Here is a 55,486-nt window from a genome sequence, read left to right on the forward strand (position 1 = left end):
ACCATCCAGAACTGGTCCAACAACGTCTACAACCTCGTCACCAAGCGGGCGACCGCCGCCGAGGGCGCGACGATGGAGTGGATCGACGGCAACATCGGGTCGAAGGTGACCATGAAGTACCCGGCCGTCTTCCTGCTCGGCGAGCATGCCAAGGGCGAGACGCTGTCGATCGCCTTCGCGGGCGAGGGCCAGCACCAGGATGCCGGCGCCAAGATGGTCCACGCGGCCCCGAACACCTCCAGCACCATCGTCTCCAAGTCGGTGGCCCGCGGCGGCGGACGCACGTCCTACCGCGGACTGGTGCAGATCCTCGAGGGTGCGCACGGCTCCCGGTCCAGCGTCGTGTGCGACGCGCTGCTCGTCGACACCATCAGCCGCTCCGACACCTACCCCTACGTCGACATCCGCGAGGACGACGTGACGATGGGGCACGAGGCGACCGTCTCCAAGGTGTCCGAGGACCAGATGTTCTACCTCATGTCCCGCGGGATGACCGAGGAGGAGGCCATGGCCATGATCGTGCGCGGGTTCGTCGAGCCCATCGCGCGCGAGCTGCCCATGGAGTACGCCCTCGAGCTGAACCGCCTGATCGAGCTTCAGATGGAAGGAGCAGTGGGTTGAGCCTGCTGGCCCAGAAGACCCCCACCGACGACTCCCACACCGACTCCGTCGCTGCGTTCGTCCCAGACCAGTCGCGAGCCGAGCGCAAGACCTCGTATGCCGTGGACGACTTCGCCGTGCCCGGTGGCCGTGAGGAGGAGTGGCGGTTCACCCCGGTCGACCGGCTCTCGTCGCTGTTCCAGGTCGCCCCGACCGACACCGCCAAGGTCTCGGTCGACGTGCAGGCCCCGGCCGGCGTGACGCTGTCGGAGGTCGACCCCCGGTCGTCCGGCGTGCTCGTACCCGCCGACCGTGCCTCCGTGGTCGCGTGGGCCGGCGAGGCCCGGGCGACGCGGGTGAGCATCCCCGCCGAGGCCGAGCTCACCGAGCCGGTGCGCATCACCATCACGGCCACCGACCTCGCGCGCGTGAACGGCCACCTGGTCGTCGACGCCGGGCACCACAGCAAGGCCACCGTCGTCCTGACGCACCGCGGCTCGGCCGAGTGCGGGGCGAACGTCGAGATCAAGGTCGGCGACGGCGCCGACCTCACCTTCGTGACCGTGCAGGAGTGGGACGACGACGCCCTCCACGTCAGCCAGAACGACGCCCTCATCGGTCGTGACGCCCACCTGCGCCACATCGCGGTGACGCTCGGCGGCGAGATCGTCCGGGTGTCCACGAACGCGCGCTACGCGGGCCCCGGCGGCTCGTTCGAGGGTCTCGGCGTCTACTTCGCCGACGCCGGGCAGCACCAGGAGCACCGTCTCTTCGTCGACCACGAGGCGCCCCACTGCCACTCGAACGTCGAGTACAAGGGCGCCCTCCAGGGCGACACGGCCCACACCGTCTGGGTCGGCGACGTCCTCATCCGCGCCAGCGCCGAGGGCACCGACACCTACGAGCTCAACCGCAACCTCGTCCTCACCGAGGGCGGTCGCGCCGACTCGATCCCGAACCTCGAGATCGAGACGGGCGAGATCGTCGGCGCCGGGCACGCGTCGGCCACCGGTCGCTTCGACGACGAGCAGCTGTTCTACCTGCAGGCCCGCGGCATCCCCGAGGACGTCGCCCGCCGCCTGGTCGTCCGTGGCTTCTTCGCGAGCATCGTCGCGCGGATCGGCGTGCCGGAGATCTCCGAGCACCTGATGGAGGTCATCGACGCCGAGCTCGGCGCGGTGCCCGGCATCGCCACCGAGGACGTCGCGTGAGCGCCGTCCCGGAGACCGTCACCGACGACGTCGACTTCGTGCGGGTCTGCCGAGTCGACGAGCTACCTGCTGTCGGCGCTGCGGCTGCCGACATCTTCGGGCACGTCGTGGCCATCGTGCGCACCCGTGAGGGCGACCTCTACGCGGTCGACGACACCTGCAGCCACGCCAACGTCTCGCTCTCCGAGGGTGAGCTCGAGGGGACCACGCTCGAGTGCTGGCTGCACGGCTCGCGGTTCGACGTCCGCACCGGCGAGCCGTCCGGGCCGCCTGCCACGGCCCCCATCGACGTCTACCCGGTCAAGGTCGAGAACGGCGACGTCTTCGTCGGCACGACGCCGATGAACGCCTGACGAACCGAAACCCCCAGCATTCCGACCAGCTGAATTCCCAACAGACATTGAGGAACGAGTAACCATGGCAACACTTGAGATTCGTGGCCTGACCGTCACCGTGGACGTGGAGGAGGGCACCAAGGAGATCCTGCGCGGCGTCGACCTGACCGTGAAGTCGGGCGAGACCCACGCGATCATGGGTCCGAACGGTTCGGGCAAGTCCACGCTGGCCTACTCGATCGCCGGGCACCCGAAGTACACCGTCACCGGCGGTACCGTGACCCTCGATGGCGAGGACGTGCTGGCCATGAAGGTCGACGAGCGGGCCCGCGCCGGACTGTTCCTCGCGATGCAGTACCCCGTCGAGGTCCCCGGCGTGACGGTGAGCAACTTCCTGCGCACCGCCAAGACCGCGATCGACGGCCAGGCGCCGAAGCTGCGCACCTGGGTCAAGGACATGAAGGGCTCGATGGACGCCCTGCGCATGGACCCCGCCTTCGCCGAGCGCAACGTCAACGAGGGCTTCTCCGGCGGCGAGAAGAAGCGCCACGAGATCCTCCAGATGGAGCTGCTCAAGCCCAAGATCGCGATCCTCGACGAGACCGACTCCGGCCTCGACGTCGATGCGCTGCGGATCGTGTCCGAGGGTGTCAACCGGGCCAAGGAGGGCACCGACGTCGGCGTCCTGCTCATCACGCACTACACGCGCATCCTGCGCTACATCAAGCCCGACTTCGTGCACGTCTTCGTCGACGGCAAGATCGTCGAGGAGGGTGGTCCCGAGCTGGGCGACCGCCTCGAGGCCGAGGGCTACGACCGCTACCTCGCCACCCAGGCCTGAGCGCCACGCCCAGCCACGCGGCACACCTGATGAGCGAAACGACCTTCAGCGACGAGGAGCTGGCCCAGATCCGGGCCGGGTTCCCGATCCTGTCGCGCACCGTGCGTGACGGGAAGCCGCTGGTCTACCTCGACTCCGGGGCCACGTCGCAGCGGTATGCCGGCGCGCTCGACGCCGAGCGCGCCTTCAGCGAGCAGGTCAACAGCGCCGTGCACCGCGGTGCCCACCAGCTCAGCGAGGAGGCCACCGACGCCTACGAGGGTGCCCGGGCGAAGGTGGCCAGGTTCGTCGGGGGAGTCGACGAGGAGGTGGTGTTCACCAAGAACGCCACCGAGTCGCTGAACCTCGTGGCCTACGCCTTCTCCAACTCGGTGGCCGGCCAGGCCAAGGACCCCCGCCTCGACCTGCACGAGGGCGACGAGATCCTCATCACCGAGATGGAGCACCACGCCAACCTCGTGCCGTGGCAGGAGCTGGCCCGCCGTACCGGGGCGACCCTGCGCTGGGTCGGGGTCACCGACGACGGCCGGCTCGACCTCGAGGGCGTCAACGGACCCGCGCTCGACGAGCTGCTGACCGAGCGCACGAAGGTCTTCGCGTTCACCCACGTCTCCAACGTGCTCGGCACCATCAACCCCGTGCGCGAGCTCACCGCAGCCGCCCGGGCTGTCGGGGCGCTCACGGTCCTCGACGCCTGCCAGTCGGCGCCACACCTGCGGCTCGACGTGGCCGACCTCGGGGTCGACTTCGCCGCCTTCTCGGGTCACAAGATGTTCGGTCCCACCGGGGTCGGTGCACTCTGGGGTCGCAGTGAGCTGCTGCACGCCATGCCGCCGTTCATCACCGGTGGCTCGATGATCGAGACGGTCCGCATGGAGGCGACCACCTACGCCCCGCCGCCCCAGCGCTTCGAGGCCGGCTCGCCCAACTCGGCGCAGGCCGTGGGTCTGGGTGCCGCCATCGACTACCTCGACGAGCTCGGCCTCGAGCGCATCGCCGCCCACGAGCACGCCCTGACCGAGCGCCTGCTGGGCGGGCTGGCGGAGCGGTCGTGGGTGCGCGTCGTCGGACCGGCCGAGGCGGTCGACCGCGTGGGCGCCGTGGCCTTCGACGTGCAGGGCGTGCACGCCCACGACGTCGGGCAGGTGCTCGACGACGAGGGCGTCGCCGTCCGGGTGGGTCACCACTGCGCGTGGCCGCTGCACCGCCGGATGGGCGTCACTGCGACGACCAGGGCCACGCTGGCTGCCTACAACACGTCCGCCGAGGTCGACACCATGCTCGGCGCGCTCGACCGCGTGCCGCAGATCTTCGGGGTGGCGAGCTGATGGACCTCTACCAGGAGCTCATCCTCGAGCACTCGAAGCGACCGCACCACGCCGGTCTCCGCGAGCCCTTCGGCGCCCAGGTGCACCACGTCAACCCCACCTGCGGCGACGAGGTCACCCTGCGGGTGCAGGTCGAGGGCCGCGGCCCCGACGCCGTGGTCCGCGACATCTCCTACGACGCCCTGGGCTGCTCCATCTCGACGGCCTCCACCAGCGTGCTGGCCGAGGAGGTCATCGGGCACACCGTGGCCGAGGCGATGACGACCCACGAGGCGATGCGCGCCATGCTCACCTCCAAGGGTGCGGACCCCGGTGACGAGGAAGTCATCGGTGACGGGGTGGCCTTCGCCGGCGTGAGCAGGTACCCAGCGCGAGTCAAGTGTGCTCTGCTGGGATGGATGGCCTTCACCGACGCGTTGCACCAAGCAGGCCACGACACCACCAGAAGCACCACGACCAGCAAGGACGAGTCATGAGCGACACCACCACTGCCACCCCCAACGTCGCTGACGTCGAAGAGGCCATGCGCGACGTCGTCGACCCCGAACTCGGCATCAACGTGGTCGATCTCGGCCTCGTCTACGGCATCACCGTCGACGCCCAGAAGCACGCGGTCCTCGACATGACCCTCACCTCGGCAGCCTGCCCGCTGACCGACGTGATCGAGGACCAGACGGCGCAGGCCCTCGAGGGCCTGGTCGCCTCCTACCGCGTCAACTGGGTGTGGATGCCGCCGTGGGGACCCGACAAGATCACCGACGACGGCCGCGAGCAGCTGCGCGCCCTCGGCTTCAACCTCTGAGCCATCCACCTCACCGACCGGGCCGCCCGGTGACCACCCGCGTGGTGGAGGTCGCGCCCGAGCGCCTCGAGGGCTGGCTCGAGCGGTTCGCGGCCAACAACGCTGATCGCGAGTCGCCGCAACGCGTCACGGCGCGCGACGAGTTCGTGCACGACCCTCTGGGCGTGCTCCTGATCCGTCGCGGTGGGTATGCCGTCGGGCTGGCCCGGGGTCCCTCGTTCAGCGACTCGAAGGTGGGCAGACGGCACGTCCAGTCGCGCACGGCGGCGGGTGGCTGGTCGCAGCAACGCTTCGCGCGACGCCGCGGCAACCAGGCCGACGAGCTGGTCCGCGCGGTGGCCGAGCACACCCTGCGGATCCTGCCGCGCGGCATACCGCGGGGTCTGGTCGTGGGGGGCGACAAGGCGCTCGTGCGCGCGGTCCTCGACGACCCGCGGCTGGCGCACCTCGACGAGCTCCCACGGCGCGAGCTCTACGACCTGCCTGACCCGAGGCGTGCCGTCCTCGAGGAGGCCCTCAAGCGTGGGCGTTCGGTTCGGGTCAGCATCGAGGACTGACATCGAGGTGTCGGGCGGACGGGGCCGCCCGTACGTGGACTACTCGACGGTGTCAGGGCTCAGCGTGTCGCACTGGTTGAGGTCGCCCGTCTTGTAGCCGGTGGTGAACCACTTCTGGCGCGCGGCCGCCGAGCCGTGGGTCCACGACTCCGGGCTGACCCGGCCCTGGGTCTTCTCCTGGATGCGGTCGTCTCCGACCGAGGAGGCGGCCGACAAGGCGTCCTTGATGTCCTGGTCCGTCAACGGCTTCAGGAAGGCGACCTCGCCGCCGTTGGTGCTCTGGCCCTTGGTCTCGGTGGCGTGGTTGGCCCAGACGCCGCCGAGGCAGTCGGCCATCAGCTCGATGCGGACGCCGCCGCTCTGCTCGCCCTTGGGGTCCTTCTGTGCCTCGTCCAGCAGGCCGAGGATGTCCTGGACGTGGTGGCCGTACTCGTGGGCCACGACGTACTCCTGGGCCAGCGGGCCACCGCTCGAGCCGAACTGGTCGGTGAGGATCTTGAAGAAGCTGGCGTCGATGTAGACCTGCTTGTCGAGCGGGCAGTAGAACGGGCCGACCTGGTTGCTCGCGGTGCCGCACGCCGACTGCGTCGAGCCGTTGTAGAGGATCGTCTTCGCAGGGGTGTACTCGCGCTTGTACTTCGGCAGCTCCTGCGACCAGAACGTGTTCACCGCCAGGACGGTGGCCTTGACGCGGCAGGCGTCGCTCTTGTTGGCGTCCGCCCCGGTCTTGCAGTTGGCGAGCTCGGAGTCCTGCTCGGTGCCGCCGGGCTGGACCTGGCCCTGGTCGCTGCTGCCACCACCGGGGTTCGTGGGGAGGTCGCTCGGGTTGATGCCGAAGATGAGCGCGATGATCAGGAGGATGATCCCGCCGACGCCTCCGCCGACCACCATGCCGCCGGGGCCGCCACCGCTGCCGCCGGACCCGACCTGGGAGCCGCCGATGTTGACGTCGTCGTTGAAGCTCATCTGGCCTCCGCGTTCGTGGGTGCGTCGCTGCCTGGTGCAGCTGTCCCGGGTGGGCAACCGTGCAAGTTAGACTAGTGATCTCAGCCCCTGAGCGGCGCATCCGCAAATCGTCGGAGCGCCCCCACCCCCGCCTGTGATGTCTGGAGTTCCGTCGTGATTGCCGCCAGTGGGATCGAGCTGCGCGCTGGGTCCAGGCTCCTGCTCGACGGTGCGACGTTCCGCATCGCTGCCGGAGACCGGGTCGGGCTGGTGGGCCGCAACGGCGCCGGCAAGACCACGCTCACGAAGGTGCTCGCCGGTCAGGGTCAGCCTGCGGCGGGCTCGGTGACCTCGACCGGTGAGGTGGGTTACCTGCCCCAGGACCCGCGCACCGGTGACCTGCACGTGCTGGCCCGCGACCGCATCCTGTCCGCCCGCGGCCTCGACCGGATCATCGCGCAGATGCGCGAGGCCGAGGCGGCGATGGCCAGTGCCGACGACGACACCCGCGACAAGGCGATGCGCCGCTACTCCCGTCTGGAGGGCGAGTTCACCGCCCAGGGCGGGTATGCCGCGGAGTCCGAGGCCGCGACGATCGCCAGCGCGCTCTCCCTGGAGGAGCGGGTGCTCGGGCAGCCGCTGGCGACGCTCTCCGGTGGTCAGCGCCGCCGCGTCGAGCTGTCCCGGATCCTCTTCTCCGGCGCCGCGACGCTGTTGCTCGACGAGCCCACCAACCACCTCGACGCCGACTCGATCGGCTGGCTGCGCGACTACCTCAAGGGGTACCAGGGTGGGTTGGTGGTGATCAGCCACGACGTCGAACTGCTCGACGCCGTCGTCAACCGGGTGTTCCACCTCGATGCCAACCGCGCCGAGCTCGACCTCTACAACGTCGGCTGGAAGCCCTACCTCCAGCAGCGCGAGACCGACGAGCGGGCCCGCAAGCGGGAGTACGCCAACGCGACCAAGAAGGCCGCCGCCCTGATGGAGCAGGCCGAGAAGATGCGGGCCAAGGCCACCAAGGCCGTCGCCGCCCAGAACATGATCAAGCGCGCCGAGCGGATGCTCGCCGGCGTCGAGGGGGAGCGGACCAGCGACAAGGTGGCCAAGCTGCGGTTCCCCGACCCCGCTCCCTGTGGAAGGACGCCACTGCGCGCCTCGGGACTCTCGCGCTCCTACGGCAGCCAGGAGGTCTTCACCGACGTGGACCTGGCCATCGACCGTGGGTCGCGGGTCGTGGTGCTGGGCCTCAACGGCGCCGGCAAGACCACGCTGCTGCGCATGCTCGCCGGGGCCGACCAGCCCGACACGGGACAGGTGGAGCCCGGCCACGGCCTCAAGCTCGGCTACTACGCCCAGGAGCACGAGAACCTCGACGTCTCCCGCACCGTGCTGGCCAACATGAAGTCGGCCGCGCCCGACTCGTTCGGTGAGACCGAGGTCCGCAAGGTGCTGGGGTCGTTCCTGTTCAGCGGCGACGACGTCGACAAGCCGGCCAGCGTGCTCTCCGGTGGCGAGAAGACCCGTTTGTCGCTGGCCATGCTGGTGGTCTCCAGCGCCAACGTGCTCCTGCTGGACGAGCCCACCAACAACCTCGACCCGGCGTCGCGCGAGGAGATCCTCGGCGCGCTGCGCACCTACAAGGGAGCAGTCGTGCTCGTCACGCACGACGAGGGCGCGGTCGAGGCGCTGGAGCCCGAGCGGATCCTGCTGCTGCCCGACGGCGTCGAGGACCACTGGGGCCAGGACTACCTCGACCTCATCTCGCTGGCCTGAGGCTCCCGAACCGGCCGCGCGGCATACCCACTGACTTGGTGGGGATTCCGGTCGGATAATGGACGGTTATGCAATGCATAAGCGAACGGGCAGAATGGTGGGGTGACGCAGACCCCCACCCGTCCCCAGCGGCAGGCCGGCAAGGCCACCGGCGCCTGGGCCGACGGCGACCGCACGCCACTGAACGCCAACGAGGAGTTCAAGCAGGCCGATGACGGCCTCAACGTGCGAGCCCGCATCGAGGAGGTCTACTCCAAGGAGGGCTTCGCCAGCATCCCCGGCGAGGACCTGCGGGGTCGCATGCGGTGGTGGGGCCTCTACACCCAGCGCAAGCCCGGTATCGACGGCGGGAAGACCGCGACCCTCGACCCGAGCGAGCTCGACGCGGAGTACTTCATGCTGCGCGTCCGCAGCGACGGCGGGGCGCTCGACGCCGACCAGCTGCGCACGGTCGCCGAGATCAGCCGGGAGTTCGCCCGCGACACCGCCGACGTGACCGACCGCCAGAACATCCAGCTGCACTGGATCCGCGTGGAGGACGTGCCCGAGATCTGGCAGCGCCTGGAGGGGGTTGGCCTGACCACCGCCGAGGCATGCGGCGACACCCCGCGGGTCATCCTCGGGTCGCCGGTCGCGGGCATCGCGGCCGACGAGGTGCTCGACGGCACGCCCGCCGTGCGTCAGATCCTGGACCGCTACATCGGCAGCCCGGAGTTCTCCAACCTGCCCCGCAAGTTCAAGACCGCGATCTCGGGCAGCCCCAGCCTCGACGTCGCCCACGAGGTCAACGACATCTCCTTCGTCGGGGTCGAGCACCCCGAGCACGGTCCCGGGTTCGACGTCTGGGTCGGCGGCGGCCTCTCCACCAACCCGATGTTCGCCCAGCGCCTGGGCGTCTGGGTCCCGCTCGAGGATGTCCCCGACGTCTGGAAGGGCGTCGTCTCGATCTTCCGCGACTACGGCTACCGCCGGCTGCGCAACCGCGCCCGGCTGAAGTTCCTCATGGCCGACTGGGGTGCCGAGAAGTTCCGCGACGTCCTCCAGACCGAGTACCTCAAGCGCGTGCTCGTCGACGGCCCGCCGCCGCCGGCGCCCAGCGCACACCGCCGCGACCACGTCGGCGTGCACCCCCAGCAGGATGGCAACTTCTGGGTCGGCGTCGCCCCCGTCGCCGGCCGCGTCAGCGGCACCACCCTGTATGCCGTCGCCGAGCTGGCGGCGAAACACGGCTCGGGTCGCGTGCGGCTCACCGCCCACCAGAAGCTGCTCGTGCTCGACGTGCCGCAGAAGGAGGTCGCCGCGCTGACCGCGTCGCTGGACGAGCTCGGCCTCCCCGCAGCCCCGAGCGAGTGGCGCCGCGGCCTGATGGCGTGCACCGGCATCGAGTTCTGCAAGCTGGCCCTGGTCGAGACGAAGGCTCGGGCCCACACCGTCATCGCCGAGATGGAGCGCCGCCTGCCCGACTGGGACGTGCCGTTCTCCATCCACCTCAACGGATGCCCCAACTCGTGCGCCCGCACCCAGGTCGCCGACGTGGGCCTCAAGGGCATGGTGCAGACCGACGACGACGGCAACCTGGTCGAGATCTTCCAGGTGCACCTCGGGGGTGGGCTGGGCACCGAGCCACAGCTCGCCCGCAAGACCCGCGCGCTGAAGGTCCGGGCCGAGGACCTGCCTGACTACGTGGAGCGCCTCGCCGGTCGCTTCGTCGCCCAGCGTGAGGGTGACGAGTCGTTCGCGCACTGGGCCCACCGCGCCGAAGAGGACGACCTGCGATGAGCGACAGTCCCCGCGCCAGCATCATCTACTACTGCCCGTTCTGCGCCGAGGAGGACCTGCGTCCTGTCGAGGAGCCTCGCGGCGCATGGCGCTGCAACGCGTGCGCCCGGGTCTTCACCGTGCAGATGGCCAGCCTCGACACCACCCGCATCCCGGGTCGTCTGCGTGAGGAAGCCGAGCTCCGGGGAGGGGTGCAGCCATGAGCACGACGAACAGCGACCCGACCCTTGAGGTCGCCACCGAGCCGCGAGTAGCCGAGCCGCGCGCCGCCGAGGAGCTCAAGGCCCTGGCGCAGGCGGGCGAGGAGCACTTCGGCGCGCTGGAGGCGCAGGGCGACGCCGCGGCATACGAGCAGCGCGTGGAGCTGGCGCGAGCGGCGCTGCGCTGGGCCCGGGAGACCTTCGGTGAGCACCTCACGGTGGCGTCGTCGATGGGTGACGAGGTGCTCGTGCACCTCGTCGGGACGACCATCCCGGGGGCCGACGTGTTCTTCCTCGACACCGGCTACCACTTCGTCGAGACGCTGGGCACCCGCGACGCCTACGAGGCCATGCTGCCGCTGAAGATCCGCACCATCCTGCCGTTGCTGACCGTTGCGCAGCAGGACGCCGAGTACGGCGCCAAGCTGCATGACCGCGACCCGAACGCCTGCTGCGCCATGCGCAAGGTGGAACCGCTCAACCGCGCCCTGTCGACCCACGAGGCGTGGGTCACCGGCATGCGCCGGGTGGATGCGCCGACCCGCACCGACATCGGCATCGTCGGGTGGGACGACAAGCGGGGGATGGTCAAGCTGAACCCGATCGCGGGCTGGACCGACGACGACGTGGATCGCTACGTGGCGGAGCACGGCGTCTTCCTCAACCCGTTGCGCCAGGAGGGCTACGCCTCGATCGGCTGCGCCCCCTGCACCCGACCCGTCGCGGAGGGCGAGGACGCCAGGGCCGGTCGCTGGGCCGGCCAGGACAAGACCGAATGCGGGCTGCACACATGACGACGACTGCTGCGCGGGCGCTGCCCGACCACTTCACCCTCGACCACCTCGACCACCTCGAGTCCGAGGCCATCCACATCTTCCGTGAGGTGGCGGGGGAGTTCGAGCGACCGGTCATCCTGTTCTCGGGTGGCAAGGACTCGGTCGTCATGGTCCACCTGGCCCTCAAGGCCTTCGCGCCGGCCCAGCTGCCGTTCGCCCTCCTCCACGTCGACACCGGGCACAACTTCCCCGAGGTCCTCGACTACCGCGATGCCACCGTCGAGCGGCTCGGGGTGCGGCTCGTCGTCGCCCACGTGCAGGACTACATCGACGACGGTCGGCTCCGTGAGCGACCGGACGGCACCCGCAACCCCCTGCAGACCGTCCCGCTGCTCGACGCCATCGAGGCCGGGAAGTTCGACGCCGTGTTCGGCGGAGGTCGACGCGACGAGGAGAAGGCTCGCGCCAAGGAGCGCGTGTTCAGCTTGCGTGACTCGTTCGGCGCCTGGGACCCGCGGCGGCAGCGGCCGGAGCTCTGGGACCTCTACAACGGCAAGCACGCGCCCGGAGAGCACGTCCGGGTCTTCCCGCTGTCCAACTGGACCGAGCTCGACGTCTGGCGCTACATCGAGCGGGAGGGGATCGCCCTCCCCGACCTCTACTACGCCCACGAGCGCGAGGTGTTCGCGCGCGATGGCATGTGGCTCGCGGCCGGTGACTGGGGTGGCCCCAAGGACTCCGAGCAGGTGGAGCGCCGGCTGGTCCGCTACCGCACCGTCGGCGACATGAGCTGCACCGGTGCGGTCGACTCCGAGGCGACCGACGTGGCCGGGGTCATCCTCGAGCTCGCGGCGTCCCGCCTCACCGAGCGTGGCGCAACCCGCGCGGACGACCGGATGTCGGAGGCCGCCATGGAGGACCGGAAGAAGCAGGGGTACTTCTGATGACTGCGACCCGTGAGGCGGATGCTGCCGTGACCCTCGCCACCGCTGACGACCAGGCGCCCGCCCACCGCCACGACCTGCTCAGGCTCGCGACGGCCGGCTCGGTCGACGACGGAAAGTCCACCCTCGTGGGTCGACTGCTCTACGACACCAAGTCGGTCCTCGCCGACCAGCTCGACGCCGTCGAACGGGTCAGCCGCGAGCGGGGGCTGGACGCTGCCGACCTCGCCCTGCTGACCGACGGCCTGCGCGCCGAGCGCGAGCAGGGCATCACCATCGACGTCGCCTACCGCTACTTCTCGACGGCGACCAGGTCCTACGTGCTGGCCGACACCCCGGGACACGTGCAGTACACCCGCAACATGGTCACGGGTGCGTCCACGGCCGAGCTGGCCCTGATCCTCATCGACGCCCGCCACGGTGTCGTGGAGCAGACCCGACGCCACCTCGCGGTCACCGGGCTGCTCGGCGTGCGCCACGTCGCGGTGGCCGTCAACAAGATGGACCTCGTGGAGTGGTCGCAGGAGAGGTTCGACGCCATCGTGGCCGAGTTCCTCCGCCACGCAACGCGATTCGGCATCGAGGACGTCGTGGCCGTGCCCGTCTCAGCCCTCTTCGGCGACAACGTGGTCGACCGCAGCGACCGGGCCGGCTGGTACACCGGCCCCACGCTGCTCGAGCACCTGGAGGCCGTGCCGGTCGGCACCGACCCGTCCGCCCAGCCGCTCCGCATGCCGGTGCAGTACGTCATCCGTCCGCAGAGTGCGGAGCACCGCGACTACCGCGGGTATGCCGGGCGGCTGGCGTCCGGGGTCGTGCGCCCCGGCGACGAGGTGACCGTCCTGCCCGGCGGCGGCCGCACCACGGTCGCGGGCATCGACCGGGCCCGGGCCGACGGTTCGCTCGAGTCGCTCGACGTGGCGTTCGCGCCACAGTCGGTGGTGCTCCGGCTGGCCGACGACCTCGACGTGTCGCGGGGAGACCTGCTGGCCTCGGCCGACGAGCCGAGCCTCACGACCCGCAGCCTGTCCGGCACCGTGGCGGTGCTGTCCGAGCGTCCGCTGCGACAGCGCGACCGGGTGCTGCTCAGGGTCGGCACCCGCACCGTGCGAGCCCTCGTCGACGATGTCGTGGACCAGCTCGACATCGCGACCATGGAGCAGCGGACGGCACCAGATGGCTTGGCACTCAACGCGATCGGACGGGTCCGACTGCGGCTGGCAGACGACGTCGCCATCGACGACTACCGCGCACTGCGCCGCACCGGTGCCTTCCTGCTGATCGACGACGCCGACGGTTCGACTCTGGCCGCGGGCATGGCCGACGCGCCGGACCGCAGCATCGGTGAGGGCATCTGATGGGTTCGCCGTCGTACCCCCTCACCCTCGACCTCACAGGTCGCCGGGTCGTCGTGGTCGGCGGGGGGCCGGTCGCGGCCCGCAGGGCTGCCGGGCTCGTGCAGGCTGGTGCGGTCGTCGACGTCATCGCCCCCTTCGTCTGCGAGGACCTTGCGGCCCTTGCCTCAGACGGCAGGGTCGCGTGGGTGGCCCGCGACTACCTCCCCGGTGACCTGACCCTGAGGGACCGGGCGTTCGAGCCCGCCTGGCTGGTGCACACCGCGACCGGAGACCCTCGGGTCGACGCCCAGGTCTCCGGTGAGGCGCTTGACGCACGCATCTGGTGCGTCCGGGCCGACGACGCCGCGGCCTCCAGTGCGTGGACCCCAGCAGTCGCGCGGGGAGCCACCGGCACCGCCAGCGAAGGACTCACCGTCGCGGTGAGCGCCGGTGCCGACCCCCGACGCGCCGTTGCCGTCCGCGATGCCGTCCTGGCCGCTCTCGACAGCGGAAGCCTCCCCGTGCGCCGGGTCAGGTCCCTGCCACCCACCGACGGCGGCGCCGCGGGCGCGACCGTGGGCCGGGTCGCCCTCGTCGGCGGCGGTCCGGGCGCCGACGACCTCATCACCGTGCGCGGCCGGGCCCTCCTGGCCGCGGCCGACGTCGTCGTCACCGACCGGCTCGGTCCGCGTGGACTGCTGGCCACCCTGGGCTCCGACGTCGAGGTCGTCGACGTCGGCAAGACACCGGGCCACCACCCGGTCAGCCAGGAGCGCATCAACGAGCTCCTGGTCCACCACGCCCGGCTGGGGAAGCGGGTGGTGCGGCTCAAGGGCGGCGACCCCTTCGTGCTCGGGCGGGGTGGCGAGGAGGCCCTGCACTGCCTCGCCGAGGGGGTGCCCGTCGAAGTCGTCCCCGGGGTGACCTCGGCCGTCTCCGTGCCTGCGGCAGCCGGCATTCCCGTCACCCACCGGGGGGTCGCGGCCTCGTTCGTCGTCGCGTCGGCCCACGAGGGCGCCGACCACGTTCTGGCTGCGGCCGCCGATGCCGCGCCCGACGCGACGCTCGTCCTCCTGATGGGCGTCACCCGGCTCGCCGAGACCGCAGCGGCGCTCATCGCGGCCGGGCGACCGTCCGACACGCCGGTCGCCCTCGTCGAGCGTGGCTGGACTCCTGAGCAGCGCACGACCACCACCACCCTCGCCACCGCTGCGGTCGACGCGGTCGCCGCCGGCGTCCGCGCCCCAGCGGTAGTGGTGATCGGTCAGGTTGTCGCCCTGCGAGAGCGCCTCGGCGACCTCGCGGGGGAGTAGCGTCACGGCGTGACCACCGACACCGACATCGTCCTGCTGGCGCACGGGTCGCCGGACCCGCGGCACGCCCAGGGCGTCGAGACCCTCGCCACCCACGTGCGCGAGCTGGCTCCGCACCGCACGGTGCACACGGCATACCTCGACCACCACGGGCCCAACGCGACCGAGGCGGGCGCCGACCTCGGGGAACGCGTCGTCGTCGTTCCCGTGCTCGTCACGCCCGCCTACCACGCCAAGGTCGACGTGCCCGCGGCCGTGGGCGAGCTCGCGGCTGCGTCGGGTTCGTCGGTGACGCTCGCCGCCCCGCTGGGCCCGCACGAGCTGCTGCTCGAGGCCGTGGAGGAGCTGCTCGCGGCAGAAGGAATCACACCGGACCCCACCACCGCCGTGCTGCTGTATGCCGCGGGGTCGAGCGACAGCGAAGCCGTCGCCACCGTGGGCCACACCATCGCCGAGCACCCGCGTGAGGGGTGGGGCCCGTGGGGTGTCGCGGCCCTGGATGGCGGGTCGACCCTCGAGCAGGTCCTGCGACGCCTGCCCGACGAGGTCGAGCGCACCGTGGCCGTGTCGTTCATGGTGGCCGAGGGGATCTTGCGCGACCGGATGGCGCAGCAGTGCGGCCGGGCCGGCGTGTCCATGGTCCCGGGTGCCCTGGCCCACACGTCGGCCGCGGCACAGCTCGTGCTCGAACGGGCGGATAGCCTGCCTGCGTGACTGACGCAGCCCAGCCCCACCCGCACCTGTCCGTCGCCCGCGACGGGGCCGTCCTCACGGTGAGCCTGGACCACCCGCAGCGGCGAAACGCGCAGACCCCCAGCCTGTGGCTGGCGCTGGCTGACCTCGCCGCCGGCCTCGACCCGGACGTGAGGGTCGTCGTGCTCCGGGGGGAGGGTCCGTCGTTCTCCGCCGGTCTCGACCGGGCGATGCTGGCCCCCGGAGGGGTGCCCGGGGAGACCGACATGATCGCGATGGCGGCCGAGAGCGCAGAGGCCGCCGCCGACACCATCGAGGCCTTCCAGCGTGGCTTCTCCGCCTGGGCCGAGGTGCCCGCCGTCGTCGTGGCCGCGGTGCAGGGCCACGCGATCGGCGCGGGCTTCCAGCTCGCCCTGGCGGCCGACCTGCGCGTCGTGGCCGACGACGTGCAGTTCGCCATGCGCGAGACCTCGCTGGGGCTGGTGCCCGACCTGGGCGGTACCGGTCCGCTCGTCGCCCTCGTCGGCGTGGCCCGTGCCCTCGAGATCTGCGCCACCGGCAGGTTCGTGGGAGCCGCCGAGGCCGTGGCCATGGGCCTGGCCAACCTGGCCGTCCCCGCGGGCGCGCTCGAGGAGACCACCGCAGACCTCGTGGCCGCCCTCCTCGCGGCCCCGGAGGCGGCCCTGCGCGAGGTCAAGCCCCTCCTGCGCAGCGCGGTGGGTGCGGAGCGCGAGGGCCAGCTGCGGCGCGAGCGCGAGGCGCAGGGTCGGCTGCTGCACGGCATCGCGCGGTCGTTGGCCGGTTGAGCAGCGGTTCCGCGCTGGGCGCAATGTCAGTGGCCGCGCCCATCATGGGGAATGCGTCGTCGCCCGGACGGCGTTCCACGGCCGTGAGCAGAGGAGACGCCCGATGAGCCATTCAGGCTGGATGGCCATGCGGTCGCTGACGCGTGACGACTCGGTCAAGGACCGCAAGCTCGCGCCCGGCACCGCTCGCCGGGTCGCGTCCTACGCCCGGCCGTTCCGTCGCGAGATCGGGCTGTTCCTCGTCCTGGTCGTCATCGACTCGGCGCTGGTCGTGGCCACGCCGCTGCTGCTCAAGGAGCTGATCGACAAGGGCATCACGCCGCGCGACCGTGGCGTCGTCATCGAGCTCGCCCTCGTGGTGGCAGCCCTGGCCGTCGTCAGCGGGCTGCTGAGCCTCGTCGAGCGCTGGTTCTCGAGCCGCATCGGTGAGGGCCTGATCTATGCCCTGCGCACCGAGGTGTTCTCCCACGTGCTGCGACAGCCGATCGCCTTCTTCACCCGCGCCCAGACCGGCGCCTTGGTGAGCCGGCTCAACAGCGACGTCATCGGCGCCCAGCAGGCGTTCACGTCGGTGCTGTCCAGCGTCGTGAGCAACGTCGTCTCGCTGGTGCTGATCATCGCCACCATGGCGACCCTCTCGTGGCAGCTGACCCTCGCGTCCCTGGCCCTGGTGCCCTTCTTCCTGCTCCCGGCCCGGCTCATGGGCCGACGGCTGGCGGGGCTGACCCACGCCCAGATGGGCCTCAACGCCGATCTCGGCTCCCGGATGACGGAGCGGTTCAACGTGGCCGGCGCGCTGCTCGTCAAGCTCTTCGGCGAGCCCCGGCGCGAGGACCGTGAGTATGCCGCGCAGGCCGCAGGGGTCCGCGACATGGGCGTCCGGATCGCGCTCAACCGCAGCATCTTCTTCGTCGCCCTCACCCTCGTGGCGTCGTTGGCGACCGCGATGGTCTACGGCTTCGGCGGGCTGATGGCCGTCAGTGGTTCGCTCACCGTCGGCACGCTGCTCGCCCTCACCGCCCTGCTGGCGCGGCTCTACGGACCACTCACCTCGCTGTCCAACGTGCGGGTCGACGTCATGACCGCGCTCGTGTCGTTCGAGCGGGTGTTCGAGGTGCTCGACCTCCAGCCCCTGGTCACCGAGCGCGCCGACGCCCGACCGATCCCGGCGGGCCCGGTCCGGGTCGAGCTGTCGGGCGTGGCCTTCCGCTACCCCTCGGCCGACGAGGTGTCGCTGGCGTCGCTCGAGAGCGTCGCGACCGGCGACCGCAAGGGTGGGGGAGTCGTGCTCAGGGATGTCGGGTTCGTGGCCGAGCCGGGCCAGCTGGTGGCCCTGGTCGGACCCAGCGGGGCCGGCAAGACCACCATCACCTCCCTCCTGGCCCGCCTCTACGACCCCTCGACCGGGTCGGTCCGCATCAACGGCGTCGACCTGCGGGAGGCCACCCTGGAGTCCGTGACCCGCACCGTCGGGATGGTGACCCAGGAGGCGCACCTGTTCCACGACACCATCCGCGCCAACCTCAGGTATGCCGCTCCGGACGCCACCGACGACCAGCTGGTCGAGGCGCTCAAGGCCGCCCAGGTGTGGTCGCTGGTGGGGTCGCTGCCCGAGGGCCTCGACACCGTCGTGGGTGACCGCGGGCACCGCCTGTCCGGGGGAGAGAAGCAGCGGCTGGCCCTGGCCCGACTGCTGCTCAAGGGGCCCGGCCTGCTCGTCCTCGACGAGGCCACCGCCCACCTCGACAGCGAGTCCGAGGCTGCCGTGCAGCGTGCGCTCGACACGGCGCTCGACGGGCGGACGGCGATCGTCATCGCCCACCGGCTCTCGACCGTTCGCGGCGCCGACCAGATCCTCGTGGTGGATAACGGTCGGATCGTCGAGCGGGGCACGCACCGTGAGCTGATCGAGCGGGGCGGGCTCTACAACGACCTCTACACCACGCAGTTCGCCGACCAGGAGAACCGCAGCAGCGACGTCCCCGCCTGAGGACTGCCCGGCTCAGCCGTCCTCTTCGTCCCAGATGCGGACCTTCTTGCGCGGGACCGGAGTCCCTTCAGCCGGCTCCTCGAGTCCCTCGAGGTACTCACGCCGGGCCCCGAACCACACCAGGACGAAGCCCGCGACCATGCCCAGCCACCACTGGAACGCGTACGCCTGGTGGGGGCCGAGGTCGGTGTCCGGGGCCTCGAGGGCCGTCGGCCGGGCGGGGGCCGTCCCGTCCGGAAGTCGTTCGACCTCGAGGATGACGTAGGCGCCGAGCAGCGGCCTGCCGACCTGGCTGCTGGCCTCCGCCAGGTTGATGCTGGCGAGCTGGCCGCGCGGAAGGGTCTTGCCCAGCGACGGCTCGGAGCGACGCAGCCATCCGGTCACCCTCACGTCCCCGGTCGGTGCCGGCACGACGTCGGGGAGCGTCTCGGCCGTCTGGGCGTTCTGCACCCACCCGCGGTCGACGAGCACGGTGCCGCCGGAGGCGTCCTCGAACGGCACCAGCACCTCGTATCCGTAGGTGCCGTTGAACGGACGGTTCCGGACGAGGAGGGTGGCGTCCGCGGCATACCGGCCCTGCATGGTGACGCGGGTCCACTCGAGCGACAGCGGCAGGGGAGCGGAGCTGAGCACGTCGGCCACCGGCTGGGGCTTCGCGTCGTAGTGGCTGTGGATCCGGTCGGCCCGCGCCGCCTTGGCTTCGTAGCGGTGCCACTGCCACTGCCCGAGGAAGAACGCGGCCACGGCGAAGGCCAGGGCGACCCCAAGGGCACCCAGCCACCGACGCGATGTGAGCACCCTGACCACTGCTTCACGGTACCCGGCTTAGGCTAGGGGTCATGACCGGCCTTCCCTTCCCCAGCGTGCGCGCTGACGCGCGTGCTCCAGCAGGGACCGTCGGTCTGCCCGACCAGCTCGGCCGGGTGGCGCGCGACCTGCGCGTCTCGGTGACCGACCGGTGCAACCTGCGGTGCCGTTACTGCATGCCCGCCGAAGGTCTGCCGTGGCTGGCCAAGCCGGAGATGCTCACCGACGACGAGCTCGTCCGTGTCATCGGGGTGTTCGTCGGGCTGGGGGTCCAGCAGATCCGGCTGACGGGAGGGGAGCCCCTGCTGCGCAGGTCGCTGGTCGACGTCGTGCGACGGGTCGCGGCCCTCGAGCCACGGCCCCGGATCGCCATGACCACCAACGGCATCGGACTCGATCGGCTGGCCCAGCCGCTGGCCGACGCCGGACTCGACCGCGTCAACGTCAGCCTCGACACGATCGACCCGAAGGAGTTCGCCGACCTGACCCGGCGCGACCGGCTCCACGACGTCGAGCTGGGGCTCAAGGCTGCTGCCGCGGCCGGGCTCACCCCCGTCAAGGTCAACGCCGTGGCGATGCGCGGCATCAACGACCACTCGGTGGCCGACCTGCTGCAGTGGTGCCTCGACCGTGGCTACGAGCTGCGGTTCATCGAGCAGATGCCGCTCGACGCCCAGCATGGCTGGGACGCCTCGACGATGATCAGCGCCGACGAGATCCGGGAGCGCCTCAGCGAGCGGTTCGAGCTCACGCCCCTCCCTGCCGCCGACCGGGGCAGCGCCCCTGCCGAGCGGTTCCTCGTCAACGGTGGACCCGTCACGGTGGGCATCATCGCCAGCGTGAGTGCACCGTTCTGCGCGGCGTGTGACCGCACCCGCCTCACCGCCGACGGGCAGGTGCGCAACTGCCTGTTCTCGCAGAAGGAGACCGACCTGCTCACCCCCCTGCGTGAGGGAGCCAGCGACGAGGAGCTCGGCGCGCTCATCCAGGGCGAGATGTGGCGCAAGCTCCCCGGGCACGGCATCGGGACGGCCGACTTCGTGCAGCCCGACCGGCCGATGTCGGCCATCGGCGGCTGACCGACCGACGCAGGCAAAGTCAGCCGGCCGTGTCAGCCGGCCGTGTCAGCCGGCCGTGTCAGCCGGCCGTGTCTGGGATCGAGTCCGCAGCCACGGTCTCCTTGAGGAAGCCGCGGATGGACAGGAACTCGCCCAACGACGTGCGGTGCTCGTCGCAGGCCAGCCAGACCTTGCGTCGCTCCGGCGTGTGCAGCGACGGGTTGTTCCACAGGTGGGCCCACGTGGCCGTGTTGCGGCAGGCCTTCGCGCTGCAGACCAGCGACTCCATCAACGGCCGATCTGCTCGGGGCCGTCGCCCCGCGGTGTCACCGGCGCCGACGATCCCGGCAGCCGCGGTCGCACAGCGTTGGCCAGGACCACGGCCACGTACGGCAGCAGGATCGCGGCGACGGCGAAGCTGCCCCAGAGCCACCACGGTGCTCCCTTGGTGGCGGTGACGGCCGCGAGGATGAAGCACGCGGTGCGGATGCCCATGGTCACGAGGTAGCGCCGGATCCGGCCGGCCTGCTCCTCGGCCAGCGACTCCGGCACCGACGTGACCGACTGCACGACGGGCTCGTCGTGACGGTGGCGGTGAAGTCGTGGCACATGTCCACGATAGGCGTCCTCGGATGCGGCGTACCCATGGGTAGTCGATAAGGTCGCGACGGAGGCGCAGCGTGGGTGGGCGCCGGCCCGGACGCAGTCGTCGAGAAGCCCGTCAAGAACCGGAGGACATCCATGGCAGGTCGCAACGTGCTGGTCACCGGCGGCAACCGCGGCATCGGTCTCAGCATCGCCACCGCCCTGGTGGAGGCCGGCGACAACGTGGTCATCACCCACCGTTCGGGCGAGCCACCCGAGGGCCTGCGCGGCGTCAAGTGCGAGGTGACCGACTCGGCATCCGTCGACCAGGCCTTCACCGAGGCCGAGGAGCTCCTGGGCGGCCCCGTCGAGGTGCTCGTGGCCAACGCGGGGGTCACCCGCGACACGCTGCTCATGCGGATGTCCGACGAGGACTTCGACGTCGTCATCGACACCAACCTCGCCGGAGCCTTCCGGTGTGCCAGGCGGGCGGTGAAGGGCATGATCAAGCAACGCAAGGGCCGGATCATCTTCATCTCCAGCGTGGTCGGGCTCTACGGCTCACCCGGGCAGACCAACTACTCCGCCAGCAAGGCCGGTCTCGTGGGACTGGCCCGGTCCATCTCCCGGGAGCTGGGTGGACGTGGCATCACCGCCAACGTCGTCGCACCCGGCTTCATCGAGACCGACATGACCGCGGACCTGCCCGAGGAGCGCAAGAAGGCCTACCAGGCGACCATTCCCGCCGGCCGGTTCGCCCAGCCGGAGGAGGTCGCGGCGGCCGTCCGCTTCCTGGCCGGCGACGACGCGGCATACATCACCGGCGCGGTGATCCCCGTCGACGGCGGGCTCGGCATGGGGCACTGAGCCCCTCCCCGGCCACCACCCCACAGCCCCATCACACGCCACACCGCCCATCACGCCACACAGCCCATCACGCCACACAGCGAAAGGCACCGACATGCTGCTCGAGGGCAAGAAGCTCCTGATCACCGGCGTCCTCATGGACTCCTCGATTGCGTTCCACGTCGCCAAGATCGCGCAGGAGCAGGGAGCGGAGGTGGTGCTGACGTCGTTCGGACGCACGTTCAAGATCACCCAGACGATCGCCAAGCGGCTGCCGACCACCCCGCCGGTGATCGAGCTCGACGTCACCAACCAGGACGACCTCGACAGCCTCGCGGAGCGACTCGGTGAGCACGTCGACCGGCTTGATGGCGTGCTGCACTCCATCGGTTTCGCCCCTCAGGGCGCCTTCAACTTCCTCGAGGGCACCTTCGAGGACGTGTCCACGGCCATGCACGCGTCGGCCTACTCGCTCAAGTCCCTCGGAGTCGCGGCGCTGCCCCTCATGAAGGACGGCGGGAGCATCGTCGGGCTCACCTTCGACGCCAAGTTCGCGTGGCCCGTGTACGACTGGATGGGCGTGGCCAAGGCCGCCTTCGAGTCCACCAACCGCTACCTCGCCCGCGACCTCGGGCCCCAGGGCGTCCGCTGCAACCTCGTGGCCGCCGGCCCGATCCGCACCACGGCTGCCAAGTCCATCCCCGGCTTCCAGACGTTCGAGGAGACCTGGAACGAGCGGGCGCCCCTCGGGTGGGACGTCAACGACGCTGTCCCCGCTGCGAAGGCGTGCGCCGTGCTGCTCTCCGACTGGTTCCCGGCCACGACGGGCGAGATCGTCCACGTCGACGGCGGCGTGCACGCGATGGGGCAGTGACCGCGGCTGCCCGCCTGCTCCGCCGCACTGCCCCGCCGCACTGCCACTCCTGCCGCTACTAGGCTCGCCGCATGACGTCTTCCCCCGCCGTCTCCGAGCCCGTCAGCCAGCCGGTCACCCAGCCCGCCGTGGCGGTGACGGAGGTCCGGGTCCTGGAGGGGCCCAACCTCTACTTCGCCAAGCCGGCGATCAAGGTGAGCCTCGAGCTGCCCGGCTATCTCGCAGCCGACGAGCGGACCCTGACCGACCTGGCCACCCGGGTGGGCATGCGCAGCGCGCGCCCCGGCGCCCCGGGCACCGAGCAGCGCCAGCGGTTCGTCATGCGCCTCGTCGAGCGGGCCGTGCGCCGGCTCGCCGCTGCGAGCGGCACCACGCGGCTGGGGGTGCGGGTCCGTCCGGGCAGCGCCCCCGAGTCGGTCGTGATGGCCTTCGTATGGCGCCGACGCACCCGGGCGCGCGCCCTCGGCGAAGGGGTCGGCCCGGTGCTGCGGGCCTGGCTCGACGGCGACGACGTCACCGAGCAGGAAGGCCTCGCGGTCGGCCGTACCGAGCCCGGCGACAAGCCCTCCATCATCAAGCCGCAGATCCCCGTCGCGTCGATCACCGGCACCAACGGCAAGACCACGACGACTCGTCTGCTCGGTCACATCGGCATGACGGCGGGGCGTCGCACCGCCTGGTCGTCGACCGACGGGATCGTGGTGCAGGGCGAAGTCATCGAGTCGGGAGACTACTCGGGACCGGCGGGAGCACGCGGTGTGCTGACCGCCCCCGGCGTCGAGCTGGGCATCCTCGAGACCGCTCGCGGAGGGATGCTCCTCAAGGGGATGGGCGTGACCTCCAACGACGTCAGTGTCGTCACCAACGTCTCGGCCGACCACCTCGGCCTGCAGGGGATCGACACCGTCGACCAGCTCGCCGAGGTCAAGGCCATCATCACCAAGGCGACGAGGCCGGGCGGCTGGGTGGTGCTCAACGGCGAGGACCCGCGGGTGTGGGCGATGCGCAATGGCATCAAGGGCAAGCCGTGGGTGTTCACGCTGCGGTCCGACGCTCCTGCGATCCGCGAGGCCCTCGACCTCGGTGGGCGGGCCATCACGGTGCTCGACGGGTCGATCACCGTCCTCGCGAACGGTCAGGACCCCGACCGCCTCGTCAGCATCCTCGACGTCCCAGCCACCCTCTCCGGCCTGTCGCACCACAACATCGCCAACGCCCTCGCGGGTGCCGCGGCGGCGCTCGGGCTGGGTCTGCCGCGTGATGCGGTCGTCGAGGGGCTGCGCACCTTCGTCCCCGACGACAAGCTCAACCCCGGCCGGATGAACACCTACACGCTGCGTCGCGACGACGGTTCGGCCATCACGATCATCGTCGACCTCGCCCACAACGAGGCCGGGCTCGAGGCCCTGATGGACGTGGCCCACGGCCTCAAGGTGCCGGGTGGGCAGGTGCACCTGGGGCTCGGCCTGGCCGGCGACCGCACCGACGACCTGCTCGAGTCGATCGGAGAAGTGGCCGGGCTCCGGGCCGACCGCATCGTCGCCGCCCACAAGGCGCACTACCTGCGCGGACGCACGATGGAGGAGCTGGAGTCGCACCTGCGCACGGGTCTGGCCAGGGCTGGCGTGTCCGACATCGATTCCTACGAGACGGAGCTCAGCGGGCTGCAGGCCTTGGTGCCGGGCGCCTCCGATGGTGACGTCGTGGCGCTGATGTGCCATGCCGAGCGATCCCAGGTGGCGTCGTGGCTGGCCGAGCAGGGCGCCACACCCGACACCCCCGAGGACATCCGTCGCAAGGTGGTGGCTGCCCGCGGCGAGCACGAGTTCGAGGCCCAGATCGCCGAGCTCTGGGAGCTGGCCGACGACCAGCAGCGCATCGATGCGATGGCCCGACTACGCAGCCAGCGCCCGGCGGACGCGCGCCTGGTCTTCGAGCACGCCAGTGCCCTCGATGCCGCGGGCAAGGAGCAGGACGCGATCCCGCTCTACCGCGACTCCCTCGCTGCCGGGCTGCGAGAGCCCCAACGCCACCGCGCGAGGATCCAGCTGGCCTCCAGCCTGCGCGTCGCGGGCCAGCCCGAGCTCGCCTACTCGCTGCTGACCGAGCTCAGCGTCGAACGCCCGGGAAGCGTTGCGGTCGAGGCGTTCCGGGCCCTCGCGGGTGTCGACAGCGGACACGCGGCGTCCTCGGTGGCCGACCTCATCGAGGTCCTGCTGCACCACGCCGGCGACGAGGACGCCCTCGCCTACCAGCGAGCGCTCTCGGCGTATGCCGCGGAGCTGCGCGACCGCTGACCCGCCTCAGGTGGTGGCGGGCTCCACCTCGGCGGCCTCTGCTGCAGCCGCGTCGTCACCGGACTGCTGTGCCTCAGACTGCATCTCGACGGGGTCGAGGTCGGGGTCGCCGATCCCCTCCTTGTTGTGGGCACCCGCCTGGGCGTGCTGGGTCATCTGCTCGAGCTCGCCCAGGACCTCGGCGTGCTGGTCGACACAGAGCACCACGACGTCGCCAGGGTTCGCGCGAGCCATGCAGTGCCGCACCGCGTCGACCTCGTTGAGGACGATCTCGACCTGGCGACAACGCACGCCCTCCTTGCCGATCTCACCCTTGGCGCCCTCGGCGATGAGGTCAGCGGTCTGGCCGGCAGGACGACCGCGCTTGCGCTCGTCCTCGCGCACGACCACCACGTCGAAGTGACGCGCGGCCAGTGCCCCGAGCTCGCGCATGTCGTCGTCCCGGCGGTCGCCTGCGGTGGAGATCATGCCGATGCGCGAGACCTTGCCGAGGTCGGACTGACCGGCCTTCTGCGCGGCATACCCCTCCACGAACTCGCCGAGCACGCGCATGCCGGGGGCGTTGTGGCAGTAGTCGACGAACACGTCGACGTTGTGCACGTTGACGAGGTTCATGCGTCCGGGGGACAGGTAGTAGCTCGTCGTGAAGGTGCGCAGGCCCTGACGGATCTCGTGCAGGCCGGCGCCCGCCGCGAACGCCGCCCCGGCAGCGGCCATGGCGTTGGCGACGTTGAACTTGGCGGTGCCACCGAAGGTCGACGGCAGCAGGTGGGTCCAGGCCAGCTGCATGGACCGGCGTCCGTGCTTGATGACGATCATGTCGCCGCGGTCGGTGTGGTCGAGGACCACGGCCCGCCCGCCGCGTCGGCAGTAGTCCTCGATGAACTCGCGCACCTTGCTGCCGGGTGGCTGCAACGAGAACCAGACAATGCCTCCGGAGCAGCGCCGACGCATCTTGCGGACGAGCTCGTCGTCGGCGTTGAGCACGGCGAAACCGTTGCGGGGCACCGCTTCCACGACGACGGCCTTGACGTCGGCGAGCTGGGCGAGCGTGTCGATGCCCTTCATCCCGAGGTGGTCAGGGGCCACGTTGGTGACGACGGCGACGTCGTTGCGGTCGTAGCCCAGACCCTCGCGCAGGATGCCGCCGCGCGCCACCTCCATCACCGCGAAGTCGACCCGGGGGTTCTGGAGGACCATCCGTGCCGACCTCGGGCCGGACGCGTCGGCCTTGTAGACGAGCCGCTCGTCGATCACGATGCCGTCGGTCGAGGTCATGCCGACCTTGTGACCGATTCCCTTGAAGATGTGGGCGATCATGCGCGAGGTCGTGGTCTTCCCGTTCGTCCCCGTGACAGCGACGATCGGGACCCGCGAGGGCGACCCCGGCGGGAAGAGCAGGTCGACGACGGGCTTGGCGATGAACTGCGGTTCGCCGATGGTCGGGTGGGTGTGCATCCGGAAGCCGGGTGCGGCGTTGACCTCGCAGATCGCGCCACCGGTCTCGCGGACGGGGGAGGCGATGTCGGGGCAGATGAAGTCGATCCCGGCGACGTCGAGCCCGATCATCCGAGCCGCCTCCTCGGCGATCTCGACGTTGTCGGGGTGGGCGTCGAAGGTGCGGTCGACCGAGATGCCGCCGGTCGACATGTTGCCGGTGAGGGCAAGCTTGACCATGTGCTCCTTGGGCGGCACGTCGTCGAGCTCGAAGCCCTGGTCTCGCACCAGCCCGATGGCCGCGTCGTCGACCTTGATCCGGGTGAGCACCTTCTCGTGACCGACACCTCGCCGCGGGTCGGCGTTGGTGATCTCCACGAGCTCGGCGACGGTGTGGGTGCCGTCTCCGATGACGTGTGCCGGGACCCGCTCGGCGATGGCCTGCATACGGCCACCCACGATCAGGCAGCGGTAGTCGCGGCCGGTGACGTGTGACTCGACGATGACGTAGCCGCGGCGCGACTCGCCCTCGGCGATGGCGAAGCTGGCCCGGACGGCGTCCTCCGAGGTCAGGTTGAGGCAGACGCCGCGACCGTGGTTGCCGTCGAGCGGCTTGACGACCACGGGGTAGCCGATCCGCTTGGCGGCTGCGACCGCGCCGTCGGCGGTGCTCACCGTCTCCTGCTTGGGGACGGGCAGCCCTGCAGATCCGAGCAACCGCGTCGTCATGTCCTTGTCGCTGGCGATGTCGACGGCCAGGGCACCGGTCTTCGAGGTCATCGTCGCCCGGATGCGCTGGGCGTGGACGCCCTGACCGAGCTGCACGAGGGAGGCCGAGTTGAGGCGGATGTACGGGATGTCGCGCGAGATCGCCTCCTCGATGATGGCGCCCGTGGAGGGACCGAACGCCGTGCGCTGCGCGCGGCGCAGGAAGACGTCGAGCTCCTCATGGAAGTCGAAGCCCTCCTCGGCCTGCACGAGGTGGTTGACCAGTCGCACGGCGAGTGTGCCGGCGGCCAGACCGACGGCCTCGTCGGTGTAGTCGTAGATGACGTTGTAGAGGCCGGTCTGGCCCTTGACGGCCCGCGTCTTGCCGCGGCGCAGGTCGTGCCCTGCCTCCTGCTGCAGCTGCAGGGCCACGTGCTCGGCGACGTGCCCCAGCCAGGTGCCTTCGCGCATCCGGTCGATGAAGCCGCCCTTCACGCCTCGCGAGCAGGTGTGGTTCGCCAGGTTGGGCAGCAGCTCGACCAGTCGGTCGGTGAATCCGTCGATCGTGTCGGTCGGGTAGGCCTCCAGCACGCCGAGGTCGACGACGAGGTGGATCGCCGGGCTGTAGGACCAGATGTTTCCGCCGCGGTAGACGCGGGACTCGACGATCGTCAGCTCGGGCGCAGCAGGACCGGTGGGGGTGGGGCGATCTGCCATGGGATCTCCTTGCGGGTCGGGCAGTGCGAGGCGGGGGTCAGGCCTTGGCCGTCGCGAGGGCCACCGCGACATCGGGGTGCTTCTCGACGAAGTCGACGAGGCGAACCTCGGAGAGGTCGAACGTAGCGCCTGCGGGCAGGGAGTGCACGACTGCACCGGAGACCATGAGGGGCGCCCCGCGTCGCGCGTCAGGCGCGTCGGAGTCGGCGCTGCGGCAGTCCAGGACGAAGGCGACGCCGCTGCCGTGGACGGTGAAGTACCTGCGGTCGCGGACCTCGATGGCGGTGTCCTCGTCGATGCCGACGCCGATCAGGTTGGGGGAGGCCGCCACCATCGACATGAGCCGGCCGTAGCGGGACCGTTGGGCGAAGTGCTGGTCGATGATCACGCCGTCGATCAGCCCCAGCCCTGCGGTGAGCTGGCCGTAGCGCTGTCTGGGGGTGACGCCCTCCTCACCCATGGAGATCATGAACTGGCTCATGATCGACGCCCCCGCCGAGGTGCCGCCGATGACGGTGCCTCGGTCGTGGGCCCGCGCGAGGGCGTCACCGAGCGGGGTGCCCGGGAACCGTTGGCTGAGCTTGAGCTGGCTGCCACCGCTCATGAAGATGCCGGTGGCCTGGTCGAGCAGGGCCACGAGCTCCTGGTCGTGGGCCGACACGCGGCTGGGCGGGTTCACCACCGAGATCTCCGGGGCCCCGAGACGCGTGAACACCTCGACGTACGACTCGACGACCTCGCTCTCGAACGAGGAGGCGGTGGGGATGAGGACGATCCGGGAGCGCTTGCCACCGGCCAGCCGCACGAACCGGCGCAGCACGGTTGCCTTGCCGACCCGGTCCTCTGCTCCGCCGATGATGAACAGGGTGGGGACCTTGCGGCCCTGCGTGCGTGCCATTGCGTCAGCCTAGGAGTCAGGGGGTGGGGATCGGCGGAGCGGGGGTCGGCGTGCCGTCTGCCTCGTCGGCCTCCTCGATCTCCTCGCGGGTGATTCCCAACAGGTAGAGCACCGCGTCGAGGTAGGGCACGTTGACGGCCGTGTCAGCCTGCTCGCGGACGACCGGCTTGGCGTTGAACGCCACCCCGAGTCCGGCGGCCTCCAGCATGTCCAGGTCGTTGGCGCCGTCGCCGATGGCGACGGTCCGAGAGAGGGGGAGGCCCGCCTCCGCCGCGAATCGCCGCAGCGCCGCTGCCTTTCCGGCCCGGTCCACGATGTCCCCGACCAGCCGTCCGGTGAGTATGCCGTCGCGCACCTCGAGCCGGTTGGCGTGCGCGTGGTCGATCCCCAGCTCGCGGGCGAGATCCTCGACGATCTCGATGAAGCCGCCCGACACGATGGCCACGGTGAAGCCCAGGCGCTTCAGGGTGCGGACCAGGGTGCGTGCGCCTGGGGTGAACTGCACTGCGGCGCGGACGTCGTCGAGGACGGTGGCCGGTAGGCCCTCGAGGGCGGCGACCCGTTCGCGCAGGCTGTCGGCGAAGTCGAGCTCTCCACGCATCGCGGCAGCAGTCACGGCGGCCACCTCTGCCTCCCGGCCGGCGTGGCTGGCCAGCAGCTCGATGACCTCGTCCTGGATGAGCGTGGAGTCGACGTCCATGACGACGAGCCGCCGACCGCGTCGGGCCAAGCCACCCGCTGCGACGGCGATGTCGAGCCCGTGGACGCTCGACTCCATGGCCAGCTCGCGCCGCAACCGCTCGACGTCGGCCCCCGAGACATCGAACTCGACCGTCGTGACGGGGTAGCGCGACAGTCGTCGGATGCGGTCGATGTTGGCGCCGTGGGAGGCGATCCGCGCCGTGATGGCGGCAACACCGCTGGCGCGCAGCGGCGACCCGAGGACGACGACGGCCGCCCGGCCGCTGCGACGTCGACGGCTGTCGCCCGTGCCCGACTTGATCTTCACCTTGAGGTCGAGGTCGTGCCCGACCGTGGTGAGGACGGTCCGGAGCCGCTCGTGGGCCGCGCCGGCGGCGAGCAGCATGGCCAGAGTCAGGTGACCGCGGACGACGACCTGCTCGAGGTCCAGCACCTCCGCGCCGACGTCGGCGATGGCGTCGAAGAACGTGCTCGTGACGCCCGGCCGGTCCTCACCGGAGATGGTCACCAAGAGCGTCTGCGCGGTCAGGTCGGGCACCTCGCCACACTATCGACGGCCATCCATCCCTCCGGGTGCAGTCTCGCCATCCGACCGGCGGGGACAGCAACTCGACCTGCCTTCGGCCCGTGCTGAAGGTAAAGATTCAGTATGAATCTATGTAGTCACATTCAGTCACATGACTAGAAATCCGCGGCTTCCTAACCTGCATGAGCCGCCCGAACCACGGGCGCAGACGAGGGGGACAAGTATGAAGCGCATCACCAGTCTCGTGGTCCTGTTGGTCGGCTTGGCTTGTGTCGGTACCGCGCCGGCCGGCGCAGCGGAGGCACCAGACCGCGCTGCCGCCGCGGTGGTGGCGCAGACGGGTCAACTCGGTGAGACGGTGCCGAGTGCCGGGCTGACGAAGGGCGGTCAGACGATTGCACCAGCCAAGGGTTTACGCACTTGGGCCCAGGCCGACGGCGTCGGGCTGAGGTTGGTCGCAGAGTTGACGTCAGGGCACAGCGACGGAGTGTTCGAGAACCTCGTCCCGAAGGGGTGGACGATGACCCCGACTCAGGATGGCACTCTGGACATCGCGAACGAGGACGGGGTCAAGCAGGGCCGAGTTGAGCGTCCTTGGGCGGTCGACGCGGAGGGCAAGAAGCTGCAGACGCGATTCGTCGTCGAGGGTCGCTCGTTACGCCAGGTGGTGGATGCCGAGGGGGCGGCGTTCCCGATCGTCATGGATCCATGGGTCACGGCGGGCTGGTGGTACTACACGCCGGTGTACTACGTCGAGATGTCCTGGTCCGAGACGTGGAAGCTCAAGAATTTCATGGACAGCAACTCGAGCCAGATCCCCGGGCTACTCTGTGCCTTCTTGCCCACGGCCGCTGCCACGGTCACTTGCGGCGTGATCTACCTGCTCGTCAAGGACGACGTGAAGAACACCGTGAACACCGCCATCCGCCTGAAGAAGTGCTACAAGGCCAGGGTGCCGGCGTCGGGTGGAGCCGCGTCGCTACCGGCCTACGATTCGTACTACAAGACGTGTAGGGCCTGAGGAGGACGTCATGCCGACCCGCAAAGAGTTGCGTATGGAGGCTTTGGTCCTCGTCATCATCCTGACTGTTGCTGTCTTGTCCCCGCTGATCCAGGGAAACGAACCAGCCAGGGACAGTGAGGTCCTGACGCTGGCGGTCGGGTGGGTGCTCGTCCGGTCTTCTGTGCTGGTCGCTCGTCACGTCCGTCACAGGCGAGACTCATGAACTGGTCGTCAACCGAATCTTGACGGGCCTTGGGAGGCGGGGAACGAAGTCCGTACCCCCGCCTCTCGTGTGTACGGACGGGTGCATCAATCATGGCTGAGAGGGATGGGTGGGCGTCCTCGTGTGCGCTCTCGGGGCCGTGTTCGGGTGGCCCGTGTCGACCACGAACCACGGACGCGGGCCATGGTCCGAGTACTCCTCGAAGCTGATGGGCAGCAGCTGGGCCTGGTTGGCGATGGCGGCTGTGTGCTGCCTTGGCGGGCGAGGGTGGCGCGCGGCATCGTCGCGAGGGCTCGCGTTCCAGCACCTCCGCACCGACGTCGGCGATGGCGTCGAAGAACGTGCTGGTGACGCCCGGCCGGTCCTCACCGGAGATGGTCACCAAGAGCGTCTGCGCGGTCAGGTCGGGCACCTCGCCACACCATCGACGGCCATCCATCCCTCCGGGTGCAGTCTCGCCATCCGACCGGCGGCGCAGAAGGGGTGGCGCGGGCGACCACACCCTCTGTTTGGTAAAGAGTCTGTATGAATATATGTGGTCACAGGCAGTCACATGCATGGATTCGACTTGGTTTCTAGGCTCCGCAGGACCTGCTCGAACCGCGAGCCGGAAGTCCTACTGGGGGAACACGTGAGAAGGTCGTCTTGCCTACTGACAACGCTCATCGCACTGGTGCTTTGCATGGCGATGCCGGCCAATGCAGCCCCGCCGTCGCCCTTGATGGCAAACGATCAGCGCACCGAGGCCAAGCACATCCTGATTGGGCAAGGGATGCCGCGAGACTTGGCAGCAACGATCACGTCGGATCCGAGAGCGACGGTAACCGTCGACGCGGGTGAGGTGTACATCGACGGAACCGGCATGGACGAGATCCTGGCAATGGCCTCGAATGTTGTTGTCAGCGCCGCGAAGGGGAGCGACTGGTGGTACGCCGCAGCACTGAACTCACTGGGACAGCCGCGGACGGTCGTCTATGTCAGGTACTCATGGTCGTGGATGTGGGAACTGCGGAACCACCTGTCGAATCTCACCACCTACGCGAACCTGATGTGCGGACTGCTGAGCAGCGGTGGCCCCACTCTGGTTTCTGCCTGCTTGCTCGTAGTCAAGGCATACATGGACCTCGCAGGGTCGAAGATCAAGTCGGGGATCGCTCAAGGCAAGTGCCTCCGCTGGCGCATGACGGCACCCCCCGTGGTTGACCCATCCATGCTGCGCTGGGACCTCGTCCGCTGTCGAGTATGAAGGCACGTCGATGACCAAGCGGAGAGTTTTCACCGGTCTCGTGTACTGGCTTGCCATGTTCAGCGTGGCGACATGGCCGAACTTGTCTGGCGACCGCCGACTCTTGGCACTCGCCGGCTGGCTCCTGGTCGCGACCGTGTTCTATGCGTTGGGGCTGATGGTCTTTCGTCGGGCTCACAGCCGGACTCGCGATACGACGTGACCTGCCGTTGACCACCGACCACCCAAGGGAGGCTCGCCTCCCTCGGGTGGTCTGCGTCAGCTGTCGCGGGAATCGCGCCAGGCGACCAGGTCGCGGATCGGGCCGAGGTCGTACTTCGGACCACCGATGCCGACGGTGAAGAGTCGCGTGCCAACGGCATACAAGGACTCGGCGCCGGCCGCGTAGTCCTTGACGTCCTCGGGGAGGCGACCCGGCTTGGGGGAGACGCCCGACGAGCGCTCGATCTCAGCGGGGTCGCGGCCCAGCTTGGCGCACCATTCGTCGAGGACGGCGTGCTTGTGGGCGATGGTCTCGGCGGTGCCGAAGCCGTGCCAGATCGTCGCGTGCTCGGCCACGATCTTCAGCGTCTTGCGTTCGCCGCCACCGCCGATGAGGACCGGGATGTCACGCGTCGGCGGGGGATTGAGCCTGGCCCACCGCTGCTTGATCAGGGGCAGGTCACGAGCGAGCTTGTCGAGCCGCCCGCCAGCAGTGCCGAACTCGTAGCCGTACTCGTCGTAGTCGCGCTCGAACCAGCCGGAGCCGATGCCGAGGATGAGGCGGCCGCCACTGATGTGGTCGACGGTGCGTGCCATGTCAGCGAGCAGCTGGGGGTTGCGGTAGCTGTTGCAGGTGACGAGCGCGCCGATCTCGACGCGCGAGGTCGCCTCGGCCCAGGCCCCGAGCATCGTCCAGCACTCGAAGTGGGGGCCGTCGGGCGCGCCGTACAAGGGGTAGAAGTGGTCCCAGTTGAAGACGATGTCCACCCCGATCTCCTCCGCCTCAGCCGCGGCACGACGGATCGCCGCGTACTCGGCGTGCTGGGGTTGGAGCTGGACCCCGATCCGGATCGGTCGCTCGCCCGTCACGCGGTGACCTCCTGGAACTTGGCGATGACGGTCAGGCCCGACTCGGTGACCATGAAGCCGCGGGCGCGGTCGCGGTCGTGGTCGACGCCGATGGTGGTGTTCTCCGGCACGACGACACCCTTGTCGATGATGGCTCGCTTGATGACGCACCCGCGGCCGACCTCGACGCCGTCGAGCAGCACGCTGTCGTCGATCGTGGTGCCGCTGTGGATGTGGCAGCGCGGGGAGAGCACGGAGCTGGTCACCGTGGCTCCGGAGATGACCACACCGGGGGAGACCGCCGAGTTGTGGGCCTCGCCGAACTGGCCGGCGGCGCCCTGCACGAGCTTCGCCGGCGCGAGCGGGCCGTAGTCGGTGTAGATCGGCCAGTCGTAGTTGTAGAGGTTGAAGACCGGGTGGATCGACACGAGGTCCATGTGCGCCTCCCAGTACGAGTCCATCGACCCTACGTCGCGCCAGTACGCCTGGTCGCGTTCGGTGGCGCCCGGGATGACGTTGTCCTTGAAGTCGTAGACGTAGCCCTCACCGTTGCTGACGAAGTCGGGCACGATGTCGCCGCCCATGTCGTGCTTGCTGCCCTCGCGATCGTTGTCGCGGGTCACCGCGTCGACGAGGACGTCGGCGTCGAAGACGTAGTTGCCCATCGAGGCGAGCACCTCGTCGGGGGAGTCGGGCAGACCCTTGGCGTCCTTGGGCTTCTCCTTGAAGGCCGCGATCTTGCGACGGTCTGCGTCGTCGACCTCGATCACGCCGAACTGGTCGGCCAGTGAGATCGGCTGGCGGATGGCCGCGACGGTCACCCCTGCCTTGGTCTCGATGTGCTGGGCGACCATCTGGGAGAAGTCCATCCGGTAGACGTGGTCGGCGCCCACGACCACGACGATGTCGGGCTTCTCGTCGTGGATCAGGTTGAGGCTCTGGAAGATCGCGTTGGCCGAGCCGAGGTACCAGTTCTTGTCGACGCGCTGCTGTGCCGGGACGGGGGCCACGTAGTTGCCGAGCATCGTCGACATGCGCCAGGTCTTGGTGACGTGGCGGTCGAGGCTGTGCGACTTGTACTGCGTGAGCACGACGATCTTGAGATAGCCCGAGTTCACGACGTTGCTCAGGGCGAAGTCGATCAGGCGGTAGATGCCGCCGAACGGCACTGCGGGCTTGGCCCTGTCGGCAGTGAGCGGCATGAGACGTTTGCCCTCGCCACCGGCGAGGACGATGGCAAGGACCCTGGGAACCCCACGTCGATACGGCATGACTCGACCCTAGAGACTGGACGCCCTCGCGGCGACCCCAGTGCGGGTCTAATCTCACGAGCGTGAGAGTCGACATCCTGACCAAGGAGTACCCGCCCAACATCTACGGCGGAGCGGGGGTCCACGTCGCCGAGCTCGTCCGCGCGCTGCGCGATCGGGGCGACGTGGATGCCAGGGTGCGGGCGTTCGGGGAACCCGTCGCCGAGGAGGGCACGAGCGGGTATGCCGACCTGCCGGACCTCGCGGGCGCGAACGCGGCGATCCGCACGATGGGGGTCGACCTGGCGATGGCCGGCGACTGCGTCGGGGCCGACCTCGTCCACTCCCACACGTGGTACGCCAACTTCGCCGGGCACGTCGCGTCACTGCTCGGCGGCATGCCCCACGTCGTGAGCGCGCACAGCCTCGAGCCGATGCGGCCCTGGAAGGCCGAACAGCTCGGTGGCGGTTACCGGGTCTCGTCGTTCGTCGAGCGGACCGCCTACGAGGCCGCCGCGGCTGTCATCGCAGTGAGCGAGGGCATGCGCCAGGACGTACTGCGCAGCTATCCCTCCATCGACCCCGAGAAGGTCAAGGTCGTCCACAACGGCATCGACTCCCAGCTCTGGCAGCGGCACCGCGATGACGACATCGTCCGACGCCACGGCGTCGATCCCGACGGCAAGTCGGTCATCTTCGTCGGACGGATCACTCGGCAGAAGGGCCTTCCCTACCTCCTCCGCGCGGCGGCCCAGCTGCCGGCCGACGTCCAGCTGGTGCTGTGCGCCGGGTCCCCGGACACCCCGGAGATCATGGCCGAGGTGCAGGGTCTGATGGAGGAGCTCCGGGCCACCCGCGAAGGGGTGGTCTGGATCCCGGAGATGCTGCCGCGCAACGAGGTCGTCGCCTTGCTGTCGGCCGCCACGGTCTTCGCCTGCCCGTCGATCTACGAACCCCTCGGCATCGTCAACCTCGAGGCGATGGCTTGCGAGCTGGCGGTCGTGGCCACTGCCACCGGGGGCATTCCGGAGGTCGTCGTCGACGGCGAGACCGGCTGGTTGGTGCCGATCGAGCAGAAACAGGACGGCAGCGGCATACCCCTCGACGCAGACCGGTTCGTCGCTGACCTGGCGCACGCGCTGAACGACGCCGTGAGCGACCCGTCCCGCGCCGAAGCGATGGGGCTTGCGGGACGCACCCGCGCGGTCGACGCGTTCTCCTGGGCCACCATCGGCGACCGGACGATCCAGGTCTACCAGGACGTGCTGGGCAACGGGCCGACCAACTGAGCTAGGAGACCGGGGCCGCGGTCAGCTCGTCCTCGGTGGCCGGGGCGAGGTAGGCGTGCACGAGTGGAACCACGGACGCTCCTTCTCCGCTGGCTGCCGCGACCCGCTTCATCGACCCCGCCCGGATGTCCCCGGCAGCGAAGATGCCGGGGACCGTCGTGGCCAGGTTGGCCGGGGGCACGTCGTCGGTCCACTGGTCGCGCGGAACGTCGCGTCCCGTGAGGACGAAGCTGTGCTTGTCACGGGCCAGCTCCGGCGGCAGCCAGTCGCAGCGAGGCTCGGCCCCGAGGAGGAGGAACAGCCCCCGCGCCTGCTTGGTCGTGCGCCGACCGCTCGTGGTGTCCTCGAGGCAGAGCCACTCGAGCTGGCCCGCACCGCCACCGTCGACCACCGTGGTGCAGGGCAGCACCGTGATCCGCTCGTTGTAGCCGATCTCGTCGATGAGGTACTGCGACATGGTCTCCTCGAGGCCGCGCCGGCGGACCACGATCGTCACCGAGCTCGCGAACCGGGCCAGGTGGAGCGCGGCCTGCCCGGCGGAGTTGCCGCCACCGACCACGACGACGTCGTGGCCCTCCATCTCGCGGGCGGCGGTCATGGCTGCGCCGTAGTTGACGCCGGCGCCGACGAGGTCCTCCAGCGCCGGCACGCCCAGCTTGCGGTAGGCCACGCCGCTGGAGATCAGGACGGTCCTGGCGCGGACGTCGCCACCGTCCGTGTGGAGCAGGTGCGGGGTGTCGCCGGTGCCGGGCTGGAGCGCGGTGACCTCCCACCCGGTGAGGAAGTCCGTCCCGAAGCGCAGCGCCTGGTTGCGCGCACGCTGGGCGAGCCGCATGCCGGAGATGCCCCGGGGAAACCCGAGGTAGTTGCGGATCATCGAGCTGGTGCCGGCCTGGCCACCGATCGCCTCGGCCTCCAGCACGACGACCGAGAGGCCCTCGGAGGCGCCGTAGACCGCCGCGGCCAGCCCAGCGGGCCCGCCGCCCACGACCGCGAGGTCGACGACACCGTCGAACTCGAAGTTGCGCGGGGCGCCGTTGATCGCGATGGCGACGTCGCGGACGCTGGTGGCCTGGATGGGCACCCGGTTCGCCGCCACGACCAGTGGCCAGCGGATCTCGTCGCCGCCGAGCTCGGCACGGATCCCGGCGAGGTAGTCCTGCAGCTCCGGGGTGTCGGGGTGCCAGAGGCGGTTCTGCATCCCCATCCGGTCGAGGAAGTCCCGGATGGCCATCGTGAGGGCGTCGTGGGTCGGTGAGATCACCTTGGCCACGACGACCTCGGGCTGGGGGACGGTGGACGTCCACTCGGACAGCAGGTCGGTGATCGCGTTGTGGAACTCCTCGTCGCGGCGGCCCCGGGGCATGAGGAGGTAGGCGTCGAACTTGCCCTTGGCCATACCGACCCGCAGATCGGGCGCATCGACGAGGAAGTAGTCCCAGTGGGCCGCCACGACCCGCCGCGCCGTCGCTACCACCTGGCGCCAGCGGTGGAACGCGTGGTGGACCGTCTCGACGTCGGGCAGCCTGGAGTCAGTCACGAAGAGGGCGACATGGTCCCCGCGGTCGCAGATCTCGCGAGCGATGGACTCGGCCTCTGCGCACGAGCCGGCTGTGCGCAGGGCGTAGTCGCGCTGGTACCTGCTCTGGAACTCCTCGAGCAGCGTGTCGGCGTGCAGCTCCGACACCAGGATGATTGCGGGGTCCGCCATGGTGTCCAAGCCTAATCGGCCGATCGCACCGCACCCAGTGCTCCCGTCACCCGGTCCTCACTCCGGCCGCCAGCCGGCCAGCACCGCGCACGCAGCGTTCGTGGCGTCGGCCAGCGCCCGCTCGGCTCCGCGTTGGAGGCGCAGGAGCAGGCGGTGGCGCGCTGCCGCCTCGGCCGCCGTGAGTGCCCCGTCGCCGGCACCGAGGGCCACGTCGACCACGGTGGCGATGGTCCCGGCGAGCGAGATCACCCGAGCGGCGCGCCCCGGAAGGCCGGCTGGCAGGCCCCAACGGCCGCCCATCGCCGCGTCGGCAAGCTCGCGGGCGGCGGTGGCGCCGAACGGCTGGCCCCCCACCGCGTCGATGGCCTCCGTGGCGCTGCGGATCTCCTCGCGGAGGTGCCGCTCCAGCTGTGACGGTTCCAGCGCCTCCACGCGGTGCCGGGGCACCGGCTGCGCGTCGTATGCCGTCCAGTCCACCCGGGTGCCGAGGTCCAGCCCGCCGTCGGGTCCGGCGCCGTACGTCGAGATCGTGGGCACCAACATGCCGCCCAGCCCGGGCACGAAGACGCACTCGCCGCCGACGGCCGCGGCGCCCTGGGCCTCCACGGACGCGCCCGGCAGCCCCACCAGGTCGCCGGGCGTTGGGAGCGCCACGAGCAGGGCCTGCTCCCCGAGGTCGCGCCAGAGCGCGAGGCGGTCGAGGTCGCCTGCGACGTGGTCGATGTCGGGCAGGGCGCGGGCGATCGCGTCCTCCAGCGGGGTCCCTGTCGCCCAGGCGTGCGTCATCCACAGCGAAAGCCGCACTGACGCAGGGAGTTCGGGCATCCCGCCATGCTAAGCCGATAGGGTCCCGTGACATGAGTGACGTCCTTGAGTTCGCGGGAGTGAGCGTCGTCCGGGGTCAGGCGACCCTGCTCGACGACGTCTCCTGGGAGGTCGAGGAGGGTCAGCGGTGGGTGATCCTCGGCCCGAACGGTGCCGGCAAGACCACGCTGCTCCAGCTGGCCGCCGGGCGCATGCATCCCACGCGGGGCGTGGCGGGCGTGCTCGGAGAGGTGCTGGGTGCGGTCGACGTCTTCGAGCTCCGCCCCCGGATCGGACTGGCCTCGGCCGCCCTGGCCGAGCGCATCCCGTTCGACGAGGTGGTGCACAACGTCGTGGTCACTGCCTCCTACGGCGTCGTCGGCCGCTGGCGGGAGAGCTACGAGACGTTCGACCACGCCCGGGCCTCCGAGCTCCTCGGAGCTCTCGGAGCAGACCACCTGGCCGACCGCACCTACGGCACGCTCTCCGAGGGTGAGCGCAAACGGGTGCAGATCGCCCGCGCCCTCATGACCGACCCAGAGCTGATGCTGCTCGACGAGCCGGCCGCAGGACTCGACCTCGGGGGCCGCGAGGACCTCGTGCGGCGCCTGGGCGTGCTCGCGGCTGACGTCGAGGCGCCCGCCCTGATCCTCGTGACCCACCACGTCGAGGAGATCCCGCCGCACTTCACCGACGTGCTGCTGCTGCGCGAGGGCCGCATCGTCGCGCAGGGCCCGGTCGAGATCACCCTCACCGAGGCAAACCTCTCCGAGACCTTCGGCATGCCGCTGGAGCTCGAGCGACGGGGTGACCGCTGGACGGCTCGCCTGAAGGTGGGCGAAGGAACGTCGGAAGCCTCTCCTTCGTCCTAGAGTTGCGGCACCACCGAGGTGGTGGACTGCTGAGAGGGAGGGGCGTCATGGACTGGTTCGCGGAGAACCCGTGGCTGGCATGGCTGGGGTTGGCACTGATCCTGGCCGCGATCGAGGCCGCCACCGTCGACTTCGTCTTCCTCATGCTCGCCGGTGGCGCGGCAGTGGGTGCGGTGGCCTCAGCGATCGGGGTGCCCTTCCCGGGGCAGGTGGTGGTCGCTGTCATCGTCGCGGGGCTGCTTCTCCTCGTCGTGCGGCCGATCATCACCCGCAAGTTCATGGTGGCCGAGGCCAGCCACGGCATCGGGGCCCACGGCCTCGTCGGCCGCAGCGGGCGCGTGCTGCAGGCCGTGACCGCGACCGACGGTCGCGTCAAGGTGGGTGGCGAGACCTGGTCCGCCCGCACCGCCCAAGGGGGCGACACTTGCCAGCCCGGCCAAGAGGTCCGGGTTGTATCCATCGAGGGGGCCACCGTGATCGTCACCGGCGTCACGGCAGGTCAGAAAACGGAGTAGACGTGGACGGCATCGGAGCAGGCTTCATCGTCCTGCTGATCCTGGTCGCCTTTGCGCTGATCGTGCTCTTCCGCACGGTCCGCATCGTGCCCCAGCAGACTGCCCTGATCATCGAGCGGCTCGGACGGTACGCCCGCACCCTCGAGGGAGGCATCCACTTCCTGGTGCCCTTCGTGGACAAGGTGCGCGCCAACGTCGACCTGCGTGAGCAGGTCGTGTCCTTCCCGCCCCAGCCCGTGATCACCAGTGACAACCTGGTGGTCAACATCGACACCGTCATCTACTACTCGGTCATCGACGCCAAGTCCGCCGTCTACGAGATCGCCAACTTCATCCAGGGCATCGAGCAGCTCACGGTGACCACCTTGCGCAACGTCATCGGGTCGCTGGACCTCGAGCAGACGCTGACCAGCCGCGACCAGATCAACGCCCAGCTCCGCGGGGTCCTCGACGAGGCGACCGGCAAGTGGGGCATCCGGGTGAACCGGGTCGAGCTCAAGGCGATCGACCCGCCGCACTCCGTGCAGGAGTCGATGGAGAAGCAGATGAAGGCCGAGCGTGAGCGGCGCGCCCAGATCCTCTACGCCGAGGGCACCAAGCAGTCCGCGATCCTCACGGCCGAGGGTGAGAAGCAGAGCCAGATCCTGCGCGCCGAGGGTTCGGCCCAGGCCCGCATCCTCGAGGCCCAGGGCCAGGCCCGCGCCATCCAACAAGTCTTCGACGCGATCCACCGCGGCAAGCCCACCCAGAAGCTGCTCGCCTACCAGTACCTCCAGGTGCTCCCGCAGATCGCCCGTGGTGACTCCAACAAGATGTGGATCATCCCCAGCGAGCTCACCGACGCACTGCGCGGCATCGGCGGGGCGCTCGGCGCCGCGGACAAGCCGCACGGCCCGGACGACGGGGGCGACGAGGAGTGGGTTGACCCCGGTCAGCTCGCGGACGCCTTCGACGAGACCGTGCTCGAGGACCCGATGCAGGCCCTCGCCGAGGCGCGTGGCCTCGCCGGCAAGGCGAGCCAGGAAGCCACCGAGCATGCGGCTCCCGTCCGGCGCGTGCAACCGCCGGTGCAGCCGCCGGCTGACGCCGTGCCCGAGTTCGAGCCGCCAGCGCCGCCGGTCGCCCCACCCGTGGAGACCGACGAGGGCCCCAAGCCGCCGCCGCCCGCCTGACCTCCACCGCACTCCGGTATGCCGCCCGCGCACCTGCGCGGGCGGCATACCGGTCTCCGGGGCGGGGGAGCCGCGTCGCTAGGGTGACGTGGTGTCCGTCTTCGAAGCCGTCGGGATCTTCCTCGCGGGACTCGCTGCGGGGACCATCAACACCGTCGTCGGGTCGGGCACCCTGATCACCTTCCCGACGCTGCTCTTCTTCGGCTACCCACCGGTCGTGGCCAACGTGTCGAACACGGTCGGGCTGGTCGCCGGCGGGGTGACTGCCGTGCACGGCTACCGCTCCGAGCTCGAGGGTGCTGGACGCACGCTCCGTCGCCTGGCCCCGGCCTCGCTGCTCGGTGGCGTCATCGGTGCGGTGCTCCTGCTCGTGCTTCCGCCCGAGGCCTTCCAGGCCATCGTGCCGGTGCTCATCGGGCTCGGCCTGGTGCTGGTGGTGCTGGGCCCGAGGCTCCAGGCCCGGGCCTTGGCCCGCCACGAGGCCGGTGTCGCTCCGGCCTCCTGGCACGGCGCAGCGCTCACCGTCGGGGTCCTCGTGGCCGGCATCTACGGCGGCTACTTCGGGGCTGCGCAGGGCGTCATCCTGATGGGTCTGATGAGCGCGCTCTCGAGCGAGCCGATCCAGCGGCTCAACGGCTTCAAGAACGTGCTCGCGACCATCGTCAACGCCGTCGCGGCCATCACCTTCATGGTGGTCGCTTGGGGGCGGATCGACTGGCTCGTCGCGCTGCTGATCGGGCTCGGCGCGTTCGCCGGCGGGTTCGTGGGCGCCAAGGTCGGCCGCCGCCTGCCGCCCGTGGTGCTCCGCGGCGTGATCATCGTGGTTGGCCTCGTCGGCATCATCAAGATCGTCTGGTTCAGCTGATGGAGTGGACGCCCGTCCTGCTGCTGGGGGCCGCCTTGCTCGCCGGTGCGTTCGTGCAGTCCTCGATCGGGTTCGGGATGGCGGTGGTGGCGGCGCCCTTCATCGTCGTCTTCACGCCGGAGCTGATGCCTGGGGCGCTGCTCGTGACGAGTTTCTCCCTGCCGGTCGTGCAGCTCGCGCACGGGCCGAGGGACATCGCCTGGCGGTCACTGAGCTGGGCACTGGCTGCGCGTCTCCTCGTCACCCCACTCGGGGTTGCGGCGGTCGCCTTTCTCTCGGTGCGGGCGATCTCGGTGGTGACGGGCCTGCTCATCCTGCTCACCGTGGTCGCGTCGGTGTCGGCGCTGGACGTGCGCCCGACGCCGAGCAGCTCGGCCGCCGCCGGTGCGGTGGCCGGCTTCTCGGGAACGGCCGCGTCCATTGGTGGCCCCTTCCTCGCCCTCGTCCTCCAGCACGAACGCCCGACCAGGGTACGAGCCACCTTGTCGGCGTTCTTCCTCATGGGCGCTGTGATGGCGGTCGTCGGTCTCGGGGTCGCGGGGGAGTTCACCCGTCACCAGCTGGTGGCCGGCCTGGTGTGGGTGCCCTTCATCGGTGTGGGCTACGCCCTCGCGTCGCCGGCGCGTGCGCGGCTCGACCGGGACCGGCTCAGGAGGGCTGTGCTGGTCTTCTGCGTAGTGGCCAGCGTGAGTGTCATCGTCCGGGCTGTCGTCTAGCCTGCTCGCCGTGCCCATCTCGATCACCGACCCCTCCGACCCCCGGCTGGCCGACTACGTGTCGCTCACCGATGTCGCGCTGCGGCGGCGCACCGAGCCCGAGCGTGGCCTCTACATCGCCGAGTCGGAGAAGGTCATCCGGCGGGCCCTGCGGGCGGGACACCGACCGCGCAGCTACCTCATGGCGCAGCGCTGGCTCGCCGACCTCGCCGACATCGTCGCCGAGGCCGAGGCCGAGGCCATCCCGGTCTTCGTCGGGGAGCACGACGTCATCGAGCAGCTCACCGGCTTCCACCTGCACCGGGGCGCGCTGGCCTCCATGCAACGACCCGCACTGCCCACCGTTGCCGCGCTGGTCGCCGACGCCCAGCGCGTGCTGGTGCTCGAGGACATCGTCGACCACACCAACGTCGGCGCCGTGTTCCGCTCCGCAGCCGCTCTCGGGGTGGATGCGGTGCTGGTCACTCCTCGATGCGCAGATCCGTTGTACCGCAGGGCTATTCGTGTGTCGATGGGCACTGTCTTCCAGGTCCCATGGACCCGCATCGACCCGTGGCCCGGCAGCATCGCCGAGCTCCAGGCCGCCGGGTTCACCGTGGCGACCCTCGCCCTGGCCGACGACGCGGTGAGCCTCGACGAGCTGGCCGCGGACCCACCGGACCGGCTCGCCCTGGTGCTGGGCACGGAGGGTGACGGCCTGTCCCACCACACGCTCGCGGCTGCCGACCTCACGGTGACGATCCCGATGGCCGGTGGAGTCGACTCCCTCAACGTGGCTGCGGCGGGCGCCGTGGCCGCCTGGGCGCTCCGCCCCCAAGGCACGCCCTAGTCGACGAGGCGGCGCAGCAGGTCGGCCAGTTCGGCGGCGGGGTCCTCGGTGAGGCCGCCGTGGACCGGTCCCGGCTGCACCACGGTGCTTCGTGGGGCACTCAGCCAGCCGAAGCGGCGTCCCAGCCCGCCGAGGGTGGGCAGCCCACCGCCGGTGACCCCGCGGCATACCTGGCAGATCGTCTCCAGGGCCTGGTCCACGTCCTCGACGCTGACCTGGGGTGCGAACGCCCGCAGGCGGTCCTCGTCGACGCGGTACGCGGCCTCGAGGAAGTCCGCGCCCTGGCTGTAGAGCACGACGCCGACGTTGAGGAACTCCTCGCGCTCCACGCGCGGCACGCACCGGAGCACGACGTACTGGTAGCCGTGGCGGGTCATGACGCATCCCCGGGGAGCCAGGCCGACGCGTTCGCGACGCGGGCCAGCAGGTGATCGACGTATGCCGCGCGCACGGCTTCGGGGGTCTCGAGACCGGGTGCCTGCTCGAGCCACACCTCGGGCACGGCCGCGACCACGTCGGTGAGGGTCTCGCGGGTGACGGTCGGCGCGTGGCGCTCGTGGGCCGCCGCCGGGCTGGACGCGACGTCGCGCAGCACGTGCGTGCTGGCATCGAAGGGCTGGGCGGCGAAGCGCCCGGCGTCGGCACCGCGACTGGGCCAGCCGTGGTGGAAGTAGAGCGCGGCGCCATGGTCGATCAGCCACGGGTTGCGGTGCCAGACCAGCAGGTTGGGGTTGCTCCAGGTGCGGTCGACATTGGCCGTGAGCGCGTCGAGCCAGAGGATGTCGGCGGCGGTGTCGGGGGCCGGCGGTCGTGACCCGTCGTAGCCGAACGAGCCGGGCAGGAAGTCGATCCCGAGGTTGGGGCCGATGCTCGCCGTGAGGAGGTCCTGGACCTCCTCGTCGGCCTCGTACTTGGCGATGGGTGCCTGCAGGTCCACGACGGCGAGGCGTGGCACGTTCAGGCCGAGGGTTCGCGCGAGCTCGCCGACGACGACCTCGGCCACCAGCACCTTCGGGCCCTGGCCGGCTCCCCGGAACTTCAGCACGTAGGTGCCCAGGTCGTCGGCCTCGACGATGCCGGGCAGCGACCCGCCCTCCTTGAGGGGGGTGACGTAGCGCGTGGCGGTGACCTGGTCGAGCACGCCGCCCAGCCTAGGGGGAGGACGGCGGCTCAGGCGTCGCCGACCGTGATCGCGGCGGCCTCGAGCGGGCGCTCCTGCTCGGTCGTGTCGTGGGCGTGCGCCTCATCGACGGCGGTGATCTCGCGTCGTGCCGTGAGCAGGACGGCGACGCCGAGCAGGACGGCGCCGGCACCGACGCAGAACGGCACGTGGATGGAGCGTTCGCCGAGCTTGCCGGCCAGCCACGGCGCGATCGCGCCGCCGCCGAACCTGACGAAGCTGTAGGCCGCCGAGGCCACTCCCCGTTCCACCGGCGAGACCTTCATGACGGTCTCGGTGATCAGCGTGTTGTTGATGCCCAGGAACGCCCCGGCGAGGATCACCCCGACGACGAGCACCGGCTTGTGGTCGGTGCCGATCGCCATCGCCGCCAGGATGAGGGCGAACCCGACGAGGGCGCCGACGACGCCCGGCAGCGTCCCGAAACGGCGCTGCAGGCGAGGTGCCACCACCACCGAGGTGAAGGCGAGCAAGAGGCCCCAGCCGAAGAAGATGAGGCCGACCTGGTGCGCGCCCATGGCGAGGGGGAACGGGGTGAAGGCGAGCAGGGTGAAGAAGCCGAAGTTGTAGAGCAGGGCCGTGATGCCCACGGTGAGCAGGCCTCGGTGGGACAGGGCCTTGAGCGGGGCGGAGATGCTGCTGCGGGGTCCGGTCGGCGGGGTCGCGGGCAAGGTGGTGAGGATCGCGACCAGGGCCACAGCCATCAGGGCGGAGACGCCCCAGAACGGCCAGCGCCATGAGTGGCCGCCGAGCCAGCCGCCGAGCAGCGGGCCGGTGGCGATGCCGACGCCGAGGGCGGCTTCGTAGAGGACGATCGCTTGACCCACCGAGCCGCGGGCCGCACTGACGATGGTGGCCAGGGCCGTGGCGATGAAGAGAGCGTTGCCCAGCCCCCAGACCGCGCGGAAGGCGACGATGCCACCGATCGAGTCCTGGGCCCCGGCCAGACCCGCGCCGATGATGATGACGACGAGACCGAGCAGCAGGGTGCGCTTCGCGCCGGTGCGGCTGGACACCCAGCCGGTCACGAGCATCGCGACCCCCATCACGGCCATGTAGCTCGTGAACAGCAGTGAGACCTGCGACGCCGTCGCACCGAGGTCGTCGGCAATGGGCTTGAGGATGGGGTCGACGAGGCCGATGCCCATGAAGGCGATGACACAGGCGAAGGCGACGGACCAGACGGTCTTGGGTTGGCGCCACATGGTGGTTTCAGGCTTCTTTCTGTCGGTGGGTGGGGGACTCAGCGGGGTTGGTCAGCCGACTCGGCGGCGGAGGCACGGGCCAGCAGGTCGTCGAGGGCGGCCACGGCGACCTCGAGCCGCGCGATGGCGTCGGCGTCGAGCTGCTCAAACGCGGGGGAGAGGGCCTCGAGCCGGGCGCGTCGCGCCCTGCCGAGCGCGGCTCTTCCCTCCGCGGTGAGTGAGACGAGGCTGGCGCGGGCATCGGCCGGGTCGGGCACGCGCACGGTCCATCCCTCGGCCTCGAGCCGTTGCACCTGGGTGCTCATCGTCGGCTGGCTGGTGTGGTCGGCCGCGGCCAGCGCGCTGATACGGGCGGGCCCGAGCTCCTCCACCAGCGCGAGCAGGCGGGTCTGGGCCATCGGCACGTCGAAGGACGCGTTGCGGGAGGCCCAGCGGGTCAGCCTGGCCGCAGAGCGCAGGACGCTGTTGCCCAGCTCGTCACGATCGATCACGGCGTGCACTTTACATAGAAACCCTATGCAATGCACATCATGCCGTGCCGTCCGGGCGTCAGGGCGCGAGGCAGGTGGCGTGGTTGAGTGCGCCGAGCACCGCCTCACGCCAGCTGAGCTGCGCGATGGCGGTGCGGCAGGAGGCGCCACCGCACTCGCACTGCCAGCGCCACGTGCCGGAGCGCGTCCGAAGCACGTGCGGGTGGTGGTGGGCGGTGTCGCCCCTCATGACGTGTCGTGTCTGCATGGTGCTGTCCCCCTCGTCCGTACCGCCCCCCGCGGCACGTCCTGACCAGAAGAGGTTGCAGGCAGGTGGCCTGATACGTGGCTCTGCCACTCAGCGCAGGGCGCGCACCGTGTCGACCGTGTCGGCCTCCTCGGCCGTCTTGTCGTCGCGGTAGCGCAGGACTCGGGCGAACCGCAGGGCCATCCCGCCCGGGTAGCGCGACGAGGTCTGGATGCCGTCGAAGGCGATCTCGACGACCTGCTCCGGCCGCACCGGCACGACGTAGCCCTCGGTGCCCTCGGTGGCCAGCTCGGTGAACCGCTCGGTCTGCCACTGCAGCATCTCGTCGGTCATGCCCTTGAACGTCTTGCCGAGCATGACGAACCCACCCGTCTCTGGGTCGCGGGCGCCCAGGTGGATGTTGGAGAGCCAGCCCTTGCGCCGACCGCTGCCCCACTCGATCGCGAGCACCACGAGGTCGAGCGTGTGCCTCGGCTTGACCTTCACCCATCCCGCGCCGCGGCGTCCCGCGGCATAGGGGGCCGTCGGCGACTTCACCACGACGCCCTCGTGACCGTCACGGACGAGCTGGTCGAAGAACTCCGTCGCCTCTGCCGCACCGGCGGCGGTGATGCGCGGAACCAGACTGGGTTCGGGGACGAGGGCCGCGAGCCGCGCGAAGCGCTCGGAGGCGGGGAGCTCGAGCAGGTCGTCGCCGTCGACGTGGAGCAGGTCGAAGAAGTACGGAGTCACCGGCACCGCAGCCCTCAGCTTCTCGACCCCGGTGCTGCTCATCGTGCGAGAGGCCGTCTGCTGGAACGGCAACGGGCGCCCCGCCTGGTCGAGCGCGATGGCCTCGCCGTCGATGACCAGCTGCGTGGCCGGAAGGGCCAGGACCGCCTCGACCACCTCGGGCAGCCGGTCGGTGATGTCGTCGAGCGAGCGGGTGAACAGGCGCACGTCGTCGCCATCACGGTGGGCCTGCAGCCGGATGCCGTCGAGCTTGCCGTCGACCACGACCCCTTGCGTGGTGTCGCCCACCTGGTCCCAGGCGGCCGCGACATCGGGCGCGGACGCGGCGAGCATCGGGCGCAACGGCCGCCCGACCTCGAGGTGGATCTGCGCGAGGGCCTCGCTACCGCCCGCCAGCGCGGCAGCAGCCACCGGGCCGGCGTAGCCCGCCAGCATCACGGCCCGCCTCACCTCGGCCTCGGGCACGTCGGAGGCCGCGGCGATGGCGGCGAGCATGACGCCGTCGAGGGCCCCCTGCCGCACCTGCCCGGTCACCAGGGCCCGGAGGTAGTCCTGCTCCGGCTGGGTCAACCGTGCGAACAGCGCCGACACCGCGGCAGACCGCGCCGCCGAGGATCCACTCCCGGCGATCAGCGCGATCTCGCTCAGCGCTGCGTCCACCTCGCCGACGGTCGCCGTTGCCTCGCTCGCGGGGGCCGGGAGCGTGGACAGCCCTCTCCAGCTCACCCCGACGCGACGCTGGGGGAGCACGCCGGAGAGGTATGCCGCGACCGTCGCCGCCTCGTCGGGACCGGCCGCGCGCAGCGCGTCGGCCACGGCGGCAGTCTTGGCCAGCCGTGACCGGGTGGCGGTGGCTGCCGCCGAGGCGGCGACGACGTCAGCGAGGAGCACGGGTCGAACCTAGCTGGCGCCGGGGACAGCCGTCGGGGGTCAGGCCCTCGCGAGGATGCTCTGCAGGTCTGCCGACTCGAACCCGTGGGCCTCTGCCACCGGGGCGTAGGTGACCGCGCCGTCGTGGGTGTTGAGCCCGAGCGCCAGGGGACGGTTCGCCGCGAGGGCGTCGCGCCATCCCTGGTTGGCGAGCTGCACGGCATACGGGAGGGTGACGTTGGTGAGCGCGTAGGTGCTGGTGTGCGGCACCGCGCCGGGCATGTTCGCGACGCAGTAGAACACCGAGTTGTGGACCTGGTAGGTCGGGTCGGCGTGGGTCGTCGGGCGCGAGTCCTCGAAGCAACCGCCCTGGTCGATGGAGATGTCGACCAGCACCGAGCCGGGCTTCATCCGCGAGACCTGCTCGTTGGTGACCAGCTTCGGGGCCTTCGCGCCGGGCACGAGGACGGCGCCGATGACGAGGTCGGCGTCCTCGATGGCACGCTCGATCTCGTAGCTGTTGGAGGCGACCGTCTGGCAGTGCCCTTGGTAGATCGCATCCGCGTGGCGCAGCTTGGCGATGTCGCGGTCGAGCAGGAGGACCTCCGCCTGCATGCCGAGGGCGATCGCGGCGGCGTTCATGCCCGAGACGCCGGCGCCGATGACGACGACCTTCGCGGCATACACGCCACTCACCCCGCCCATGAGCACCCCGCGGCCGCCCTGGGCGCGCATGAGGGTGTGGGCACCGACCTGGGGTGCCAGCCGTCCGGCCACCTCCGACATGGGGGCAAGCAGCGGCAGCGAACGGTCGGGGAGCTCCACGGTCTCGTAGGCGATGCCGGTGACCTTGCGCTTCACCAGCTCCTCGGTCAGCGGCTTGTCGGCGGCGAGGTGCAGGTAGGTGAACAGGGTCTGGCCCTCGCGCATCCGGTGGTACTCGGGCTCGATCGGCTCCTTGACCTTGAGGATGAGGTCGCCCGTGCCCCAGACGTCGTCCGCGGTGTCGAGGATCGTGGCACCGGCGGCGACGTAGTCCTCGTCGACGATGGACGACCCGACCCCGGCATCCTTCTCGACGTAGACCTCGTGCCCGTTGACGACGAGCTCGTGCACGCCTGACGGGGTGATCGCCACGCGGTACTCGTTGTTCTTGACCTCGCGCGGAATGCCGACCTTCATCACAAGCCTCCTGGTTGCAGTGGTCCTCGAACAATGGCGGAAGCACGCCAGCGTGCCAACCTCAGCCTTCCAGACGCCGAGGCCCGGTGAGGTGGAATCGAGCCTGATGCGTCTTCCCCTCAGGCTCGGCTGCGCGGCGCCAACGCCCTCGGGCGGCAGAGAGGGCTGGCCGGTGAAGCCGTGGGGGAGCGGCTGGGCAGGAGTGGCCCGGTGGAGGTGCTCGGCGTGGGCGCCGGTCGGCTCAGGGCGCGATGGTGGACGAGTGCAGCAGTGCACCGATCAGGGCCGAGCGCCAGGCCAACGGGGCCTGCGCGGGGGTCCGGCACGACGCGCTGCCGCAGGCGCACACCCAGATCCAGCCACGAGCCCCGCGCAGGACGCGCGGGTGGTGGCTGGTCGTGCGGTGGATGGTCTGCGTGCTCACGTCTTCGACGGTAGGAGCCGCCGCATGCCGCCGCGGGCGGACGCGCCGGGGATCGGCTGAGTTCGTGACGGAGAAGGGCCGAACGGCTGATCTGCGCCCACCCTCAGCGGACGATGAGGGCGACCGCGGCCACGGCCGAAGCCACCAGAACGGCTTGGTCGAACCGCCGCTGGCTGAGGCGGCGAGCCGTGTGCAGGCCGGCCCAGCAGCCCAGCAGCACGAACGGAGCGAGCAGCAGGGTGCGTCGCACGGTGTGGGGACCGAACAACCCGAGCCCGAAGCTGAAGGGCAGCTTGCAGAGGTTCACCCCGAAGAACAGCAGGGCGCTGGTCCCCAGGAACCGGAGCTTCTCGACCCCCTGGGCGACCAGGTAGAGCGTCGTCACCGGACCGGCGGCGTTGGCCGTCATGGTGGTGAAACCCGCCGCGACGCCGGTCGCGATCGCTGCGGTTCGCGACCTGCCGATCCTCCCTTCGTCGGGTGACCGCCAGCGCAGCGCGAGCTGGAGGGTGGTCAGGACGAGCAGCAGGACCCCGATGGACTTGCGCAGGACGAGGTCGTCGACGACCGCCAGGAACGCGGCGCCGAGCGCGAGGCCCGGTAACACTGCCGGAATGAGGCGGCGCAGCAGGCTCCAGTCGGCTTCGCGCCGGTAGTGCCACACGGCCACCACGTCACCGATCAGGAGCAGCAGCAGGATCGCCGCGGTCGACTCCCGGGTCGGCATCACGCTCGCGAAGATGGCGACGCTGATGCTGCCGAGACCACCGATCGCGGTCTTGGCGTACCCGATCAGCAGCGCCGCGACGACGAGCAGCAGGGCCTCGAGCACGCGTCGACCCTAGCCGCCACCGCCGCCACCGTCGGGACCAATGACCCTGTGGCCGGGTCTCGACGGCCGCCACGATCGTGACGCACCCCTGTTCCCCGGAAGGCTGGAGAAGACCCATGGAACCCAAGGCCGGACGCCGCCCCATCGTCGTGGGCTACGACAGCTCCTCGGCCGGACAGCCGGCCTTCGACTGGGCCCTGCGCGAAGCCCAGCGACGCGAGGTGCCGCTTCACCTCATGGTCTCCAGGGGGGTCATGTATGCCGCCGCGCCGACCGTCGGCGCCGCGTCGCCGTGGCCGTACGACATCACCGGAGAACTCGTGGAGGAGGCGAAGAGCTTCGCGGCCGCACGGGCTTCCGGCGTCCCCGTGGTGACCCACTCGGCCTTCGGGTCGCCGGCATCCGTGCTCGTGAACGCCTCGAATGAGGCGGCGATGGTGGTCGTCGGCCGCAGGCACCACACGGTGCTCGGTGAGGCGGTGGCGGGCTCGACGTCGACCCAGGTCGTCGCTCACGCCGCGTGCCCGGTCGTCGTGGTGGACCAGGACCACGACGTGGCCACGGATGCGCCGATCGTCGTCGCTGTGGACGGCTCGGCGTCCAACGACGCTGCCCTGGCGTTCGCGTTCGAGCGGGCGGCGGCCCTGGGAGCGTCGGTCGTGGCGGTCCACGCGTGGTGGCTCGACGTGCCCGGACGGGTCGGAGGGTCGTGGCTCAACGAGGACCAGGTGGAGGAGCTGAGGAAGGCCGAGCAGGCGCTGCTGGACGCGTCGGTGGCCACGTGGACCGACAAGTACCCCCACGTCCCGGTCCGCAGGGTGCTCACCCGGGACCTGCCCGTCGACGCCGTGCTCGCCGAGGCCGAGGGAGCGCAGCTGGTCGTGGTCGGCAGCCGCGGTCATGGCGGCTTCACCGGGCTCGTGCTGGGATCGGTCAGCCAGGGTCTCCTGCACCACGAGCGGCCCTGTCCGCTGGCCGTGGTCCACCCAGGACGGTGAGGTCCACCCAGGGCGATGAGGTGCTCAGGGCGATGAGGTGCTCAGAGCGCTTGGCTGTGCTCGACTAACCTCAGCGCCCGGTCCGAGAGCTCCCGTCCCCACTCGTACGCCGCGTCGCTCGACCCCTCGACCAGGGGGCCTTGGCTGCCTTCGACGAAGAAGGTCTGGGGCGTGGCCAGCTGGACGTATCCCAGTCGCTTGAAGCGACGGGCCGCGGCGTGGGCGGCCGAGCCGGGGAGCCGAGGGTGGCTCACCTTGGTGTCGAAGGCTGCGGTCACCGGGTGGCGACCGGTGCCGGCGGTGTGGGACAGCCCGTCCAGCCACTCCCGCAGGCCCGACTCCGACGGCTGGTCACCGACACGGCGCTGCCGTCTCGCATCCTCACGGGTTGACTCCCGGCTCAGTCCGAAGGCGTGGGTCGGCGCACCGGCCACCACCATCGTGACGTTCTCGGGTAGCGGTGACGGGGCTCTACTGCACTCGACGAGGTCCACGTCGAAGGTCGACGACAGGCCCAGGGCGACCGCTTCGGCAACAGCCTTGGTGTTGCCGAACATCGACTCGTAGACGACGAGTGCGGACGGCCGTGTGGGGTCGTGGGACAGGCCGGTGGTGCTCATGACTCGCTCTTTCCGGTGACCAGGCGGGGCACCTGCTGTGCTCCGCACACCTCCACTGTCTTGCCTGACCCGGACTCGCGACAGGGACGAAGGGCCCCTGCCTCGAGCGTCGGCGGAGGATCCGGGACCTAGGCCCCGTGCCAGGTCGCGGCTGCGGACAGACAGTGGGTGCAAGGACGGTCGCCGGCCGAACCGAAAGGCTTGAGATGAAGCGGGACACCTCCGTCGTCGTCGGCTACGACGGCTCCGGTCGCGCCAGGAGCGCAGTGCTCTGGGCGGCGCGCGAGGCTGCGCAGCGTGGCCTGGCCCTCAGGCTGGTCCGGGCGATCCCTTACGGCTCGACGAGCGCGGGCGATGACGACGGCACGCACCAGGAGGCTGGTCTCGTGATGGAGGGTGGGCTCCGGTTGGCGTCCACGCTGCTCGACAAGCACCGCGTCAGCGGGGTGTGCATCCCAGGACACGCAGCGGGAGTCCTCGCGGCCGAGTCCTCGCGGGCTGCCCTGCTGGTCGTCGGCCAGCGCGCCCAGGACGGGCCGGTGTCCAGTGCGGTCGGCTCGACCTCGCTGGTGCTGGCTGACCACGTCCGCTGTCCTCTGGTCGTCGCGCGGGGCGCGATCGATGCCCGGCGTGCCCATCTCCCGGTGGTCGTGGGGGTGGGCGCGGACCTCACGTCGCGGGCCGCGCTGGACTTCGCGGCATACACGGCACAGTTGCGTGGGGTGCCGCTGACCATCGTCAGCGCCTGGTCGCTGCCACCGGCGAGGGAGTGGGCTCGCGTCGCAGCGGGCTTCGACTCCGCGGCCCAGTGGGTGCGCGCCGTGGCGGCAGCCGCCGCGGAGGCGGCTCACACGACCGAGGGGCAGGTCCATGAGCTCTGCCCTGCGCTGGCGACCCGGACGCGGGTCGAACGGCTGGACCCGGCCGCCGCGCTGGTGCACAGCTCTCGTCGGGCCGGGTTGGTGGTCATCGGTGCGACCATGGAGCCGTGTGCGCGGTCGCAGGACATCGGTGCCTGGCGCGGGCTGGGCCGCGTCGGGACGACGGTCCTGGGGCGAGCCGGGTGTCCCGTGGTGGTCGTGCCGGACCTGTAGGGCAGGCGGCAGAGTCCCCTCTCGGCTGGGTGCCGTCCTCGGTCAGGACCGCGCCTGCTGGGCGTGGGCCGATCCGTGGCGTGAGTTCGCGGTGGCCACGTCGTGCGCCCTCGGGGTGATGACCGCCACCGGGCAGTGGGCGTCGTGGAGGACACCTTGTGACGTCGATCCGAGGATGAGTCCCTTGGTGGCGCCACGGCCCCGGGCAGCGACCACGAGCAGGGCGGCGTTGGCGCTCTGCCGGACGAGCTCGTCCACCGCATGACCGCGCACGACGTGTCGGCGGACGTCGACGGTCGGGAACTCGGCGGCGAAGCCGGCCAGGGACTGAGCGACGGCGGCGCGCTCCCGCTCCTCGACCTCCCGCGCCTCGCCCGCCATGGGCGGTGCTTCGGCGTCGTCGAGGGGAAGGTCCCAGGTGTGGACGACCGTGATCCCCCCACCACGCCGGGAGGCGGCCTCGAAGGCGAACCGGAGGGCCTCGGTCGGGTCGGTGGAGCCATCCACGCCGACGACGACGCGCAGGTCGGGCACCGAACGGCTCGGTGCCTCACGGACCACCACGACCGGGCAGTGCGCACGAATGGCGACCTGGGACGACACCGAGCCCATGAGGAGGCCGCGGACGCGGCCGAGCCCCCGCGCGCCGACGACCACCAGGTCTGCGGTGCGGGACGCCTCGACCAGGGCCTCGCTCGGCTCGTCGTCCACCGTGTGTCCCGTCACGAGCAGCTCGGGGTGACGGAGTCTGGCGTGGTCGACGGCGGCGGTGCAGCCGTGCTCGGCGGTGGTCGCGATGACATCCGACGGCTGCCTGCTGGGCTCGCCGGGGACGCCCGAGCGGGCGGCCGGGTAGCCGGACGTGAACGCCCTCAGGACCACCAGTGGGGAGCCGAGCAGCGCGGCTTCGGTGGCTGCCCAGTCGAGGGCACGTTCGCCGTGCGGCGAGCCGTCGACTCCGACCACGACGGGCCGGCGGGTGTCGGGATGTAGGGACATGGTCTCTCCTGGCGTTGCGGTGTACACCTCACGGTGCTGCTGGTCGCGGGTTCCCCACAGGGCACTTCGTCCCGGAGCCGGTGCGGCGTGCGCCCGACGGGTTCGCGAGGGGGCTGGCAGCGGCCCCAGGTGCGGTGCGGGCAGCGTCCGACGCCGTGTCACCCGTCGGCAGGTCGGATCGGGAGCACGACGACGGTCCGGGGCTGGGCGACGTCAGGCTCATCGACATAGACCTCCCAGGAGTCGCCGGCGGGTCTCATGTCGTGACAGGCAGCGAAGGCGTGCAGGGCCTCGTGTGCGTGACGGGCCTGCGCGTAGTCACCCCTGTGGGTGGTGCGCAGCGCCGGGCCACCCGGCAGGTGTGACCCCATGACGACGCCCTGGCCGAGCGGCATCCCGCTGACGGGATAGCCCGCCTCGATGTGCAGGCTGCCGTCGGCCTGCGGGAGGATCTTGGCGAACGGCGGCCCGGAGAGCGTGATGCCGTTGCCCTGGGCGACTACTGGCACCCGCCCGAATGCCCCCGCGAGGAATGCGCCGATCTCGGGCTCACCCACCGTGCCACGGACGACCAGCGTGGCTTGGTCCCGCAGGGTCGCGAGCTCGATCCGGTACCCGTCACGACTCACGTCGGGCCCCGATCCGCCCGCCACACCAGCGGGCCCCGGGTCGGGCTGGACCGGCGACATGTCAGACCCCCCACACCTGCGACGGCAGGGACAGGGCACGGGTGATCGCTCGCAGGTTGGCGGTGTGCAGCTCTACCCGCACGACCGCATTGCGGGGTCCTCCGGAGAAGTCAGCGAAGACGTACGGGTAGGAGGGGGGACCCACGCCCTCGAGGGCCAGCAGCACGCTGTCGGGCGCCACCGCGGAGGTCAGACCAAGGGTCTGCGCGGTCACCCGCCGACCGTGTGAGAGGGCGGTGTTGATCGCACGGATCTGTTCGAGCTCGACCGTGTGTGTCGTGGGGGCCAGGCTGTGCTCGATCATGTCTCTCCTTGGTGGCGGGTTGGTAGCGCAACCTCCTCCATGGTGCGGTCAGGCGGTGAGGACGACCTTGAGGGCCTGCGTCCGCGCCGCGTCTGCGAACACGTCATACGCCTCGAGGAAGTCGCCCAGACCGAACCGGTGGGTGACGAACCGTGCCACGTCGACCTGCCCGCTGGCGACGAGCCGCAACAGTGTGGGCGTCGAGTACGTGTCGACGAGTCCGGTCGTGATGGTCACGTCCTTGATCCAGAGGTCCTCGAGGTGCAGGACAGCCGGTCCGCCGTGGACCCCGACGTTGGCCACGGTTCCGCCTGGTCGCACCAGCGACGTGCACTGTTCGAACGTCGCGGGGATACCCACCGCTTCGACGGCCACGTCCGCGCCAA

59 protein-coding genes (2 of these 59 cut by a window edge) are annotated in these 55,486 nt (G+C 70.6%); 33 read left to right on the plus strand and 26 right to left on the minus strand.

Features of this window, described 5'->3' with window-relative positions; translation table 11 throughout:
• The 8 genes from sufB to AC1DX8_RS02300 form a co-directional block, all read left to right on the plus strand.
• Positions 1-621, plus strand: partial view of a Fe-S cluster assembly protein SufB gene (gene sufB / locus AC1DX8_RS02265; protein ID WP_477628279.1) — the 3' portion only. The gene continues 801 nt to the left of window position 1, outside the view; only the last 621 of its 1,422 coding nucleotides appear in the window; its start codon lies off the left edge, out of view; its stop codon occupies positions 619-621.
• Positions 618-1,811: a Fe-S cluster assembly protein SufD gene (gene sufD / locus AC1DX8_RS02270; protein ID WP_477628280.1), complete on the plus strand. Its 1,194-nt coding sequence runs from the start codon at positions 618-620 to the stop codon at positions 1,809-1,811. Before sufB ends, sufD begins: the two co-directional genes overlap by 4 nt.
• Positions 1,808-2,164 carry a non-heme iron oxygenase ferredoxin subunit gene (locus AC1DX8_RS02275; protein WP_477628281.1) on the plus strand — a complete coding sequence of 119 codons (357 nt, stop codon included), beginning with the start codon at positions 1,808-1,810 and terminating at the stop codon, positions 2,162-2,164. The genes sufD and AC1DX8_RS02275 overlap by 4 nt, the downstream gene beginning before the upstream one ends.
• Before the next feature lie 64 nt (positions 2,165-2,228).
• Positions 2,229-2,987, plus strand: coding sequence for a Fe-S cluster assembly ATPase SufC (gene sufC / locus AC1DX8_RS02280; protein WP_477628282.1), 759 nt, complete (start codon positions 2,229-2,231; stop codon positions 2,985-2,987).
• Between the two features lie 29 nt (positions 2,988-3,016).
• Entirely contained in the window at positions 3,017-4,315 is a 1,299-nt protein-coding gene (locus tag AC1DX8_RS02285; RefSeq protein ID WP_477628283.1) for a SufS family cysteine desulfurase, read from the plus strand.
• Positions 4,315-4,791, plus strand: a complete 477-nt coding sequence (gene sufU, locus AC1DX8_RS02290; protein ID WP_477628284.1) for a Fe-S cluster assembly sulfur transfer protein SufU — start codon at positions 4,315-4,317, stop codon at positions 4,789-4,791. The genes AC1DX8_RS02285 and sufU overlap by 1 nt, the downstream gene beginning before the upstream one ends.
• Positions 4,788-5,117 carry a metal-sulfur cluster assembly factor gene (locus AC1DX8_RS02295; protein WP_056885213.1) on the plus strand — a complete coding sequence of 110 codons (330 nt, stop codon included), beginning with the start codon at positions 4,788-4,790 and terminating at the stop codon, positions 5,115-5,117. The genes sufU and AC1DX8_RS02295 overlap by 4 nt, the downstream gene beginning before the upstream one ends.
• A gap of 29 nt (positions 5,118-5,146) precedes the next feature.
• Positions 5,147-5,674, plus strand: a complete 528-nt coding sequence (locus tag AC1DX8_RS02300; protein ID WP_477628285.1) for an acVLRF1 family peptidyl-tRNA hydrolase — start codon at positions 5,147-5,149, stop codon at positions 5,672-5,674.
• A gap of 39 nt (positions 5,675-5,713) precedes the next feature.
• Here the strand turns inward: AC1DX8_RS02300 and ypfJ are convergent, their stop codons facing one another.
• Complete coding sequence (gene ypfJ, locus AC1DX8_RS02305; RefSeq protein ID WP_477628286.1) at positions 5,714-6,640, minus strand: KPN_02809 family neutral zinc metallopeptidase; 927 nt, start codon at positions 6,638-6,640, stop codon at positions 5,714-5,716.
• A gap of 153 nt (positions 6,641-6,793) precedes the next feature.
• On the opposite strand from ypfJ, the gene AC1DX8_RS02310 reads away from it, so the two are divergent.
• The 10 genes from AC1DX8_RS02310 to AC1DX8_RS02355 all read left to right on the plus strand — a co-directional run bounded on the left by AC1DX8_RS02310 (position 6,794) and on the right by AC1DX8_RS02355 (position 18,233).
• Complete coding sequence (locus AC1DX8_RS02310) at positions 6,794-8,395, plus strand: ABC-F family ATP-binding cassette domain-containing protein (protein ID WP_477628287.1); 1,602 nt, start codon at positions 6,794-6,796, stop codon at positions 8,393-8,395.
• Positions 8,396-8,497: 102 nt separating this feature from the next.
• Positions 8,498-10,174: a nitrite/sulfite reductase gene (locus AC1DX8_RS02315; protein WP_477628288.1), complete on the plus strand. Its 1,677-nt coding sequence runs from the start codon at positions 8,498-8,500 to the stop codon at positions 10,172-10,174.
• Positions 10,171-10,377, plus strand: coding sequence for a hypothetical protein (locus AC1DX8_RS02320; protein WP_477628289.1), 207 nt, complete (start codon positions 10,171-10,173; stop codon positions 10,375-10,377). The genes AC1DX8_RS02315 and AC1DX8_RS02320 overlap by 4 nt, the downstream gene beginning before the upstream one ends.
• Positions 10,374-11,168: a phosphoadenylyl-sulfate reductase gene (locus tag AC1DX8_RS02325; RefSeq protein WP_477628290.1), complete on the plus strand. Its 795-nt coding sequence runs from the start codon at positions 10,374-10,376 to the stop codon at positions 11,166-11,168. The genes AC1DX8_RS02320 and AC1DX8_RS02325 overlap by 4 nt, the downstream gene beginning before the upstream one ends.
• Positions 11,165-12,094, plus strand: a complete 930-nt coding sequence (gene cysD, locus AC1DX8_RS02330) for a sulfate adenylyltransferase subunit CysD (RefSeq protein ID WP_477628291.1) — start codon at positions 11,165-11,167, stop codon at positions 12,092-12,094. The genes AC1DX8_RS02325 and cysD overlap by 4 nt, the downstream gene beginning before the upstream one ends.
• Positions 12,094-13,452, plus strand: coding sequence for a sulfate adenylyltransferase subunit 1 (locus AC1DX8_RS02335; RefSeq protein ID WP_477628292.1), 1,359 nt, complete (start codon positions 12,094-12,096; stop codon positions 13,450-13,452). Before cysD ends, AC1DX8_RS02335 begins: the two co-directional genes overlap by 1 nt.
• Entirely contained in the window at positions 13,452-14,744 is a 1,293-nt protein-coding gene (gene cobA, locus AC1DX8_RS02340; protein ID WP_477628293.1) for a uroporphyrinogen-III C-methyltransferase, read from the plus strand. The genes AC1DX8_RS02335 and cobA overlap by 1 nt, the downstream gene beginning before the upstream one ends.
• 9 nt (positions 14,745-14,753) lie before the next feature.
• Positions 14,754-15,458, plus strand: a complete 705-nt coding sequence (locus AC1DX8_RS02345) for a sirohydrochlorin chelatase (protein ID WP_477628294.1) — start codon at positions 14,754-14,756, stop codon at positions 15,456-15,458.
• Positions 15,455-16,243: an enoyl-CoA hydratase/isomerase family protein gene (locus AC1DX8_RS02350; protein ID WP_477628295.1), complete on the plus strand. Its 789-nt coding sequence runs from the start codon at positions 15,455-15,457 to the stop codon at positions 16,241-16,243. The genes AC1DX8_RS02345 and AC1DX8_RS02350 overlap by 4 nt, the downstream gene beginning before the upstream one ends.
• A 103-nt stretch (positions 16,244-16,346) precedes the next feature.
• Positions 16,347-18,233 carry an ABC transporter ATP-binding protein gene (locus AC1DX8_RS02355; RefSeq protein ID WP_477628296.1) on the plus strand — a complete coding sequence of 629 codons (1,887 nt, stop codon included), beginning with the start codon at positions 16,347-16,349 and terminating at the stop codon, positions 18,231-18,233.
• Between the two features lie 12 nt (positions 18,234-18,245).
• On the opposite strand, the gene AC1DX8_RS02360 is transcribed toward AC1DX8_RS02355, so the two are convergent.
• A complete protein-coding gene (locus AC1DX8_RS02360; RefSeq protein ID WP_477628297.1) occupies positions 18,246-19,040 on the minus strand; it encodes an SURF1 family cytochrome oxidase biogenesis protein in 795 nt (264 codons plus the stop codon).
• A gap of 32 nt (positions 19,041-19,072) precedes the next feature.
• Between AC1DX8_RS02360 and moaA the strand changes: the two genes are divergently transcribed.
• The gene (gene moaA, locus AC1DX8_RS02365; RefSeq protein ID WP_477628298.1) at positions 19,073-20,119 is read left to right on the plus strand and encodes a GTP 3',8-cyclase MoaA; all 1,047 of its coding nucleotides are present in this window, start codon (positions 19,073-19,075) and stop codon (positions 20,117-20,119) included.
• A 58-nt stretch (positions 20,120-20,177) separates the two neighbouring features.
• Here moaA and AC1DX8_RS02370 read toward each other — a convergent pair whose 3' ends face one another.
• Together AC1DX8_RS02370 and AC1DX8_RS02375 are read right to left on the minus strand one after the other, a co-directional pair.
• The gene (locus AC1DX8_RS02370) at positions 20,178-20,387 is read right to left on the minus strand and encodes a hypothetical protein (protein WP_477628299.1); all 210 of its coding nucleotides are present in this window, start codon (positions 20,385-20,387) and stop codon (positions 20,178-20,180) included.
• Positions 20,387-20,707, minus strand: a complete 321-nt coding sequence (locus AC1DX8_RS02375) for a DUF3099 domain-containing protein (RefSeq protein WP_477628300.1) — start codon at positions 20,705-20,707, stop codon at positions 20,387-20,389. Before AC1DX8_RS02375 ends, AC1DX8_RS02370 begins: the two co-directional genes overlap by 1 nt.
• Before the next feature lie 132 nt (positions 20,708-20,839).
• Between AC1DX8_RS02375 and fabG the strand changes: the two genes are divergently transcribed.
• From fabG to AC1DX8_RS02390, 3 genes are all read left to right on the plus strand, one after another.
• Positions 20,840-21,550 carry a 3-oxoacyl-[acyl-carrier-protein] reductase gene (gene fabG / locus AC1DX8_RS02380; RefSeq protein WP_477628301.1) on the plus strand — a complete coding sequence of 237 codons (711 nt, stop codon included), beginning with the start codon at positions 20,840-20,842 and terminating at the stop codon, positions 21,548-21,550.
• 94 nt (positions 21,551-21,644) lie between these two features.
• Positions 21,645-22,403, plus strand: a complete 759-nt coding sequence (fabI, locus tag AC1DX8_RS02385) for an enoyl-ACP reductase FabI (RefSeq protein WP_477628302.1) — start codon at positions 21,645-21,647, stop codon at positions 22,401-22,403.
• A gap of 71 nt (positions 22,404-22,474) precedes the next feature.
• Positions 22,475-24,700, plus strand: coding sequence for a tetratricopeptide repeat protein (locus tag AC1DX8_RS02390; protein ID WP_477628303.1), 2,226 nt, complete (start codon positions 22,475-22,477; stop codon positions 24,698-24,700).
• A gap of 6 nt (positions 24,701-24,706) precedes the next feature.
• On the opposite strand, the gene cphA is transcribed toward AC1DX8_RS02390, so the two are convergent.
• Genes cphA through serB form a run of 3 tightly spaced genes read right to left on the minus strand, consistent with a single transcriptional unit; the run spans position 24,707 to position 29,700 of the window.
• Positions 24,707-27,562 (minus strand): cyanophycin synthetase, encoded by a 2,856-nt coding sequence (gene cphA, locus AC1DX8_RS02395; RefSeq protein ID WP_477628304.1) that lies wholly within the window; start codon positions 27,560-27,562, stop codon positions 24,707-24,709.
• Between the two features lie 37 nt (positions 27,563-27,599).
• Positions 27,600-28,460, minus strand: coding sequence for a cyanophycinase (locus AC1DX8_RS02400; protein WP_477628305.1), 861 nt, complete (start codon positions 28,458-28,460; stop codon positions 27,600-27,602).
• Positions 28,461-28,476: 16 nt separating this feature from the next.
• Entirely contained in the window at positions 28,477-29,700 is a 1,224-nt protein-coding gene (gene serB / locus AC1DX8_RS02405) for a phosphoserine phosphatase SerB (RefSeq protein ID WP_477628306.1), read from the minus strand.
• 211 nt (positions 29,701-29,911) lie between these two features.
• Between serB and AC1DX8_RS02410 the strand changes: the two genes are divergently transcribed.
• Entirely contained in the window at positions 29,912-30,709 is a 798-nt protein-coding gene (locus AC1DX8_RS02410; RefSeq protein WP_477628307.1) for a hypothetical protein, read from the plus strand.
• A gap of 56 nt (positions 30,710-30,765) precedes the next feature.
• Here the strand turns inward: AC1DX8_RS02410 and AC1DX8_RS02415 are convergent, their stop codons facing one another.
• On the minus strand, positions 30,766-31,473 hold the full coding sequence (locus tag AC1DX8_RS02415; protein WP_477628308.1) for an ACT domain-containing protein: 708 nt from the start codon (positions 31,471-31,473) through the stop codon (positions 30,766-30,768).
• A 123-nt stretch (positions 31,474-31,596) separates the two neighbouring features.
• Between AC1DX8_RS02415 and AC1DX8_RS02420 the strand changes: the two genes are divergently transcribed.
• Positions 31,597-32,160: a hypothetical protein gene (locus AC1DX8_RS02420; protein WP_477628309.1), complete on the plus strand. Its 564-nt coding sequence runs from the start codon at positions 31,597-31,599 to the stop codon at positions 32,158-32,160.
• A gap of 258 nt (positions 32,161-32,418) precedes the next feature.
• Here AC1DX8_RS02420 and AC1DX8_RS02425 read toward each other — a convergent pair whose 3' ends face one another.
• Positions 32,419-33,231: an LLM class F420-dependent oxidoreductase gene (locus AC1DX8_RS02425; RefSeq protein ID WP_477628310.1), complete on the minus strand. Its 813-nt coding sequence runs from the start codon at positions 33,229-33,231 to the stop codon at positions 32,419-32,421.
• Positions 33,228-34,481 carry a glucose-1-phosphate adenylyltransferase gene (glgC, locus tag AC1DX8_RS02430; RefSeq protein ID WP_477628311.1) on the minus strand — a complete coding sequence of 418 codons (1,254 nt, stop codon included), beginning with the start codon at positions 34,479-34,481 and terminating at the stop codon, positions 33,228-33,230. Before glgC ends, AC1DX8_RS02425 begins: the two co-directional genes overlap by 4 nt.
• Before the next feature lie 62 nt (positions 34,482-34,543).
• Here glgC and glgA point away from each other — a divergent pair, with 62 nt between their 5' ends.
• Positions 34,544-35,749, plus strand: coding sequence for a glycogen synthase (glgA, locus tag AC1DX8_RS02435; RefSeq protein ID WP_477628312.1), 1,206 nt, complete (start codon positions 34,544-34,546; stop codon positions 35,747-35,749).
• 1 nt (position 35,750) lies between these two features.
• On the opposite strand, the gene AC1DX8_RS02440 is transcribed toward glgA, so the two are convergent.
• Positions 35,751-37,460 (minus strand): NAD(P)/FAD-dependent oxidoreductase, encoded by a 1,710-nt coding sequence (locus AC1DX8_RS02440; RefSeq protein ID WP_477628313.1) that lies wholly within the window; start codon positions 37,458-37,460, stop codon positions 35,751-35,753.
• Between the two features lie 57 nt (positions 37,461-37,517).
• On the minus strand, positions 37,518-38,285 hold the full coding sequence (locus tag AC1DX8_RS02445; RefSeq protein WP_477628314.1) for a hypothetical protein: 768 nt from the start codon (positions 38,283-38,285) through the stop codon (positions 37,518-37,520).
• Between the two features lie 32 nt (positions 38,286-38,317).
• Between AC1DX8_RS02445 and AC1DX8_RS02450 the strand changes: the two genes are divergently transcribed.
• The 6 genes from AC1DX8_RS02450 to AC1DX8_RS02475 all read left to right on the plus strand — a co-directional run bounded on the left by AC1DX8_RS02450 (position 38,318) and on the right by AC1DX8_RS02475 (position 43,233).
• Positions 38,318-39,136 (plus strand): ABC transporter ATP-binding protein, encoded by an 819-nt coding sequence (locus tag AC1DX8_RS02450; protein ID WP_477628315.1) that lies wholly within the window; start codon positions 38,318-38,320, stop codon positions 39,134-39,136.
• Positions 39,137-39,183: 47 nt separating this feature from the next.
• A complete protein-coding gene (locus AC1DX8_RS02455) occupies positions 39,184-39,651 on the plus strand; it encodes an NfeD family protein (RefSeq protein ID WP_477628316.1) in 468 nt (155 codons plus the stop codon).
• Positions 39,652-39,662: 11 nt separating this feature from the next.
• Entirely contained in the window at positions 39,663-40,823 is a 1,161-nt protein-coding gene (locus AC1DX8_RS02460) for an SPFH domain-containing protein (RefSeq protein ID WP_477628475.1), read from the plus strand.
• A 91-nt stretch (positions 40,824-40,914) separates the two neighbouring features.
• Positions 40,915-41,688, plus strand: a complete 774-nt coding sequence (locus AC1DX8_RS02465; protein ID WP_477628317.1) for a sulfite exporter TauE/SafE family protein — start codon at positions 40,915-40,917, stop codon at positions 41,686-41,688.
• Positions 41,688-42,404: a TSUP family transporter gene (locus AC1DX8_RS02470; protein WP_477628318.1), complete on the plus strand. Its 717-nt coding sequence runs from the start codon at positions 41,688-41,690 to the stop codon at positions 42,402-42,404. Before AC1DX8_RS02465 ends, AC1DX8_RS02470 begins: the two co-directional genes overlap by 1 nt.
• 10 nt (positions 42,405-42,414) lie before the next feature.
• Entirely contained in the window at positions 42,415-43,233 is an 819-nt protein-coding gene (locus AC1DX8_RS02475; protein WP_477628319.1) for a TrmH family RNA methyltransferase, read from the plus strand.
• On the opposite strand, the gene AC1DX8_RS02480 is transcribed toward AC1DX8_RS02475, so the two are convergent.
• The 9 genes from AC1DX8_RS02480 to AC1DX8_RS02520 form a co-directional block, all read right to left on the minus strand.
• Positions 43,230-43,610, minus strand: a complete 381-nt coding sequence (locus tag AC1DX8_RS02480) for a DUF3037 domain-containing protein (protein ID WP_477628320.1) — start codon at positions 43,608-43,610, stop codon at positions 43,230-43,232. The two genes, AC1DX8_RS02475 and AC1DX8_RS02480, sit on opposite strands and share 4 nt — an antisense overlap.
• The gene (locus AC1DX8_RS02485; protein ID WP_477628321.1) at positions 43,607-44,374 is read right to left on the minus strand and encodes a HipA family kinase; all 768 of its coding nucleotides are present in this window, start codon (positions 44,372-44,374) and stop codon (positions 43,607-43,609) included. Before AC1DX8_RS02485 ends, AC1DX8_RS02480 begins: the two co-directional genes overlap by 4 nt.
• 29 nt (positions 44,375-44,403) lie before the next feature.
• Complete coding sequence (locus AC1DX8_RS02490) at positions 44,404-45,618, minus strand: MFS transporter (protein ID WP_477628322.1); 1,215 nt, start codon at positions 45,616-45,618, stop codon at positions 44,404-44,406.
• Between the two features lie 38 nt (positions 45,619-45,656).
• Positions 45,657-46,109, minus strand: a complete 453-nt coding sequence (locus AC1DX8_RS02495; protein ID WP_477628323.1) for a MarR family winged helix-turn-helix transcriptional regulator — start codon at positions 46,107-46,109, stop codon at positions 45,657-45,659.
• A 58-nt stretch (positions 46,110-46,167) separates the two neighbouring features.
• Positions 46,168-46,356: a hypothetical protein gene (locus AC1DX8_RS02500; RefSeq protein WP_477628324.1), complete on the minus strand. Its 189-nt coding sequence runs from the start codon at positions 46,354-46,356 to the stop codon at positions 46,168-46,170.
• A gap of 90 nt (positions 46,357-46,446) precedes the next feature.
• A complete protein-coding gene (locus AC1DX8_RS02505; protein ID WP_477628325.1) occupies positions 46,447-47,979 on the minus strand; it encodes an ATP-dependent DNA ligase in 1,533 nt (510 codons plus the stop codon).
• A gap of 39 nt (positions 47,980-48,018) precedes the next feature.
• Positions 48,019-49,140 carry an alanine dehydrogenase gene (ald, locus tag AC1DX8_RS02510; RefSeq protein WP_477628326.1) on the minus strand — a complete coding sequence of 374 codons (1,122 nt, stop codon included), beginning with the start codon at positions 49,138-49,140 and terminating at the stop codon, positions 48,019-48,021.
• 241 nt (positions 49,141-49,381) lie between these two features.
• Positions 49,382-49,564, minus strand: a complete 183-nt coding sequence (locus tag AC1DX8_RS02515; protein ID WP_477628327.1) for a hypothetical protein — start codon at positions 49,562-49,564, stop codon at positions 49,382-49,384.
• A 103-nt stretch (positions 49,565-49,667) separates the two neighbouring features.
• On the minus strand, positions 49,668-50,396 hold the full coding sequence (locus AC1DX8_RS02520; protein WP_477628328.1) for a sulfite exporter TauE/SafE family protein: 729 nt from the start codon (positions 50,394-50,396) through the stop codon (positions 49,668-49,670).
• A gap of 116 nt (positions 50,397-50,512) precedes the next feature.
• Between AC1DX8_RS02520 and AC1DX8_RS02525 the strand changes: the two genes are divergently transcribed.
• Positions 50,513-51,394 (plus strand): universal stress protein, encoded by an 882-nt coding sequence (locus AC1DX8_RS02525; RefSeq protein ID WP_477628329.1) that lies wholly within the window; start codon positions 50,513-50,515, stop codon positions 51,392-51,394.
• A gap of 41 nt (positions 51,395-51,435) precedes the next feature.
• On the opposite strand, the gene AC1DX8_RS02530 is transcribed toward AC1DX8_RS02525, so the two are convergent.
• Positions 51,436-52,014 (minus strand): flavodoxin family protein, encoded by a 579-nt coding sequence (locus AC1DX8_RS02530; RefSeq protein WP_477628330.1) that lies wholly within the window; start codon positions 52,012-52,014, stop codon positions 51,436-51,438.
• Between the two features lie 206 nt (positions 52,015-52,220).
• Here AC1DX8_RS02530 and AC1DX8_RS02535 point away from each other — a divergent pair, with 206 nt between their 5' ends.
• Entirely contained in the window at positions 52,221-53,108 is an 888-nt protein-coding gene (locus AC1DX8_RS02535; RefSeq protein ID WP_477628331.1) for a universal stress protein, read from the plus strand.
• A gap of 42 nt (positions 53,109-53,150) precedes the next feature.
• Here the strand turns inward: AC1DX8_RS02535 and AC1DX8_RS02540 are convergent, their stop codons facing one another.
• The 4 genes from AC1DX8_RS02540 to AC1DX8_RS02555 form a co-directional block, all read right to left on the minus strand.
• Complete coding sequence (locus AC1DX8_RS02540) at positions 53,151-54,107, minus strand: universal stress protein (protein WP_477628332.1); 957 nt, start codon at positions 54,105-54,107, stop codon at positions 53,151-53,153.
• Positions 54,108-54,265: 158 nt separating this feature from the next.
• Complete coding sequence (locus tag AC1DX8_RS02545) at positions 54,266-54,736, minus strand: GyrI-like domain-containing protein (RefSeq protein ID WP_477628333.1); 471 nt, start codon at positions 54,734-54,736, stop codon at positions 54,266-54,268.
• 61 nt (positions 54,737-54,797) lie between these two features.
• Positions 54,798-55,100, minus strand: a complete 303-nt coding sequence (locus tag AC1DX8_RS02550) for a hypothetical protein (RefSeq protein WP_477628334.1) — start codon at positions 55,098-55,100, stop codon at positions 54,798-54,800.
• Positions 55,101-55,148: 48 nt separating this feature from the next.
• Positions 55,149-55,486, minus strand: the end of a protein-coding gene (locus tag AC1DX8_RS02555) for a zinc-dependent alcohol dehydrogenase family protein (protein WP_477628476.1). 640 nt of this gene lie beyond the right edge of the window; 338 of the gene's 978 nt are visible here — the last part of the coding sequence; its start codon lies beyond the right edge, outside the window; it ends in the stop codon at positions 55,149-55,151.

It is taken from the genome of Pedococcus sp. P2_A3 (assembly GCF_056405035.1).

Bases quoted from the DNA above. Each gene is read 5' to 3' on its own strand.
- AC1DX8_RS02550 (WP_477628334.1), bottom strand. From the start codon at position 55,100: ATGATCGAGCACAGCCTGGCCCCCACGACACACACGGTCGAGCTCGAA.
- sufC (WP_477628282.1), top strand. From the start codon at position 2,229: ATGGCAACACTTGAGATTCGTGGCCTGACCGTCACCGTGGACGTGGAG.
- AC1DX8_RS02500 (WP_477628324.1), bottom strand. From the start codon at position 46,356: ATGCAGACACGACACGTCATGAGGGGCGACACCGCCCACCACCACCCG.
- ald (WP_477628326.1), bottom strand. From the start codon at position 49,140: ATGAAGGTCGGCATTCCGCGCGAGGTCAAGAACAACGAGTACCGCGTG.
- AC1DX8_RS02335 (WP_477628292.1), top strand. From the start codon at position 12,094: ATGACTGCGACCCGTGAGGCGGATGCTGCCGTGACCCTCGCCACCGCT.
- AC1DX8_RS02415 (WP_477628308.1), bottom strand. From the start codon at position 31,473: ATGCATGTGACTGCCTGTGACCACATATATTCATACAGACTCTTTACC.
- fabI (WP_477628302.1), top strand. From the start codon at position 21,645: ATGCTGCTCGAGGGCAAGAAGCTCCTGATCACCGGCGTCCTCATGGAC.
- moaA (WP_477628298.1), top strand. From the start codon at position 19,073: ATGACCGGCCTTCCCTTCCCCAGCGTGCGCGCTGACGCGCGTGCTCCA.
- cobA (WP_477628293.1), top strand. From the start codon at position 13,452: ATGGGTTCGCCGTCGTACCCCCTCACCCTCGACCTCACAGGTCGCCGG.
- AC1DX8_RS02525 (WP_477628329.1), top strand. From the start codon at position 50,513: ATGGAACCCAAGGCCGGACGCCGCCCCATCGTCGTGGGCTACGACAGC.
- AC1DX8_RS02390 (WP_477628303.1), top strand. From the start codon at position 22,475: ATGACGTCTTCCCCCGCCGTCTCCGAGCCCGTCAGCCAGCCGGTCACC.
- AC1DX8_RS02295 (WP_056885213.1), top strand. From the start codon at position 4,788: ATGAGCGACACCACCACTGCCACCCCCAACGTCGCTGACGTCGAAGAG.
- AC1DX8_RS02470 (WP_477628318.1), top strand. From the start codon at position 41,688: ATGGAGTGGACGCCCGTCCTGCTGCTGGGGGCCGCCTTGCTCGCCGGT.
- AC1DX8_RS02320 (WP_477628289.1), top strand. From the start codon at position 10,171: ATGAGCGACAGTCCCCGCGCCAGCATCATCTACTACTGCCCGTTCTGC.
- ypfJ (WP_477628286.1), bottom strand. From the start codon at position 6,640: ATGAGCTTCAACGACGACGTCAACATCGGCGGCTCCCAGGTCGGGTCC.
- AC1DX8_RS02420 (WP_477628309.1), top strand. From the start codon at position 31,597: ATGGCGATGCCGGCCAATGCAGCCCCGCCGTCGCCCTTGATGGCAAAC.
- AC1DX8_RS02400 (WP_477628305.1), bottom strand. From the start codon at position 28,460: ATGGCACGCACGCAGGGCCGCAAGGTCCCCACCCTGTTCATCATCGGC.
- fabG (WP_477628301.1), top strand. From the start codon at position 20,840: ATGGCAGGTCGCAACGTGCTGGTCACCGGCGGCAACCGCGGCATCGGT.
- sufU (WP_477628284.1), top strand. From the start codon at position 4,315: ATGGACCTCTACCAGGAGCTCATCCTCGAGCACTCGAAGCGACCGCAC.
- AC1DX8_RS02455 (WP_477628316.1), top strand. From the start codon at position 39,184: ATGGACTGGTTCGCGGAGAACCCGTGGCTGGCATGGCTGGGGTTGGCA.
- AC1DX8_RS02480 (WP_477628320.1), bottom strand. From the start codon at position 43,610: ATGACCCGCCACGGCTACCAGTACGTCGTGCTCCGGTGCGTGCCGCGC.
- AC1DX8_RS02355 (WP_477628296.1), top strand. From the start codon at position 16,347: ATGAGCCATTCAGGCTGGATGGCCATGCGGTCGCTGACGCGTGACGAC.
- AC1DX8_RS02440 (WP_477628313.1), bottom strand. From the start codon at position 37,460: ATGGCGGACCCCGCAATCATCCTGGTGTCGGAGCTGCACGCCGACACG.
- AC1DX8_RS02540 (WP_477628332.1), bottom strand. From the start codon at position 54,107: ATGTCCCTACATCCCGACACCCGCCGGCCCGTCGTGGTCGGAGTCGAC.
- AC1DX8_RS02445 (WP_477628314.1), bottom strand. From the start codon at position 38,285: ATGCCCGAACTCCCTGCGTCAGTGCGGCTTTCGCTGTGGATGACGCAC.
- AC1DX8_RS02370 (WP_477628299.1), bottom strand. From the start codon at position 20,387: ATGGAGTCGCTGGTCTGCAGCGCGAAGGCCTGCCGCAACACGGCCACG.
- cysD (WP_477628291.1), top strand. From the start codon at position 11,165: ATGACGACGACTGCTGCGCGGGCGCTGCCCGACCACTTCACCCTCGAC.
- AC1DX8_RS02535 (WP_477628331.1), top strand. From the start codon at position 52,221: ATGAAGCGGGACACCTCCGTCGTCGTCGGCTACGACGGCTCCGGTCGC.
- cphA (WP_477628304.1), bottom strand. From the start codon at position 27,562: ATGGCAGATCGCCCCACCCCCACCGGTCCTGCTGCGCCCGAGCTGACG.
- AC1DX8_RS02490 (WP_477628322.1), bottom strand. From the start codon at position 45,618: ATGTGGCGCCAACCCAAGACCGTCTGGTCCGTCGCCTTCGCCTGTGTC.
- AC1DX8_RS02530 (WP_477628330.1), bottom strand. From the start codon at position 52,014: ATGAGCACCACCGGCCTGTCCCACGACCCCACACGGCCGTCCGCACTC.
- AC1DX8_RS02450 (WP_477628315.1), top strand. From the start codon at position 38,318: ATGAGTGACGTCCTTGAGTTCGCGGGAGTGAGCGTCGTCCGGGGTCAG.
- AC1DX8_RS02410 (WP_477628307.1), top strand. From the start codon at position 29,912: ATGAAGCGCATCACCAGTCTCGTGGTCCTGTTGGTCGGCTTGGCTTGT.
- AC1DX8_RS02285 (WP_477628283.1), top strand. From the start codon at position 3,017: ATGAGCGAAACGACCTTCAGCGACGAGGAGCTGGCCCAGATCCGGGCC.
- glgC (WP_477628311.1), bottom strand. From the start codon at position 34,481: ATGCCGTATCGACGTGGGGTTCCCAGGGTCCTTGCCATCGTCCTCGCC.
- AC1DX8_RS02325 (WP_477628290.1), top strand. From the start codon at position 10,374: ATGAGCACGACGAACAGCGACCCGACCCTTGAGGTCGCCACCGAGCCG.